The organism is Gordonia sp. G4, from assembly GCF_057770005.1.
The window spans coordinates 1,840,821-1,898,491 of record NZ_CM173442.1 but is presented as its reverse complement, the minus strand read 5'-3'; the positions used below and the strand labels follow the sequence as shown (position 1 = coordinate 1,898,491).

Annotated in this window: 30 protein-coding genes and 3 pseudogenes (2 of these 33 cut by a window edge); 13 read left to right on the top strand and 20 right to left on the bottom strand. The window is 67.7% G+C overall.

Annotated elements, in window-relative coordinates:
* From dprE2 to AC3B5T_RS08305, 4 genes are all read left to right on the top strand, one after another.
* Positions 1-707 carry the 3' portion of a decaprenylphospho-beta-D-erythro-pentofuranosid-2-ulose 2-reductase gene (dprE2, locus tag AC3B5T_RS08320; protein ID WP_010843197.1) on the top strand. 55 nt of this gene lie to the left of the window's left edge, so the window shows 707 of its 762 coding nt (coding positions 56-762); its start codon lies beyond the left edge, outside the window; the stop codon is at positions 705-707.
* Positions 708-738: 31 nt separating this feature from the next.
* Positions 739-2,865, top strand: a complete 2,127-nt coding sequence (locus AC3B5T_RS08315; protein ID WP_488358514.1) for an arabinofuranosyltransferase — start codon at positions 739-741, stop codon at positions 2,863-2,865.
* A 5-nt stretch (positions 2,866-2,870) separates the two neighbouring features.
* Positions 2,871-3,662 (top strand): MBL fold metallo-hydrolase, encoded by a 792-nt coding sequence (locus AC3B5T_RS08310; RefSeq protein ID WP_055476834.1) that lies wholly within the window; start codon positions 2,871-2,873, stop codon positions 3,660-3,662.
* 74 nt (positions 3,663-3,736) lie between these two features.
* Entirely contained in the window at positions 3,737-4,192 is a 456-nt protein-coding gene (locus tag AC3B5T_RS08305; protein WP_488358513.1) for a TIGR03618 family F420-dependent PPOX class oxidoreductase, read from the top strand.
* A gap of 43 nt (positions 4,193-4,235) precedes the next feature.
* On the opposite strand, the gene AC3B5T_RS08300 is transcribed toward AC3B5T_RS08305, so the two are convergent.
* Positions 4,236-4,916: a nitroreductase gene (locus AC3B5T_RS08300; protein WP_055476827.1), complete on the bottom strand. Its 681-nt coding sequence runs from the start codon at positions 4,914-4,916 to the stop codon at positions 4,236-4,238.
* A gap of 295 nt (positions 4,917-5,211) precedes the next feature.
* Between AC3B5T_RS08300 and AC3B5T_RS08295 the strand changes: the two genes are divergently transcribed.
* Positions 5,212-7,794: an alpha/beta fold hydrolase gene (locus AC3B5T_RS08295; RefSeq protein ID WP_488358512.1), complete on the top strand. Its 2,583-nt coding sequence runs from the start codon at positions 5,212-5,214 to the stop codon at positions 7,792-7,794.
* Between the two features lie 30 nt (positions 7,795-7,824).
* On the opposite strand, the gene AC3B5T_RS08290 is transcribed toward AC3B5T_RS08295, so the two are convergent.
* The 3 genes from AC3B5T_RS08290 to aroQ all read right to left on the bottom strand — a co-directional run bounded on the left by AC3B5T_RS08290 (position 7,825) and on the right by aroQ (position 9,381).
* Positions 7,825-8,142: an ArsR/SmtB family transcription factor gene (locus tag AC3B5T_RS08290; protein WP_488358511.1), complete on the bottom strand. Its 318-nt coding sequence runs from the start codon at positions 8,140-8,142 to the stop codon at positions 7,825-7,827.
* Positions 8,135-8,617 carry an SRPBCC domain-containing protein gene (locus tag AC3B5T_RS08285; RefSeq protein WP_488358510.1) on the bottom strand — a complete coding sequence of 161 codons (483 nt, stop codon included), beginning with the start codon at positions 8,615-8,617 and terminating at the stop codon, positions 8,135-8,137. The genes AC3B5T_RS08290 and AC3B5T_RS08285 overlap by 8 nt, the downstream gene beginning before the upstream one ends.
* A gap of 305 nt (positions 8,618-8,922) precedes the next feature.
* On the bottom strand, positions 8,923-9,381 hold the full coding sequence (aroQ, locus tag AC3B5T_RS08280) for a type II 3-dehydroquinate dehydratase (RefSeq protein WP_010843189.1): 459 nt from the start codon (positions 9,379-9,381) through the stop codon (positions 8,923-8,925).
* A gap of 122 nt (positions 9,382-9,503) precedes the next feature.
* On the opposite strand from aroQ, the gene AC3B5T_RS08275 reads away from it, so the two are divergent.
* Entirely contained in the window at positions 9,504-12,932 is a 3,429-nt protein-coding gene (locus AC3B5T_RS08275; RefSeq protein ID WP_488358509.1) for an arabinosyltransferase domain-containing protein, read from the top strand.
* A 63-nt stretch (positions 12,933-12,995) separates the two neighbouring features.
* On the opposite strand, the gene AC3B5T_RS08270 is transcribed toward AC3B5T_RS08275, so the two are convergent.
* Entirely contained in the window at positions 12,996-14,651 is a 1,656-nt protein-coding gene (locus tag AC3B5T_RS08270; protein WP_488358508.1) for an HNH endonuclease signature motif containing protein, read from the bottom strand.
* Positions 14,652-15,023: 372 nt separating this feature from the next.
* Positions 15,024-16,412, bottom strand: a complete 1,389-nt coding sequence (locus AC3B5T_RS08265) for an IS1380 family transposase (protein WP_488358507.1) — start codon at positions 16,410-16,412, stop codon at positions 15,024-15,026.
* Between the two features lie 392 nt (positions 16,413-16,804).
* Between AC3B5T_RS08265 and AC3B5T_RS08260 the strand changes: the two genes are divergently transcribed.
* The 6 genes and pseudogenes from AC3B5T_RS08260 to AC3B5T_RS08235 all read left to right on the top strand — a co-directional run bounded on the left by AC3B5T_RS08260 (position 16,805) and on the right by AC3B5T_RS08235 (position 32,624).
* Complete coding sequence (locus AC3B5T_RS08260; RefSeq protein WP_488358506.1) at positions 16,805-20,170, top strand: arabinosyltransferase domain-containing protein; 3,366 nt, start codon at positions 16,805-16,807, stop codon at positions 20,168-20,170.
* A complete protein-coding gene (locus tag AC3B5T_RS08255) occupies positions 20,163-23,480 on the top strand; it encodes an arabinosyltransferase domain-containing protein (protein ID WP_488358505.1) in 3,318 nt (1,105 codons plus the stop codon). Before AC3B5T_RS08260 ends, AC3B5T_RS08255 begins: the two co-directional genes overlap by 8 nt.
* Before the next feature lie 164 nt (positions 23,481-23,644).
* On the top strand, positions 23,645-24,184 hold the full coding sequence (locus tag AC3B5T_RS08250) for a Dps family protein (protein ID WP_010844834.1): 540 nt from the start codon (positions 23,645-23,647) through the stop codon (positions 24,182-24,184).
* A 325-nt stretch (positions 24,185-24,509) separates the two neighbouring features.
* Entirely contained in the window at positions 24,510-25,718 is a 1,209-nt protein-coding gene (locus tag AC3B5T_RS08245) for a DICT sensory domain-containing protein (protein ID WP_488358504.1), read from the top strand.
* 93 nt (positions 25,719-25,811) lie between these two features.
* A pseudogene (locus tag AC3B5T_RS08240) lies at positions 25,812-29,182 on the top strand (arabinosyltransferase domain-containing protein).
* Positions 29,175-32,624 (top strand): arabinosyltransferase domain-containing protein, encoded by a 3,450-nt coding sequence (locus AC3B5T_RS08235; protein WP_488358503.1) that lies wholly within the window; start codon positions 29,175-29,177, stop codon positions 32,622-32,624. Before AC3B5T_RS08240 ends, AC3B5T_RS08235 begins: the two are co-directional and overlap by 8 nt.
* Positions 32,625-33,165: 541 nt before the next feature.
* Here AC3B5T_RS08235 and AC3B5T_RS08230 read toward each other — a convergent pair.
* The 12 genes and pseudogenes from AC3B5T_RS08230 to AC3B5T_RS08175 form a co-directional block, all read right to left on the bottom strand.
* A pseudogene (locus AC3B5T_RS08230) lies at positions 33,166-33,477 on the bottom strand (ATP-binding protein); the annotation flags it as partial.
* A gap of 52 nt (positions 33,478-33,529) precedes the next feature.
* On the bottom strand, positions 33,530-34,783 hold the full coding sequence (locus tag AC3B5T_RS08225) for an IS256 family transposase (RefSeq protein ID WP_488357822.1): 1,254 nt from the start codon (positions 34,781-34,783) through the stop codon (positions 33,530-33,532).
* Positions 34,784-34,916: 133 nt separating this feature from the next.
* Positions 34,917-35,399 (bottom strand): annotated as a pseudogene (locus AC3B5T_RS08220) (ATP-binding protein); the annotation flags it as partial.
* Positions 35,396-36,907 (bottom strand): IS21 family transposase, encoded by a 1,512-nt coding sequence (gene istA / locus AC3B5T_RS08215; protein WP_488357390.1) that lies wholly within the window; start codon positions 36,905-36,907, stop codon positions 35,396-35,398. The pseudogene AC3B5T_RS08220 and the gene istA, both read right to left, overlap by 4 nt.
* 401 nt (positions 36,908-37,308) lie before the next feature.
* Entirely contained in the window at positions 37,309-38,394 is a 1,086-nt protein-coding gene (locus AC3B5T_RS08210; protein ID WP_014924910.1) for an IS110 family RNA-guided transposase, read from the bottom strand.
* A gap of 268 nt (positions 38,395-38,662) precedes the next feature.
* Entirely contained in the window at positions 38,663-40,213 is a 1,551-nt protein-coding gene (locus tag AC3B5T_RS08205) for an acyl-CoA carboxylase subunit beta (RefSeq protein WP_010844859.1), read from the bottom strand.
* Positions 40,214-40,224: 11 nt separating this feature from the next.
* Positions 40,225-45,555 (bottom strand): polyketide synthase Pks13, encoded by a 5,331-nt coding sequence (gene pks13 / locus AC3B5T_RS08200; protein WP_488358502.1) that lies wholly within the window; start codon positions 45,553-45,555, stop codon positions 40,225-40,227.
* 116 nt (positions 45,556-45,671) lie between these two features.
* The gene (fadD32, locus tag AC3B5T_RS08195; protein ID WP_010844857.1) at positions 45,672-47,573 is read right to left on the bottom strand and encodes a long-chain-fatty-acid--AMP ligase FadD32; all 1,902 of its coding nucleotides are present in this window, start codon (positions 47,571-47,573) and stop codon (positions 45,672-45,674) included.
* A gap of 257 nt (positions 47,574-47,830) precedes the next feature.
* Positions 47,831-48,841, bottom strand: coding sequence for an LLM class F420-dependent oxidoreductase (locus AC3B5T_RS08190; protein ID WP_010844856.1), 1,011 nt, complete (start codon positions 48,839-48,841; stop codon positions 47,831-47,833).
* 235 nt (positions 48,842-49,076) lie between these two features.
* Positions 49,077-50,090: a cutinase family protein gene (locus AC3B5T_RS08185; protein ID WP_010844855.1), complete on the bottom strand. Its 1,014-nt coding sequence runs from the start codon at positions 50,088-50,090 to the stop codon at positions 49,077-49,079.
* Position 50,091: 1 nt separating this feature from the next.
* Entirely contained in the window at positions 50,092-50,628 is a 537-nt protein-coding gene (locus AC3B5T_RS08180; RefSeq protein ID WP_014924965.1) for a DUF732 domain-containing protein, read from the bottom strand.
* 298 nt (positions 50,629-50,926) lie between these two features.
* Entirely contained in the window at positions 50,927-52,438 is a 1,512-nt protein-coding gene (locus tag AC3B5T_RS08175; protein ID WP_055476490.1) for an alpha/beta hydrolase-fold protein, read from the bottom strand.
* Positions 52,439-52,818: 380 nt separating this feature from the next.
* Between AC3B5T_RS08175 and AC3B5T_RS08170 the strand changes: the two genes are divergently transcribed.
* Entirely contained in the window at positions 52,819-54,510 is a 1,692-nt protein-coding gene (locus AC3B5T_RS08170; protein ID WP_488358756.1) for a transposase, read from the top strand.
* Between the two features lie 195 nt (positions 54,511-54,705).
* On the opposite strand, the gene AC3B5T_RS08165 is transcribed toward AC3B5T_RS08170, so the two are convergent.
* Both AC3B5T_RS08165 and AC3B5T_RS08160 read right to left on the bottom strand, forming a co-directional pair.
* Positions 54,706-55,695, bottom strand: coding sequence for an alpha/beta hydrolase (locus AC3B5T_RS08165; protein ID WP_004021369.1), 990 nt, complete (start codon positions 55,693-55,695; stop codon positions 54,706-54,708).
* 370 nt (positions 55,696-56,065) lie between these two features.
* Positions 56,066-57,671, bottom strand: partial view of an arabinofuranosyltransferase AftB family protein gene (locus AC3B5T_RS08160; RefSeq protein WP_055476489.1) — the 3' portion only. Its footprint extends 524 nt past the window's final position; 1,606 of the gene's 2,130 nt are visible here — the last part of the coding sequence; its start codon lies beyond the right edge, outside the window; its stop codon occupies positions 56,066-56,068.

The following is a 57,671-nucleotide window of genomic DNA, read 5'->3' as shown; positions in this document are numbered from 1 at the left end:
AGATCGGGCTCGCCATCACCGCCGAATACCTCAGCAAGGGCCCGGCGCGGGTCATCCTCGCCACCCTTCCGGGTGACCCCACCGCCGCTGCCGCCGTCCAGAAGGCCAAGGACGCCGGCGCCACCGAGGTCACCCAGATCGACTTCGACGCCCGTGCCACCGACACCCACCGGGCGGTCATCGACAAGGCGTTCGCCGACGGTGACGTCGACGTCGCGATCGTCGCCTTCGGCATCCAGGGCGACGACGAACAGGCCTGGCAGGACCACGGCCTCGCCGTCGCGGAAGCCGAGATCAACTACACCGCCGCGGTTTCCGTAGGTGTGCTGCTCGGCGAGAAGATGAAGGCCCAGGGTCACGGTCAGATCATCGCGATGAGTTCGGTCGCCGGTGAGCGTGTCCGTCGCAGCAACTTCGTCTACGGGTCCACCAAGGCCGGACTCGACGGGTTCTACCTCGGACTCGGAGAAGCACTGCGCCCCTTCGGCGCTCGAGTCCTCGTCATCCGTCCGGGTCAGGTGCGCACCCGGTTGTCGGCGCACGTCAAGGAAGCGCCACTCACGGTCGACAAGGAGGACGTGGGTCGCCTGGCGGTGGCCGCGGCCACCAAGGGCAAGGAGATCGTCTGGGTGCCGGGACCGTTCCGCTACATCATGATGGTGCTCCGCCACATCCCGCGGCCAATCTTTCGCAAGCTGCCGATCTGATCGCTGAATCGCCGAGTCTGAGTGGGACGTGATGAACCGACCTGACCCTTCGAGACGTCCCTCCGCAAGCTCCGGGACTCCTCAGGGAGCGGACGGGGGCACGTCCACCGCACCGCAAGAAGCGGACGGGGGCACGTCCACCGCACCGCAAGAAGCGACCGGCACGTCCACCGCAACTCAGGGAGCGGAAGGAGTCACGCCCACCGCGCCCAAGGGAACAGGGGGAGGCGCGTCCGGCTACGGGCGGGCAGCACTGTCCCTGGTGATCGCCGTGGTGGTCGGCGGCGCGGTGTCGATGGCGGGGCTGACGGCCATCGGAACCGTCGAGTGGCCGGCGTTCAACTCGTCGAACGTCACCCGGTCCCTGACGACGGCCGGACAGGTGCTGGCCATCGCCATCCTGGTCGTGGCCGCGCTCCTCTACCGGTACGGCAAGGGGCGCCTGCTGGTGCCGGTGCTGTCCGCGGCCGCGATGTCGGGGTTCGTCACCGTGACCATCGGGATGCCGCTGGGCGCAACACGTCTCTACCTCTTCGGGTTGTCGGTCGATCAGGAATTCCGCACCGAGTACCTGACGCGGATGACGTCGAGCCCCCACCTGGCGGACATGACCTATACCGAACTGCCGCCGTACTACCCGGCCGGTTGGTTCTGGTGGGGTGGACGCTTCGCCAACCTGCTCGGTCAGCCCGGGTGGGAGGCCTACAAGACGTGGGCGATCGTGTCGATGGCGGTCGCGGCGGCCGTCGGCGTCATCCTGTTCATCCGGATGTTCGGCGCGGATCGCGGTGTCGCCCTTGGACTCGCGGTCACGACCGTCACACTGCTGTACGCCTCGCCGGAGCCCTACGCGGCGATCCTGGTGCTGATCGGCGTACCGATGCTGATCACACTGACCTACGCCCTGCGCGGACGAACCCGAGCCGCCGACGGTCCGGTGGGCCCGCTCTTCGGCACGACGAGTTGGCCTGCGGTGGCGGCGTCCGGGGTGTTCCTGGGGATCTCGGCCGCGACCTACACCCTCTACACCGGACTGTTCGCCCTGACCGCCGTCCTCCTGGCCGGCTACTTCGCGGTGCAGGGGTGGCTGGGCGCGTCGAACAAGGCCACGTCGTCGGCAGCCATCCGGAGCCGACGGCGTGGTGTCGTGGTCGCGGTGACCGGGCGCCTCGTCGCCGTCGCGGTCATCTCCGGCCTCATCGCCCTGCTGGTCTGGGCGCCCTACCTGTGGGCACGCCTGACCAACACCCCGGCCAGCGGCGGGACCGCTGAACACTATCTGCCCGAACGCGGTTCGGTGTTGCCGCTGCCGATGTTCGGCCTGAACCTCGTCGGCGCCATCACGATGATCGGTCTCCTGTGGATCCTGCTGCGCTTCCGCACCCGCACCGTCGCCCTGGCGATGGGCGTCATCGTGCTGACGGTCTACGTGTTCTGCCTGCTGTCGATGCTGATGACCGCGTTGGGAACCACCCTGCTCTCGTTCCGTCTCGAACCCATCCTGGTGGCCACGTTGAGCGCGGCCGGCGTCTTCGGCGTCGTCGATCTCGCGCACTGGGCGGTGCGCCGATTCGGCGACGTTCGCGTGGTCGTGGGTGCGCTCGCCGTCCTCTCGGCCATCGCGATGGCACAGAGCATCCCGGGCCATCTGGCCACCGAGATCACCACCGCCTACACCGACACCGACGGGTACGGCGAACGCGCGGATGCTCGCCCGGCGGGAGCCGAATCGTATTTCGCGGAGCTGGACAAGCTGATCGGTGAGCAGACCGGCAGGCCGCGCACCGACAACGTGGTGCTCACCGCCGACTTCGGCTTCTTGTCGATCTACCCCTACTGGGGTTTCCAGGGACTCACCTCGCACTACGCGAACCCACTGGCCGAATTCGACAAGCGCGCAACCGCCATCGCGCGGTGGGCGGAGAGCGAGAACGCCGACCAACTCGTCGATGCTCTCGACCGCTCGCCGTGGACCCCGCCGAATGTCTTCCTGTTCCGGTACAGCGCAGACGGTTACACGCTCCGCCTCGCCGAGGACGTCTATCCCAACGACCCGAACGTGAAGCGCTACACGGTCACCTTCGATCCGGCGGTCTTCGACGACCCGCGCTTCGAGGTCACCGAGCGCGGCCCGTTCGTCCTCGTCGTCCGGAAGTGACCGCGATGCGACCACCGTTCCGCACCTCGCGTCCGATGACGATCACCCAGGTCGACGGCGACTCGTCGACAACGCATTTCGTCTCCACCGATGTCGTGAACTGGATCCTCCTGGAAGAGGACGGCGAACTGACGCTCATCGACGGTGGCTACCCGGGCCAGGCCGGTCAGGTCGTCGAATCGATCGAACGGATCGGCCGCAAGCCCGAGGATGTGCGCGGTGCGTTGCTCACCCACGCCCACGTCGACCACCTCGGTGGCCTCGTGAAGCTGCAGGCGCGGTACGGGTTCGACGTCTACATGGACCCCGTCGAGGTGGATCACGCACTGCGCCATCACCTCCAGCAGGCCAATGCACTCGATCTCGCCCCGCAGGTCGCGAATCCGCGACTGTGGGCGTGGCTGGCCAAGACCACACCGCTCGGTGCCCTCAGTCGTGCGGGCCTCGCGCAGGCGTCGGGGTTCCCCGTCGGCGGCGCCACCGATGAGCGGCGACCGCTCGAGCTCCCGGGTGCGCCTGTCCCTGTCGCGAGTCCCGGTCACACCGACGGACACAGCGCCTACCTCGTCGCCGACGGCCGTGCCCTGGTGTCCGGTGATGCTCTGGTGAGCGGCCACGAGATCTCGTCGATCACCGGTCCGCAGTGCATCCCGTCGCTCTTCCAGCACGACGAACCGACCGCGCGACGCAGCGTCGAACGGTTCACGGAGCTCGACGCCGACATCCTGCTCCCGGGCCACGGCCCGATCCATCGCGGCGGTGTCGCCGCGGCCGCGCGTGAGGCACTGTCGCGCTGATTCCGGCAGCGCCGATATGAGCCGTCGCGGAGCTCGGGGGTATGAACTTCCGCGCGCACGGCGTTGCGATGCGCATGAACTCTCCCCGAGATGACCTCGACCCCGATCTCCTGCGCATCGTCGCCGACCACCAGGAGTCCATCCTCATCACGCTCCGGCGCGACGGCCGACCGCAGTCATCCAACGTCATTCATCTGTGGGAACCGGAGACGGCATCGGCCTTGATCTCGGTCACCGCGCCCCGGGCCAAATCGCGCAACGTCGAACGCGATCTCCGGGTCAGCCTCCACGTCCTCGGCGACGGATTCTTCTCGGCATACGCCGTGGCCGAGGGGACGGGCACGCTGAGCCCGGTCGCGGCCGCACCGGACGACCCGACCGTCGACCTCTTGGTCGACTGGTACCGGGCGTTTCGGAATGAGGACCACCCGGACTGGGACGACTATCGGGCCGCGATGGTGCGCGAACAGAGGCGGCTCCTGCGAGTGCGGGTCGAGCGGGTCTACGGAATGACCCGGTTGCCGCGCTGAGTACTGCCGCCGGCCGACGGGCCGACTCGAGGGACCGGAAAGGTCAGTGCCCGAACCCCACGAAGGTGGCGGCCTCCTCGACCGACTTCCGCTCGGAGATCACCGAGTTCGCCGGGAAGGTGTCATCCGGCCAACCCAGCGCGATGCTCTTCATGATCACCTGATCGTCCGGGATCCCGGCATGTTCCCGGACCACCGGCGACTGCATGATGCCCTGACTGTTGATCACCGCGCCCAGACCGCGGGACCAGGCGGCGTTGACCAGGGCGGTCGAGACCGCACCGCAGTCGAACGGCGTGTCGTCGCTGCCGTCCAGGATGCGGTCGTAGGTCACGATCACGCAGACCGGGGCATCGAACTGACGGAATCCCCGCAGCACCCAGTCCTGCCGCATCTCCGTGTCCTCGCGGGCGATGCCCATCGCGCCGAACAGCTGCTTGGCAACCTGGACCTGGCGGTCACGATGTGTCCCCGTGAACTTCTCCGCGCCGGTCCGGAACTCTCGTGAGTGAGGCACGCCGGCGAGATTGCGTTCGGTGTTTGCCGCACGGATGCGATCCAGGGGTTCCCCGGTGATCACATGGAAGTTCCAGGGCTGTGTGTTCATCGACGACGGTGCCCGCATCGCGAGCGTGAGGATCTCCTCGATCAGCTCTCGAGGGACGGGATCGGGCGTGAATCCGCGGATGCTGCGACGCCCCAGAATCACTTCGTCATACTGCATCGTCGATCTCTCCTTGCGCGCATCCGACAACCCGATCGCCGTCGTACGGGTCCGTCCTGCAGACCCTCCGGCGATCAGTGAACACGTTACATCCGAGCTTTCCGGTCACCTGCGACCGCGCTCGGGCGGCTCCGAGCGCGCACCGCAGCGTCGCGAAGGGTAGCTTTACCTGGCAAGCTGACGGGGCCGGAGGAGGGGCCGAGTCCCGCGCGGCGTGGCACCGTTGCCCGGGCTCGAGTTCCCGTGGCCCGTCCATGACCGTCGACGTCTCCCGCCTCCGCGGAAGTTTGAGGACATGAACAGCCAAGACGCTCTCGCAGCCCGTGAGACCCCCACCGATGGAGCGGGTGTGTCCGACCTTCCCGGTGTCGACGCAGCGCAGACCGCCGCAGCACGCTGGCGAGCCGTCGCCGCGGTGCGGGGCGATGCGATCGCCATTCAGACCCCGGAGAGGTCCATCACCTTCGCGGACGCGGCGACCCGCGTCGACGAGTTCGCCCGCCGGATCGTGGCCACCACCGATCCCGACCGACCCGTCGCGGTGGAGATCGAATCCGACATCGAGTCGGTCCTCGCGATGCTCGCCGTCCTGTCGTCGGGGCGCCCCCTCGTGCTGCTCGACCCGTTTCTGCCGGCGGACCGGCTCGACGTCGTGCTGGAACGTTCCGGGGCGCAGCTCCTGAACGCCGCCGATGCCGGCGACCCTGGTCCGCAGGACGCCGTCGTTGCACCCCGCCCGGACGATCCGGCGGTCCTGTTGTTCACCTCAGGATCGACCGGCACCCCCAAAGGGGTTGTGCTCTCCCAGAAGATGCCGGTCAACCATGCCCGCGACGGTCGTCGCTTCCTCGGCATGCGACCCGAGGACCGTGCTGTCGTCCTGCTGCCCCTGAGTTTCGGCGGCGGCCTGGATGCGCTCGCGATGAGCCTGCTCAACGGTTCGACGATGCTGCTCTGGGATGTTCGTCGCCGGACCACGACCGGCCTGCGTGACTGGCTCGTCGCAGAGCACGCGACCACCGCGCACTGCACCCCGTCGTTGCTGCGATCGTGGCTGGGCGAGTTGTCGGCCGCCGACGCCGTCGACTCCCTGCGTCTGCTGTCCACGTGTGGCGAGCCTGCCCACCGTGCCGATGTACAGCAGGCCCGCGACACGATCCTCGCGACCGGGGTGTTCTGTTGCTGGGCAGGCGCATCCGAGGTCGGCAACTTGGCCTTCAACCTGTTCCCGCCCACCCGCGAGGTCGAGCCGGGAGCCATCCCGGTGGGTGTTCCGGCCTCGGACAAGCACATCCGCATCGTCGACGCGGACGGCAATGACCTGCCCGTCGGCACCACCGGTGAGGTCATCGTCGAGTCCGCCCACATCTCGTCCGGCTACCACCGGAATCCGGAGATGACGGCAGCGCGTTTCAGCGGGCTTCCCGACGGCCGAACACGCTACCGCACCGGGGATCTGGGACGACTCGACGAGTCCGGTGAGCTCGCGCTCCTCGGGCGCAGTGACGACGCGATCAAGATCCGCGGCTACCTCGTCGAACCGCTCGAGGTCGAAGCCGCACTCCGCGCCCTGGCGTGGACCACCGACGCGGTCGTGACCGCCAACCGGGACGAGGCGCGACTCACCGCCCACGTCGCGGTGGACCCGGAAAAATGGTCACCATCGCCGGCCGAGATCCGGCAGGAACTCGGGAAGACGTTGACCCCGTGGATGATCCCGCGTGACATCGTCGTCCTCACCGAACTTCCGCGCAACGAACGCGGCAAGGTGGATCGGGCGGCACTGCCACCTCCGCCCGCCCGTCCCGACCACGAACCGCCCCGCGGAATGACCGAGATGGCGCTGCACCGATTCTGGTGTCAGATCCTCGGTCTCGAATCCATCGGCCGGAACGAGGATTTCGTCGAACTCGGGGGTGACTCGCTGGCCGCGGCGAAGATGCTGGCCGAGGTCCAGCATCACCTCCAGCTGGACGTGAACACCGCGATGCTCGCCGAGGCGCCGACGATCGCTCAGTTCGCCCAGCGCATCGAGTCCGCCGCGAGAGAACGGTCGGCGAACGCGTCGGGTGCCACCCTCATCCCGTTGCGCAAGGGCACCGGCCGACCGATCTTCCTGGTTGCCGGAGCCGGCAGCCTCGCGACGAGCCTCACCCCTGTCGTCCGCGCGCTGCACACCGACCGGCCGGTCTACGCCATCCAGTCGCGTGGCGTCGAAAAGCGTGGCCGCGCCGACCATTCCGTTCGCGCCGCGGCACGCCGGGCGATCGCCGACATCCGATCGGTACAACCGCACGGGCCGTACCAGGTCGGCGGTTACTCGCTGGGCGGATTCGTCGCGATGGAGGTCGCGGCACGGTTGACCGACGCGGGCGAGAGATGCGATCCCGTCGTCGTCCTGGACTCGCTGTTCGACCCGGCACTGGCCCGCCGGGTCCGTGGCGAGAAGGTCGGAATCCTCGAGCGCCTGCGTGCCCGGCGTGGTGACACCCAGGACACAACGCTGCCCGACCGCACCGGGGACGATCCCGCTCCCGCGCGAGAACCACTCCCCCAGCGGGTGGTGAAGGAGGTCGTCCTGGCGGTCCTGGTCCGCACCGCGGGGATGGTGCAGCTTCCGACGCCCGTGCAATGGGTCGTGTTCTTCCGGTTGGGCACCAGGATGATCCGCCGCTACCGGCCCCGGGATTACGACGGCCCCGTCGGCGTGATCCGCGCCCGCACCAACCCCGACGACCCGGACCTGTGGCAGCGGATGTCGTCGGGGGAGGTGACCTTCCACGACGTCACGGGCGACCACATCTCGATGATCCGCGCGCCACACGCCGCCGATACCGCGCGGGCGATCGACGACGTGCTCAACTCCTCCGCTCCCTGAGGTGCGCTCCGCACACCTCAGGCCACTGACTCAATCCTGTTCGGCGCGGAGTTTGATGTCGGCGAGTCGGCGATCCCAGCCACGGCCGATCGTGTCGAGCCGATGCGCCACCCGGGACAGCTGCGCCCCCACGGCCTCGTAGCGGATCTCGCGGCCGACGCGTGACGACGTCACCAGCCCCGCCTCGGTGAGGACGCGAAGGTGTTTCGCGATCGCCTGCCTGCTGATCGGCAGCTCGGCCGCGAGACGAGAGGCGGACCCGGGTTCCGAACCCAGCCTGGTGAGGATCTGCCACCGGCTCTCGTCCGAGAGCGCGGCGAAGACCTCCACCGGGACGACGTCAGGCATGCACGCCGCCGAGATGCGTTCGGGCCAGCTCGAGTTCGATGGTCCAACCCTCGTTGTTGCCGTCGAATCGAGCGCGTCGCTCGGCATCGGTTCCCGGCAGCGACGCGAAGCCGGACTCCACGACCTTGAGGAGAACACCGGAATCCGATGGCGTGATCCAGAACTCGACGAGCGTCGAATCCGATTGCGGATCACCGGCATCGGCCAGCCATCGGAATGCCGCGTACCGCGGCTCGTCGAGTTCGACGGTGCGGAATGTGAAGGCGCCATGGACCGGGTCGTGGATGGTCGACAGGTCGCCGTCGCGATCGATCCGGTGATCGGTGATCGCCTTGTCGTTGATGAACCACCCCGGCTCGCTGACCAGAGACCAGACCCGCTCGGCGGGTGCGTCGATCGCGATCTCGCGCTCGATTCGGTCGAATTCGACTGCCGCCGAACCGGTCACGTCGTGTGTATCCGTGTTCTCACTCATCAGTGCTCCCTCGATGCGGATTTGTTTAGTGCAACCCCATGGTTGCACTAAACACGTCACGGCGCAATGGTTCGGAGCTGACATGACCACCCACCCGCTATTCGGGGGAGAGTCTGTCCATCGATGGTGGGTGTGTGGCCGCTGACCCGTAACGGCCGGCCACCGCTAACCCCCGCCCGCGATCAATTCGCGCACAGTCGACGGAAAACAACGCACAGTCGACGAAGAACGGAGCCCGGTCAACGGAGAACGGCGCACGGTCGATGGAAAGAGGCGTCCAGTCGAGTGGGCGCCGGGGTCATTGGTCAGTCCACGAGCTCGGCGAGCCGGCGAATCGCGAACTCGTAGCCGCGGATGCCGTAACCGACGATCACCCCGGCCGCGATCGGCGACACATAGGAGTGATGCCGGAACGCTTCACGTCGGTGCACATTGCTGATGTGCACCTCCAGCACGGGAACATCGGGAATGACGAGTGCGTCGGCGAGCGCCACCGAGGTGTGTGTCCAGCCGCCGGGGTTGATGACGATGCCGCTGATCTTGCCGACCGATTCGTGGATCCAGTCGAGCATCTGGCCCTCGTGGTTGGTCTGCGCGGCGCGCACCCCGAAGCCGAGCTCGGCGGCGGTGCGCTCGGCCAGATCGACCACGTCGGCGAGGGTGTCCGAGCCGTAGACGGCGGGCTCCCGGGTGCCGAGGGTGTTCAGATTGGGACCGTTGAGCAGCAGGATCGGCAAACGGTCTGGCTTCTCGGCGTCGGACATGGCGTTCACCTTACTGGCCCTGACCTGCCGGTCGGCGCCCCCCGGCGAGCCGGTGGAGACGCGGTCGCGCCCGCACCGCCACCGGCCGGGGCGAGACGGCCCAAGGTCTACCATCTCTCTTTGTGCCAGCGCAGACCGTTCGACGAGCGAGGATCGTCGCCATCGTCACCGGACTGCTCGGGTTCTTGCTCGCGCTCGCGACACCGCTCATGCCGGTGTCGCAGCGAACGGCCGAGATCGACTGGCCCCAGAACGGGCAGATCGGTTCGGTCTCCGCCCCGCTGATCGGCTACACGCCCGTCGACCTCGACGTGTCGATCCCCTGCAGCGCGGTCGACGACCTGCCCCCCGGCGGCTCGGTGCTGCTCTCCACCACGCCCAAGCAGGCATCCAAGTCCGGTGAGCGCGGCCTGTTCATCCGCAAGACCGGCGCCTCTGACGCTCCCGCGGACCGGCAAGGCGTCGAGGTGGTGGTCCGCAACGTCTCGCTGGTGTCGGCGACGCTGCAGGACATGCGCGAGCAGGGTTGCCGCGAGATCGTCGTGCACGCCGACTCCGATGCGGTCACCGCCGAATTCGTCGGCATGACCAGCGGCACCCAGAACGAGGACGGCGAGGACGAACCGCTCGCGGGCACGACCGAGGACAAAGAAGCCTTCAAGTACTGGCCCGACCAGCGCCCCCAGGTGACCGGCCTCTTCACCGACCTGTCCGGACCCGCCGCCGACATCGCGGGGCTCGACGCCCACGTCACGATCGACTCTCGCTACAACACCGCCCCGACCATCTCGAAGTGGCTGGTCGTCATCGTCGGAGTGGCCTCGACGCTGCTCTCGCTTTCGGCACTGGCAGCGCTCGACTCCACCGACGGCCGCCGCCATCGCAGGATCTTCCCGGCCCGGTGGTGGCGGCTGAACGCGCGCGACTACGTGGTCATCGGCGCACTGATCGTGTGGCACATGATCGGGCCCAACACCTCCGACGACGGCTACCTACTGACCATGTCGAGGGTGGCGCAGGACAGCGACTACACCGCCAACTACTTCCGGTGGTACGGCGCACCCGAGGCACCCTTCGGCTGGTACTACCAGGTCTTCGGTCTGCTCAGCCACGTCTCGGTCGCCAGTCCGTGGATGCGGCTGCCTGCGCTCCTGTGCGGAATCCTGGTGTGGCTCATCGTCAGTCACGAAGTGCTTCCACGCCTCGGCCGCGCTGCGCTGACCCGGCCGATGGTCGCCTGGACGGCGGCCTTCGCCTTCCTCGCGTGCTGGTTCCCCTTCAACAACGGACTTCGTCCCGAACCGATCATCTGCCTCGGCGCGCTGCTGACCTGGTGCTCGGTCGAACGTGCCATCGCCACCGGTCGCATGCTGCCGGCCGCCGTCGCCTGTCTCATCGGCGCGTTCAGCCTCGCCGCCGGGCCGACCGGCCTGCTCGCCGTGGCCGCGCTGATCGCCGGCGCCCGCCCGATGATCATGGCGCTGATCAAGCGCGCCCGCGTCGTCGCCGAGCTGTCGTCCGCCGAGTCGAACTCCGCCGCATCGCCATCCGAGGAGCCGGCCGCCGGCGCCCGCGACGGCCGGCGCTCGCTCCGCTGGTCGTTCGTCGCGCTGATCGCGCCGATCCTGGCCGCCGGCACCTTCGTCGTCTTCGTCGTGTTCTCCAACCTGACCCTGCGGTCGTTCGCCGAGGCGTCGAGCATGAAGTCGGCGCTGGGGCCGTCGATGAGCTGGTACAACGAGATCGGCCGCTACTCGGCGCTGTTCGCCTTCTCCGCCGACGGTTCGATCGCGAGGCGTTTCGCGGTGCTGGCGATGATCCTGGGCCTGGTCGTCTCGGCCGCGGTGCTGATCCGCAAGAACCGTATTCCCGGCACCGCCATCGGCCCGACGCGCCGCATCGTCGCGATCACGTTCGCGTCGCTGGTCTTCCTCATGTTCACGCCCACCAAGTGGACCCATCATTTCGGTGTCTTCGCCGGTATCGCCGCCGCACTCGCCGCGATCGCGGCGATCGCCGCCAGTCAGCAGTCGATGCACTCGCGACGCAACCGCACCCTGTTCTGCGCACTCGTCCTCTTCATCGGCGGACTCGCGTTCACCGCCCCGAACTCCTATTACTACTACTCCGCATGGGGCATGCCGTGGGGCGTCGAACAGGTCACGATCGGCGGCGTCATGCTCGGCAGCGTGCTGCTCTACGCCGCGCTCGCGCTGCTGCTCGTCGCCCTGTGGTTCCACTTCCGTGAGCCGTTCACCGGGACCGATCCACACGTCGAGGAGTCCACTGCCGACGACACCTCGCACCAGCGCTGGTACCGGCGGCTGGGTGCCTCGATGGCGGCCGCTCCGCTGGCCTACCTCGCGTTGGCGGTCGTCGTCTTCCAGATCGTCACCGCGATCTTCGCCGGCATTCACCAGAGCTCGTCGTACTCGGTGCCCCGCTCCAACTTCGCCGCGGTCGCGGGCAACCCCTGCGGCATGGCCGACAAGGTCTGGGTGGAATCCGATCCCAACCGCGACATGCTGCGCCCGGTCGATCCCACCCTGCCGAATCCGCTCGGCGGACCGCCACCGGCACCCGGCACCTCACCGACCACGTCGGGGTTCTTCCCCAACGGCGTGCCGACGGCGCTGGAGTCGACGGCCAGCGAGGGTTCGCTCGGCGTGCTGTCGGGAGACGTCTGGCAGTCCCCCGACATCGTCAACTCCAATCCCGGCGGCACCGGCGGCGGCGAGATCGCCGAACCCGGGATCAACGGCAGCACCGCGGCGCTCCCCTTCTTCCTCGACCCGGCCGAGACCCCGGTCATGGGTAGCTACTCCAAACTCGACCAGGTCCCGGCCCGCCTCACCTCCGGCTGGTACGCACTGCCGCCGGACTGGCGGGACCGCCCGCTGCTCACGATGTCCGTGGCAGGCGAGTACGACAACCCGAACGTGATGCTCGAGTACACCGCCGAGCCCATCGGCCCCGACACCCGCGACGCCGACCTCGAGGCCGCCGGCGACACCGAGCTCATCGATCCCGGCCCGCGCCCGTCGTGGCGCAACCTCCGGTACAACACCGACGAGCTCCCGTCGGACACCACCGCGGTGCGGATCGTCGCGACCGACGACAACCTCGCCGAAGACCGGTTCATCGTGCTGACCCCGCCGCGGATCCCGCAGATGGACACCCTCCAGGACGTCGTCGGCGACACCGACCCGGTCCACATCGACTGGACGTCTGGTCTGGCATTCCCGTGCCAGCGTCCGTTCACCCACGACGTCGGCGTCGCGGAGATCCCGAAGTGGCGCATCAAGCCCGGATCCGACCTGGCAGCCGCGGTGTCCGCGTGGCAGAACAGCTTCGGCGGCGGCCCGCTCGGCTGGATCGAGGTCTCGCAGCAGGCGACGGCGCTGCCCACCTATCTGATGGCCGACATCGGACGGGACTGGGGCGCCCTCGAACGCTACGAGCCCTACGGCGACGTCGACACGCTCGCCGAGATCGAGACGGGAACGGCCACCCGCAGCGGGCTGTGGAGTCCCGCGCCGCTTCGGCACTGACGATTCGGCGGCGCCGACGACCGGTCGCCGTGGTGGTGGTCGGCCAGGCGAGCTGCTCTCCAGTCACCAGTGGTCGGCGAGTATGCGTGTGAGGGCTGCTTCGACTGGGGTCAGGGGTTGGGTGGTGAGGTGCTCCGGCGGTGCCGGTGGGTGGACGAGTTGTCGGTAGGCGAGTTCGAGGCGTCGGCCGCGGTCGCCGTGGCCGATGGCGTCGGGGCGCGCCTGGTCTGGGCGCGCCTGGTCGCCGGGCCGGGTGGTCGGTCCGTGAATCTCGTCGCGCACGGTGTTCAAATGTTCTGTGAACCGCCGGGGTATGTCGGGCCGGCGGTTGAGGCGGTCGGGGTTGGGTGGTGCGCCGGGTTCGGCGTTGAGTGTCCAGACGCATCGGCCTTCGTCGGGTCCGGACCGTGCGATGCGGGTGGTGTACTGGCCGGGCTGGTCACCGACCATGCGGTTGTGTCGTGGGCAGGCGGGGGCGAGGTCGTCGATGTCGGTGAGACCGCCTTTGGCCCAGTCCTTGTGGGCGTGATGGAGTTCGACGTGGGTGGCGGGTTGATCGCACCCGGGTGCCGAGCACACTTCGCCGTCGGGGCGGGCGAAGGAGACGAGGCGTTGTTCGCGGGTGGCCAGACGTTTGCCCCTACCGAAGTACAGCGGTACGGCGGTGGAGTTCTTGAAGATCGCCAACCACGGTTGAACGTCGGCGGCCATGGCGATGAGGTCGGGGATGGGTAGCAGGGTTCCGGTGGCGGTGGTGGCGAGGCCGGCTTCGCGGACGAGGTCGCCGAGGTCGGCTTTGATGATCAGTTGCACGGGCAGGCCGCGGTGCGATCTCCCGAGCAGTCCGTCCTCGAGGACAGCCTTCAGTAGCGCGTTGAGCGCGTCGTGGCTGATCTGAGCGGGGGTGCGGTCGTCGCGTTCGGCTGCGGCGGCCAGTTGTTCGGGGTCGGCCTCTTCGACCGAACCGGTCGGCGAATCTGGATCACCTGGGTTATTCATGCCGGGCTTGGCCCAGACGGCCAAGAGCATGGTGACGCGGGCGGCAAGTTCGGGGGTGAGGGTGCCGGTGAGTTTGGCGGTGCCGTCGGCGCGTTGGCGGTTGACCCACAGGTTGCGGCGCTGTTTGTGGTCGGTGTCGTCGGCCAGGGTGCCGTCGGGGTCGAGGTGGGCGAGCAGGCGCGCGCCGAGTTGGGTGATGTCGGCGGGGGTGTGGGCTTCGGCGATCTCGGCCATCTGTCGTTCAGCAGCGACTTTCACATCGTGGTCGGTGCCATGTGGGATCTGGTCGAGGACGTCGATGACGGCTCGGACGTGGGCGGTGCCGACCCGGCCGTCGGCCAACGCCTCGGCGAGGGTGGGGTGTTCGGGTGGCAGCGCTTCGCCGGTGTGGGTGAGGTGGGTGGCGGTCGCCTCACGCTGGTTGTTGCGGCGCATCGGGTCGGACACCCTCAGTCGGTGGGTGATGAACGCAGTGATGGAGCGGTATCCGGTGCGATGGGGTAGGTCGCGGTCGGCGATGGTGACCATCTGCCGGTCACCGGCGTAGGTGAGGCGGGCGATCGCTTTCTCGGTGTCGGCGGCGACGTCGACGAGTTCGGTATCCGAACACGCGCTCAGGTCGACGGTCTGTAGTTCACCGATCAGCCGGTGCAGTTCGGCGAGGAGTTCGGGCGCCCGCGACGTGGGCAGCGAACCGTCGATGTGCGTGGTGTCGGCCATGACGGTCACCCCCCGAGAACCGTAGCTGCGAATGTACGTTCGACTGTACACGAAAGACGGGCAGTCGGCAGCTCGAAATATGCTGTCCAACAACTCTTTTCCTCCCTAGAGCGACCACTCTCGATTGTCGGTGGTTGCTGGTACCCTCCGCCTGCGGCCAAGGATCTGAGCGGTCCTGCGGTGCGGGACCCTTCGTGGCTCGTCGCTATCGCTCCTCGCACCTCAGCCTGAATCCGTGGATGAGGTTCTGGTCGGGTGAGGTCGCGGTGTTTGAGTGTCTGATTGTGTTGTGGGCGTGTGGGATTCGCTGATCTTGTGTCAGCTTTTTCACTGGGGTTCCTGGTCGTGGGTGGGCATGTGAGGGTTGAGGGGTCAGGTGGTGTTCACCGCGGCCCACAGGGCGGTGAAGGCGTGTTGGGTTGGCCAGTGGCGGGGTAGGTGCAGGACGGGTGTTCGTGCTGGTCGGGCTAGTCGGGCGGGTATCGCGATCAGGGTGCGGCGCAGCGTCGCCCCGCGCGCGGCGCGCAGTCTGGGGGTGGCGGTGAGTGCGGCGAGGGTGCGCATCAGGTTGTGGCTGATGGCGGTCAACGCCAGCCAGGCGGCGTTGGCGCCGAACATCCCGGAGGGTAGGTGTGCCAGTGGTCCGTCGATGAGGTCGGCGAACACGGTTTCGATGATGGCGTGGCGGCGGTGGTTGATGTCGGCGGTGACGGTGTCGTCGGTGGTGTTGGTGAAAAATGCGTGGTATCGCCAGGCGGGCATCAGGGTGTCGGTGTTGGCGGGGTGGTGGGCTTTGACCCGGCGCACGATGAGTCGGGCGGTGACCGGCTGTGATGACTGGGGTTGCACGGTGTGCAGGGTTTCGGCGACTTCGGCCTCGGAGATCAGTTCGCCGGTGTCGGGGTCGGTGACCGCGCCGGGGTAGTGCACCGGGGTCCAGGCGTCGTCTCCGATCGCGGTGATGGCGCGGGTGATCGCGGTGTTGGTGCGCAGGACCAGCGAGAACGTCGCTGCGAGGCGTTGGCAGGTGCGCATCACCGCGGCGGTGCCATAAGCGGAGTCGCCGCGTACGGTGATCTCCCCGCTTGCCCCACACTGCCGTGCAGTAGTGAGGGTTTCAGCGATCATCTTCGCGGCCCCGCTACCGGAGGCGCAGCGGCCGGCGCGCAGCCAGGTGTTGGCAATCACCGGTGGATGATCGGGTGCGGACAGAGTGGTGATCAGCGGGGACAGACCTTTGCGCAGGAGTTCACGTCCAGCGATCTTGGCGTGCCCGTAGGAGGCTCCGGCCTTGTGGTAGCCGTAGACCGGGCGCAGTAGCGAGTCGATGTCGACAAACACCCGGGACCCGTCGGTGGGTAACAACCCTGCCCGCGCGCACATCGCTGGTAGTGCCCGGGTCATCACCGCGTTGAGTTGTCGGGCATGGCCGGGGGTGAACTCACGCAGGGTTTGTCCGATCGTGGCTGGGGCGTACACGTGGTCGAACAGGCGGGTGTGCCCACCACTGCGAACCATCCCGAGGTCGTCGATGCTGTCAGCACCGCAACAGAATCCGGCGATCACGGTCAACAGTTTCGCCTCGAGGTTGGCCCCGGCCGAGGCGACCTGGGTGGTGCCGAGATCGACCCGGTCGTCCAGCAGAGACGCCAACCCGGTCGACTCGGCCACCGCCATGACCGGTACCAGCCCGGCGTGCGACACCAGGTTGTCGTCGTCGAAGACAGCGGATGTGGCGGTGAACTTGTGCGATACTTTCACTGAAAGTGCCTTCTGAGCTGGAATGTTTTGTGTCTCAACACCACCAATCATTCCAGCTCAGAGGGCATTTTCGCGTTATCGACACCCCGCACCTATCCACGGATCCAGGCTCAGGGAGCAGAGGGCCACCGCCTGCGCTCCTCACCTCAAGGGAGCAGAGGGCCACCGCCTGCGTTCCTCAGCCCAGGGAGCAGAGGGCCACCGCCTGCGCTCCTCGCACCTCAGGGAGCAGAGGGGGCCACCGCCTGCGCTCCTCGCACCTCAGGGAGCAGGAGCACCGCCTGCGCTCCTCAGCTCAGGGAGCAGTGGTACCGACGGTCACGCACCTTGTCGAGCAGGGCTGCGGGGTGGGCCCTAGGTGGCCCGGGGCACGTCGCTTACGATGAGGCACCGTGCCTGTGACAGCCCCGACCTCGCCAGAGGATCCCGCAGAAACGTCGTCGTCGGGGCCATCGACCAGGATCTCCGCGGGCACCGCCCGGTGGATCGCGACAGTGGCCGGGATCGCGGGCATCGTGTTGTGCGCCCTCACCCCACTACTCCCGGTCAAGGCCGTCGACGCCGGTTTCGCGTGGCCGGCCGGACAGGACCTGGGCGCCGAGAGTTCGTCGGTGATGGCGCCACTCATCGCGCAGACCCCGCAGACCCTCGAGGCCCGCATCCCGTGCGCGACGCTGGCGTCCGCGGACGACGGCGTGGTCCTCGCGACGATGCCGACCAACGCGCCGAAGTCGAAGTCGTCGTCGTTGTGGGTCACCGCCACCGACGCCGCGATCACCGTGACCTTCCGGAACAGCCTCGCCGCCACCGCCGCACGCGCCGACCTGGACCGATGCCGGGAATTGCGCATCTTCTCCGCACCCACCGGTCCGGGCGCCCAGTTCGTCGGGCTCGGCGAGTCGACGACACTGCCGCCCGACCGCCGTCCGCAGGTCGACGGCATCTTCAGCAACCTGAGCCCCGAGCAGGCACGCGCCGCCGCTGCCGACGGCCTGCGCGTGCAGGTGGACATCGACAATCGATACGAGTCGTCCCCGTCGATCCTCAAGATCGTGGTGACGGTGCTCGCTGTGCTGTCGGTTCTCGTCGCCGTCGTCGCACTGGGACTGCTCGACCGCATCGGCGGGTACCACCGGCGGATCGGCGCACGGACCCGGTCCTGGTGGCATTCGCTGAAACCCCGGGCCACCGACCTGATCGTGACCGCGATCCTCCTGGTCTGGAGCGTCCTCGGGGCCGGCTCGCCCGACGACGGTTACATCCTCAACATGGGCCGGACCGCCGACGGCTTCGGCTACCTCGCCAACTACTACCGCTTCTACGGCATCCCCGAGGCGCCCTTCGACTGGTACTACAGCTTCCTCGCGGTGTGGTCGTCGGTCTCGCCGTCGGTGCTGTGGATGCACATCCCGCAACTCGTCGCCGGGCTCGTGTCGTGGTTCGTCCTCAGCCGCGTGCTCCTGCCGCGCCTGGGTCCGGCGGTACGGCGGAGTTCATGGGCGATCTGGGCGGCCGCCATGACGTTCACCGCGTTCTGGTTGCCGTTCTGCAGCGGGTTGCGCAGTGAGGGGATCATCGTCCTGGGTTCGCTGCTCACCTGGTGGGCCGCCGAACACGCCATCGCGACCCGACGACTCCTTCCGGCAGCACTCGCCGCGCTCGTCGCGGGTTTCACCCTCGCTCTGGCCCCGCACGGCGTCGTCGGTGTGGCCATCCTGCTGGTGGCGGCCCGCTCGCTGCTGCACATCCTCATCGATCGGCGAAAGCGACTCGACGGCTCCGTCTGGACGACGACGCTGACCCTCGTCGCGCCGATCGCGGCGGCCGGGATGCTCGTCCTGATCGTGGTGTTCCGGGATCAGACCCTGGCGACCGTCCTCGAGGCGATCAAATTGCGCTACTCGGTCGGGCCGGTCATCTCCTGGCACCAGGAGTTCCTGAGGTACTACTTCATCTCCGTCGTGACCGACGACGGCGCGCTCACCCGTCGGGTGCCGCTGCTGCTCCTGCTCGCCGGCCTGTTCGTGACGGTCGCGGTCATGCTGCGCCGCACGAGAATTCGCGGAGTCGATCCGGGACCGGCATGGCGCCTCATCGGTGCCGTCGGCGTCACCCTGCTGCTGTTCGCGTTCACGCCCACCAAATGGACCATCCAGTTCGGCGTGCTCGCCGGGCTGGCGTCGGCGGTCGCGGCGGTGGCCACCGTGGCCGTGGCCCAGTCGGCAGCCCGGTCCGCACGGAACCTGACTGTGTTCGTCTCCGGGTTGCTGTTTGCGATGGCGGCGGCGATGGCGGGTTACAACTCGTGGCCGTTCCTCTACGAATACGGCATCTCCTGGTTCGACCGGGCGCCGGTCATCGCCGGTTTCCAGGCGTCGACCCTGTTCCTGATCCTCGCCGTGATCGCGGCCGGGGTCGCGGTGTGGCAGCACCTGCGGTTGGACTACGTCACCAATCGCGGTCTCGCCCACGCCGACACCGGCCCCGGCGAGACCCGGGCGGATCGTCGGCGACTCTTCCTCGCCTCCTCACCACTGGCGGTGATCGCCGGCCTGCTCGTGATCGTCGAGTTGCTGCTGTTCGCCAAGGCCGCGGTGACCCGGTATCCGGCGTCGACCGCCCTGGCCGAGAACCTGAACACCCTGCGCGGCGACAGCTGTGGGCTCGCCGACGACGTCCTCGTCGAACTCGATCCCAACGTCGGCATGCTGACCCCGGCGGCGGGCGCGAACGCGACGCAGGCACTTCGCGGCGAGAACCCGGTGGGCTTCTCGCCCAACGGGATCCCCGACGACCTCCAGCCCGAGCCGGGGAGCCAGCGCCCCGGGCAGATGAACGTGTCGGCGAGCATGGCCCGCCCGTTCGCGATCACCGGCGGCCTGGGCGCCGGGACGACCGGCGGACGCGGACCGGAAACCGTGAACGGTTCCACCGCCAAACTGCCCTACGGGCTCGACCCCGCCACCACACCGGTCCTGGGCAGCTACGGATATCCGGGCGAGGCCCGCCTCACGACCGGGTGGTACGACCTGCCCGCCGACCGCGCGGCGTCGCCGCTGCTGGTGTTCAGCACCGCGGGCGCCGTCTCGACCGTCGACACCTTCGGCGTCCGGAACTTCGGGCAGAAGATGGTGGTGCAGTTCGGCCGCCCGGGCGCGGACGGGACCTTCGAACAGGTCGGCCCCGACATCCTGCCCATCGATCCCGGACCCGTGATCCTCAACATGCCCTGGCGCAACATGCGCGTGCCGATGTCGGCGGCCCCACCGCGAGCCACCGTGATGCGATTGTCCCTGCAGGACAACAACCTCGGCGAGAAGCAGTTCATCGGGATCACCCCGCCGCGCGCACCACGGTTGCAGACGCTGCAGGAGGTCGTCGGATCGACGGCACCCACGCTCATCGACTTCGGGGTGGCCTCGCACTTCCCGTGCCAGCGGCCGATGGGCGTCTCCCACGGCGTCGCCCAGGTGCCGCAGTGGCGCATCCTGGGCGACTATCCGCTGACCAACTCCCAGTCCAAGACCTGGCAGGCCGGCGTCGACGGCGGGCTGCTGGGCATCTCCGAGGCCACCACCTCCGCGGCAGCGGTCTCGACGTACCTGCAGGACGACTGGGTGCGCGACTGGGGCGCACTGGAGAAGCTGACACCGCTCGTGTCCGACGCATCCGACGCGCGGATCGACACGGCACAGACGACGCAATGGGGCTGGTCGCGCACCGGCTCGATCAGGGTGGAGCCCCAATCCGATGAGTGAGTCCCGTTTCTCCCGTCTGGCGACGGTCAACCCGAAGATCACGGTCAACCCGAAGATCGTCGCGACCGTCACCGGTCTGCTCGGCTTCCTGCTCGCGGTGCTCACTCCCCTGTTGCCGGTCAATCAGTCGACCGCGGAACTGAAGTGGCCGCAGGGCGGCGAGGTCTCGAACGTCGCGGCGCCGCTGGTGTCCTTCGTGCCGATCGACATGGACATGTCGGTGCCGTGCTCACTTGCCACCCGGCTGCCCGAGCAGGGCGGAGTTCTGCTGTCGACGATCCCCGAGGGCGGCCAGGACGCCGGCGCCCGCGGATTGTTCGTCCGCGCGAGCGCCGATGCGCTGACGCTCACCGATCGCAACGTCGCGCTGCTGAACACCGATCGCGCCGCCGCACAGTCGAATCCGAACTGCCGCATCGTCATGCGCGCCGACGGCGAAGGCGTGAGCGGGCGATTCGAGGGACTGCCGGAACCGGCCGCGGACTCGGGCGCCTCACATGGCTTCACACTGGCCGACCACGAGATGCGTCCCCAGATCGTCGGCATCTACAGCGATCTGCCCGCCGACGCACCGCGCGACGGGTTGTCGCTGCGCGCCACCATCGACACGCGCTACGTCAGCACCCCCACCCCGCTGAAGCTCACCGCGATCGTGCTCGGCATCCTCATGACGATCGTCTCGCTGATCGCCCTCGGGGTTCTGGATCGGCGGGATGGCCGCAGCCACAAGCGTTTCCTGCCGTCGGGATGGTTCACCATCCGGCCACCCGATGTCGCGGTGTTCGCGATTCTCGCCTTCTGGTGGTTCGCGGGCGCCAACACCTCCGACGACGGTTACAACTTCATCGTCGGCCGGATCGCCGGAGACGCCGGCTACGCCGACAACTACTTCCGCTACTTCGGTGTGCCGCAGGATCCGTTCGGCTGGCATTTCCAGGTGATCTCGGCCATGACGGATGTGAGTGTCGCGGCACCGTTCATGCGCCTGCCCGCGTTCCTTCTCGGTCTGCTCGGCTGGTGGTTGATCAGCCGAGAGGTGATCCCTCGTCTGGGCCGCGCGGTCCGGCACAGCACCCCCGCCGTCTGGTCGGCGGCGTTCGTCTTCCTCGCGATCTGGTTGCCGTTCAACAACGGCTTGCGGCCCGAGCCGGCCGAGGCCGTCGGCGCACTGCTCACCTGGTGCTGTGTGGAACGCGCGATCGCGACCCGTCGACTGCTCCCCTACGCCGTGGCGGTGGTCACCGCCGCCTTCACGCTCGCCCTCGCCCCCGGCGGGCTCATGGCGGTCGCCGCGCTGCTCGCCGGAATCCGACCGATCGTCAAGACACTGGTGTCACGTCGCTCCCGCGACGGGCTGCTGCCGATGCTCGCGCCCATCCTGGCGGCCGGCACGGCCGTGCTGTTCCAGATCTTCGCCGATCAGCCGCTCGCACCGCTGATCGCGGGCAACAAGGTCGCCTCCGACGTGGGTCCGACGCTGGAGTGGTGGCAGGAACCGATCCGTTACTACTACCTGATCCTGCCGACCGCCGACGGCACGCTCGCACGACGTTTCGGCGTGCTGGCGATGATCCTGTGCCTCTTCGTCGTACTGCTCCGCCTCCTTCGGCGTGAGCATCCGAACGGTGTCGCGCGCGCGCCGATCTGGCGTCTGGTCGCGGTGACCCTCGGCACCATGTTCTTCATCGCCTTCACGCCGACCAAGTGGACCCACCACTTCGGTGTGTACGCGGGCATCGCCGCGGGTCTCGCCGCCGCAGCGGGCGCGATGATGGCGCCGGCGGTGCTGCGATCACGACGCAATCGCAGCTTCTTCGCGGCCGCGGTGCTCGCGATCACGGGCATCTCTTTCGCCGGCACCAACGGCTGGTGGTTCGTCGGCAGTTACGGGGTCCCGTGGTGGGATCGCCCACCGACGGTGGGCGGCCTCAACATAGCCTGGTTCATCCTGGTCGCCGCGGTCGCCACCGCACTGGCGGGCCTGTGGTTCCACTTCCGCGACGACTTCGTCGACGAGACGACCCGTACGCGGGGTAGCGACAAGTGGTATTCGAAACTCAAGTTCTCACCGCTACCGGTCATCGCCGGGCTGATGGTGCTGTTCATGGTCGCCTCCTTCGCGAAAGGCGCCTACGAGCAACGTGATTCGTGGTCGTGGATGAAGTCCAACGCTCGTGCGCTCACCGGCGACCCGTGCGGCCTGGCGAACGACGTCCTCGTGGAGGCCGACCCCACCGCCGGGCTCCTGCGGCCCGCGGCCGTGGACGGCCGTCCGGCCCCTGACATCGCTGCCGCACTGGCAGGTCCGGACGCCTCCGGCTTCACCCCCAACGGCGTACCCGACCGGTTGTCGGTCGATGCGACCGAGAGCACCGAGTCGTCGAGTACCTCCGGTTCGCAGAACAGCGCCCAAACCGGTGCGGGCTCGGACGAATCCGGCGACAGCTCGTCCGCACAGGGCGGTACCGAAGGCGGCCAGGGCGTCCGGGGCGTCAACGGGTCGACCGTGCGTCTGCCGTTCGGACTGAACCCTGCCGAGACGCCGGTACTCGGCAGCTACGGCTCGCCGTCGGGCACCGGATCGTTGACCTCGGACTGGTACCAGTTGCCCGAACGCTCCGACGACGCCCCGCTGCTGACGATGGCGGTCGCCGGCTCGGTCGAAGCGGTCGACGGGATCGGGGTGATCCACGCCGGGCAGAAGGTCACGATGCAGTTCGGCCGCGTGGAGGCCGACGGCCGGGTGAGCACCCTGGGCCGGATGTTCCCGATCGACATCGGCGAGACCCCGACGTGGCGCAACCTGCGGTTCCCGCTCGCCGACTCGCCACCCCGGGCGACCGTCGTCCGGGTCGAGGTCGCCGACACCGCGGCCGCACCGTCGGAGTGGGTGGCGGTGACACCGCCGCGGGTCAGCGCGCTGGCGACGCTCAACGACGTCGTGGGTCAGACCGACCCGGTCTTCATCGACTGGCTGCCCGGCATGGTCTTCCCATGTCAGCAGCCGATGAAGGTGCGCAACGGCGTCCTCGAGGTACCTCAGTGGCGGATCATGCCCGACGCCGAGGCCACCCGGAAGAACAGCCAGACCTGGATGTCGGGAACCGCGGGCGGCCCGCTCGGGATCACCGAGGCGATGCTGCGACCGACCCTGCTACCGACGTACCTGCGCAACAACTGGGGTCGCGACTGGGGCGGTCTGCAGAAGTTCGCCGAGATCATCCCGGCGCCGGCCGCGGAACTCGACCTCGGCACCGCTCGGCGCTCCGGGCTGTACGACCCCGCGCCGATGCGTTCCAGCGGCTACTGACCGATCGTCGAGCACCGCGTCGACCTGGGGTTTCTGCTTCCCCCAGGTCGACGCGGCAAACACGTGGACACGCTTCGTTATCTCACTGTGATGTGCCGTCTCGGTTCCGTCACTCATGGCCGTGAGCCCTCGTCACATGTCCGATCCCAGCCTAATTTCGAGTCATGCCTTCATTCACCGCACCTGGACTCAGCAACGAAGCCGCCAACGAGGTCGTGGGCATCCTGCAGGAGCGCCTCAGCGCGTTGAACGACCTGCACCTCACCCTCAAGCACATCCACTGGAACGTGGTCGGCGCGAACTTCATCGGCGTGCACGAGATGATCGACCCGCAGGTCGAACTCGTCCGCGGATACGCCGACACCATCGCCGAGCGGATCGCGACCCTCGGCGCGTCGCCCAAGGGCACCGCCAAGGCCATCGAAGCCGACCGGTCATGGAGCGACTACTCCATCGGCCGCGACACCGCGCAGGCCCACCTCGGCGCCCTCGACCTCGTCTATGACGGGTTCATCACCTCGCATCGCGACGGCATCGCCAAGATCGGTGACATCGACCCGATCACCGAGGACATCCTCATCGGACAGACGGCCGAACTCGAGAAGTTCCAGTGGTTCGTCCGCGCACACCTGGAGAGCTACACCGGCGAGCTCACGCACGCCGGCGCCAGCGGCGAGAAGGAAGCGGCCGACGCCGCCCGCTGAGCTCGCCCACAAGACCGAGTAGCGGGTCACCACACCCCCGGACCCGCCCCCGGAGCCGCGGTCGCGACCTCCCGCCCCGTTAGTCGCGACCGCGGTAACACCCTTTTCTGTACCGACAAGCACGAACAGGCACTGACACAGCACGAGGACTCACAGCCGAATACGTTGCGCCGCTTGGAACCACGGGTACCAAGGGCCGCTTCATCATGTTCGTGGACCGACGGTTTGTTACGCTGGCCACAGGCTTTTGCCGCGAACAGGATGTGAAGCAATCCGCGTCCACCAGATCGATCGGGGCGCTTCTCGCTCTGACGGGGAGGCACGTGTGTCCGAAACGCGATCATTCACCCTGTTCGATGATCTGGAGCTCCACATGCAGTTCGCGCCGGTCTGCCGGCTGTCCGACGGCGCCCTCGCCGCCGTCGAACTGCAGCTCCGGGGTCCGGCCGGGACCCGCCTCGCCACAGCCGCCGCCCTCAAACGCGCCGCCCGCCTGGTCGAAGAACATCCCGTCCTCGACGAGCGCAAGCGCAAGATGGCCGCCTCCCAGCGCGCGCAGTCGCTGGCCAAGATCCTGCCTCTGCTGGTGTCCCTCGATCTCGACCTCATCGACAATCTCGACGACGACACCGCGCGCAGCCTCGAACGCCACGTCATGGTCATCCTGCCCGACGCCGTCGAGCGCAGCCCGCAACGCACACTCGCCCGCGTCGCCCGCGCCCGGGCGGCCGGCAAGATCATCTGCGTCGACGGTCTCGTCCGCAGCGAGCACGCGGCCACGCTGCTCTCCCTCGTCGAACCCGACATCATCGTCACCGGCGCCGAGTTGCTCACGTCGCGGACCAGCTCCGACGCCGCCCACCTCGCGCACGCGCTCGCCGCGCACACCGAACGCAGCCATGCCGTCGTCATCGCCGAGGGCGTCGACGACGAGGCCAGCCGGATCACGGCGCAGACCATGGGCGCCGTTTTCGGAATCGGCGACCTCTATCCGGCCGTGACCGATCCTGCCGTGCTCGCCAGCCGTACCGTCGTGCCGCTGCCCGACATGCCGGTCTGGACCACGCCCGGCCCGGAGAAGTCGACTCCGTATCGCATCGCGTCGACCTCCATCTCGCCGCGCATGGGCAACAAGCGCCTGCTCATCGAGATGAGCAAGGCGCTGGAGGAACAGGCGGCCATCGGCGGTGCCGCGATCGTCCTCGGCACGTTCCAGTTCGCCGAACACTTCACCTCGCGTACCGCGAAGCGGTGGCGGGAGATGTCGGAGAAGACCGGCCTGGCCGGGGTCTACGGTGTCGGACTTCCCGACATCCGGGACGGGAACGTGCACCGCGCGCCCCTCGACGCCGACGACGACCTCATCAACGAGTGGAACGTCGCCGTCCTCGGACCGCATTTCGCCGCCCTGCTGTCGGCGCGCGACCAGCACGACGCCGGTCCCGATCTCGAGCGCACCTTCGAATTCGTGCAGACCTACGACCGCATGACCGTCACCCAGGCAGTGCACTCGATCCTCATGCGGTTCTCCTGATCCGGATCGCGCGCAGCGACTCGTAGCGTCAATGCGCACATAGCGCGCATTGACGCTACGAGATCCGGTCAGGGGATTTGGGTTTGTCACAGCATGGCTGACTACGATGCGCCTGTGCCGAAGTCGCCTGAAGTGTCCGCTGGCAGCGCCGACACCACCGCCGAAACCGCTGCGCAGCGCACGTCCGGCGAACCCCGATCCCGCACCGTCGCCCTCGTGGCCGCGGTCGCCGGTGTCGTCGCCGTCGTCGCCGGGGTCCTGACGCCCTTCCTCCCGGTCAGCACGTCCACGGCGTCGATCACGTGGCCGCAGCAGACGGGCGAGTCGGCGTCGGTCACCGCTCCGCTGGTCGCGCAGACCGCTCGCGACCTCGCGATCTCGATCCCCTGCCGCGTGCTGGCGACGACCCCCGATGACGCGTCCACCGTCGTGTTGTCGACGATGCCCGCGGCCGCGACCACAGCACGCGACGACGGATTGTTCGTCGTCGCCGGCGCCGACGGCGTCACCGTGTCCAACCGCAACAAGACACTTGCGTCGGCACCGCGAGACGCCCTCGCCGGCTGCGCCGAGCTCCGCATCCTCGCCGACGCCACGACGACCGGCGCGCAGTTCGTCGGCCTCCCCCGGGGCCGGCCACCGCGGGCGGCGGCGATGTCGGCCTCGCCGGGCCGTCGGCGAATCCGCAGATCGCCGGCGTTTTCACCGACCTCACCGCCGAACAGGTCCGGTCCGCCCCGGGATTCGACGTCCGCATCGAGATCGACGACCGGTTCGACTCGTCGCCGTCGATCCTGAAGTGGGTGGTGATGGTCGTCGGCGTCGGAGCGGCGGTCGTCGCACTCGTGGCCGTGGGACGTCTCGACCGCATCCACGGTTTCCACCGCCGCGTCGGTCGCCGTCTCCGGTGGCGCGCCGTGCTCCGGCCCGGGCCCACCGACATCGGTGTGACGCTGACGCTCGTGATCTGGCACTTCCTCGGCGCGGGATCACCCGATGACGGCTACATCCTCAACATGGGTCGCAACGCCGCCGACGCCGGATACCTCGCGAACTACTACCGCTTCTACGGCATTCCCGAAGCGCCGTTCGACTGGTATTACAGCTTCCTCGCCTACTGGTCGACCATCTCGACGACCGGCCTGTGGATGCGGTTGCCGTCGCTGTTGGCGGGCTTGGCCGCCTGGTTCATCCTGAGCCGGGTCCTGCTGCCCCGCCTGGGCGGCGCCGTCCGCCGGTCCCGGTGGGCGATGCTCACCGGGGCCGCGGTGTTCCTCGCGTTCTGGCTGCCGATGTGTTCGGGCCTGCGCACCGAGGGCATCATCGTGCTCGGCACCCTCGCGACGTGGTGGGCGGTAGAGGTCACGGTCTCCACCCGGCGGATGCTGCCGGCAGTCATCGCGGCGTTCACCGCCGCGATGACCCTCGCCCTGGCCCCGCACGGTCTCGTCGCGCTCGCACTTCTCATCGCGAGTGCCCGGCCCATGCTCCGCATCCTGGTCCGACGCCGCGCCGAAGACGGTCTCCTGCCCCTGCTGGCCCCACTACTGGCCGGGGTCGCAGTGGTCGTCATCCTCGTCTTCCGGGACCAGACCCTCGCGACCGTCTTCGAAGCACTGCGGATTCGCTACTCGGTCGGTCCGACGCTGGCCTGGTACCAGGAACTGCTCCGCTACTACTTCCTCGCGGTGAACACGACCGACGGCGCACTGGCCCGGCGCGTCCCGGTCCTGCTGTTCGCCGTCTCCATGTTCGTGGTTCTGGCGATCATGCTGCGGCGCAAGCGGATCGACGGGATCGATCCGGGCGCGGTGTGGCGGGCGCTGGGTGCCTCCCTGCTCACGATCCTGTTCTTGTCGTTCACCCCGACCAAATGGACCATCCAGTTCGGCGTCCTCGCCGGACTCGGTGCGGCGCTCGCCGCTGTCGCCTGCGTGGCGATCGGTCAGGCGGCACGCCGCACGCTGCGCAACCTGTCCGTCCTGGTCGCCGGGCTCCTGGTGGCCTGCGCGGCGGCCGCGGCGGGAAAGAACGCGTGGCCGTGGCCCGCCGACTTCGGGATCGCCTGGTTCGACAAGGCACCGGTCGTCGCGGGCATCCAGGTCTCGACCGTGCTGCTCGCCCTGGCGGTGCTGGCGCTGTTGTTCGCGACCTGGCAGCACCTCCGGATGGACTTCGTCGACGAGACCGGGCTCGCCCATGATCGCGGGGCGGCACCGGCCGGTTGGCGCATCGGTGTCGCATCCGCGCCGATCGCGGTGATCGCCGTCCTCATCGTCGTGAGTGAGCTCGCGGTGTTCGCCAAGGCCGCGGCGACCCGCGCGGACACCTTCACCATGCTGTCCGCGAACCTGGACTCGGCACGCGGAAACACTTGTGCGATGGCTGATTCCGTCCTCGTCGAACCCGATCCGAATCAGGGCATGCTGGCACCCGCGGGCGGTGGCACGGCGTCGTCGACCCTGCAGGGGCAGTCCGAGGGCTTCCGTCCCGACGGGGTGAAGCCGGATCTTACGCCGCAGGCCGGGGCCCAGAAGCCCGGCGCGATGAACACCTCGGCGGACCTGTCGAAGACCTTCATCGTCTACGGCAGCAATCCGGGCACCACCGGCGGAGTGGGTCCTCGTGGGGTCAACGGCAGTACCGCCGCACTCCCCTTCGGCCTCGATCCGGCAACCACCCCGGTGCTGGGAAGCCACGAAACCACCAGCGGCCAGGCCACTCTGACCACCGGCTGGTACCGGTTGCCCGCGCGCGACTCCTCACCGCTGATCGTCATCACCGCCGCCGGCGCGGTCTTCACACTCGACCGGGACGGTGTCCCGAACTTCGGGCAGTCGCTGGAGGTGCAGTTCGGCAGGCCGAATGTCGCCGATGGGAGGTTCGAGGAGGTCGGTGCTCCCGCGATCCCGATCGACCCCGAGCGGACGAACCGTCCGTGGCGGAACCTGCGTGTCCCGATGGACCGCGTGCCCGCTGATGCGTCCGTGATGCGGATCGTCGCCCGGGACAACAACCTCGATCCAGATCAGTGGCTCGCCGTCACACCTCCTCGTGCGCCCGTCCTGCGGACCCTGCAGGACGTCGTCGGCTCCACCGATCCCGTGCTCATCGACTTCGCCGCCGGCGCGGTGTTCCCGTGCCAGCGACCGATGACCGCCCGCCACGGCGTCTTCGACCTCCCGCAGTGGCGGATCCTGCCCGAGTCGTGGATTGCCAACTCACAGTCCAAGACCTGGATGGCCGCCGAGGACGGCGGGTTGCTCGCACCGGTCGAGGCACTGACGCGACCGGCGACCCTCGCCACCTACCTCGACAACGACTGGTATCGCGAGTGGGGCAACCTGCAGCGCCTGACTCCGCTGGCACCGCAGGCACGACCCGCGGACGTGCAGACGGGAACGGCGACCACGTGGGGATGGTCCCGACCGGGGCCGATCAGGGTGGTGCCCGAAGATGACTGACCGCAGCGACCCGCACGCCGGCCCGGCGAACCCCGACACCGGAGAAGAACGAGCAGACGTGGCGACCACCGAGACTTCCTCCGCCGAGAATCCCTCCGCGACCGCATCCTCCGGGGATGACCACCGGGACGGCTTCGCGGAACGCCACGCCGGCACCGCGCGTGTCGTCGCGATGGCCGCGGGAGTCGTCGGCATCCTCCTCGCGCTGCTCAGCCCGTTCCTTCCGGTCGACTACACCAAGGCCGAACTGACCTGGCCGCAGCAGGGTTCGGTGGGCAACGTGGCGGCCCCGAACGTGTCGTTCGTCCCGGTCTCCATGGACGTCGCGGTACCGTGCGCACTCGGCGCATCGTTGCCCGCGTCGGGCGGAGTGTTGCTGTCGACGGTGCCCGAAGGCGGCGCCGAGGCGGGCAAGGTCGGCCTCTTCGTCCGGGCCACCGCCGACTCGCTCCAGGTGGTGCAGCGAAATGTCGTTCTGCTCAACACCTCTCGTATAGCCGCGCAGAGCGCACCCGACTGTCGCATCGTCGTCGCAGCCGACACGAACGGTACCCGGGGTTCGATCGAAGGACTGCCGGATGCTGCTTCGGAGACGGGTGCGGTCCGCTCCTTCGATCTGCGGGATCCCAACGCCCGCCCGCAGATCATCGGCGTGTACTCGGGCCTGCCGGCCGATGTCAGCACCGAGGGCCTGTCGTTCCGGTCCACCATCGACACCCGATTCGTCTCCACGCCCACGACGCTGAAGTTCTGGCTGCTGGTGATCGGGATCGCGTCGACGATCCTCTCCCTCGCCGCACTGGCCGTCCTCGACGCCCGGGACGCGCGCGGACATCACAAGCTCTTCCCGGCAGGCTGGTGGCGGGTGCGCCCGGTCGACGGTGTCGTCGCCCTCGTACTGCTGATCTGGTTGTTCGTAGGCGGCAACACGGCTGACGACGGTTACCAGGTGACCGTCGGCCGGATCGCGAGCGAGGCCGGTTATCTCGACAACTACTATCGCTACTTCGGTGTCCCGCAGGACCCGTTCGGCTGGCATTACCACTACCTGTCGGCGTGGATGGAGGTCAGCACCGCGACACCGTGGCTGCGCCTGCTGCCGTTCCTGTTCGCGATGGCGTCGTGGTGGCTGATCAGCCGCGCCGCGATTCCCCGACTCGGACGTGCGGTCCGTGAGTCGACCCCGGCGATCTGGGCTGCGGCACTGGTCTTCCTGGCGGTGTGGATGCCGTACAACAACGGTCTGCGCGTGGAGCCGCTGATCGCGCTGGGCACGCTCTTCACCTGGGTGTGTGTCGAGCGCGCGATCGCGACCGGGCGCTTCTTCCCGCTCACGATCGGGATCATCGCGGCGGCGTTCACCCTCACCATCCATCCGACCGGCGTGATCGCATCGGTGGCGCTGATCGCCGGGATTCGGCCGTTGCTCAAGCGTTTCTCGCTGCGCCGCAAGCGGGATGGATTCTGGCCGCTGGCCGTGCCGATCCTCGCCGCCGGTCTCGCGGTGATGTTCGAGATCTTCGCCGACCAGCCGCTCGCGGCGATCCTGGAAGCGGTCTCGGTCAACGGGCAGGTCGGCCCCACCAACAAATGGTGGGAGGAGCCGATGCGCTACTACATGCTGATGAACCCCACCGCCGACGGCGGGATCGCCCGTCGCTTCGGGATTCTGATCGTGTTCACCAGCTTCATCCTGGTCGTGGTGATGCTGCTCAACCGGCGCCGGCTGCCCGGAATCGCAACCGGCCCCACGTGGCGTCTGGTCGCCATGGTCGCCGGTTCGGCGGTACTCATGGCGTTCCTGCCGACGAAATGGACCCACCAGCTGGGCGTCTATGCCGCGATCGGCGGCGTGCTCGCCGCGGTGGCGACCGCGTGCGCGGATCGCACCATCATGCGCCGTCGGCGCAATCGCACACTGTTCGCCGCGGCCTGCGCGTATGTCCTCGCGCTCGCGTTCTCCGGACGCAACCAGTGGTGGTACGTCGGCAGCTACGGAATTCCTTGGCGCGACGCGGTTCCCGATGTCCGTGGGATCCCGCTGTGGACCGGCATCCTGGCGGTCGCGGTGGCCCTCACCGTCCTCGGCCTGTGGCAGCACTTCCGCGACGACTACGTCGACGAGGTGGCCAGGGCCGGACGGCCGCGGTCGGTGTTCACGCGGTTGCGCAGCCCGTCGATCATCGTCGTGTCGACCATCATGATGCTGTTCACCCTCGTCTCGTTCGCCAAGGCGGACTGGACGCAACGCAATTCGTGGTCGTGGCTGAGTTCCAATGTCAGTGCTCTGCAGGGACGACCCTGCGCTCTGGCCGACGCCGTGCTGGTCGAGGACGATCCGAACGCCGGCCTGCTGGCGCCCGCCCGGGTCGCCGGGCAGAACAATCCCTCCCCGGGCGCGGCTCTCGCCGGCACCGGAATGGAGGGTTTCGACCCCGACGGGGTGGCGTCGGACCTGTCCGAGGAGACCGAGGAGGAAGCCGAGGGTTCCTCCTCGGGGACCTCGACGGCCGAGGTCGATCGCACGCAGACCGATCCGACCGACGACGGCAGCAGCGCCGAGGCCGAGACGACGACCGGTTCCAGCGACACCAGCGGCGGGCGGACCGCGCAGGCAGGGGTCAACGGGTCGACGGTGAAGTTGCCGTTCGGTCTGTCGCCGAGTGAGACACCGGTCCTCGGTACGTACAACTCCCCCAATGGCACCGGACGACTCACGTCCGACTGGTATCAGCTGCCGCAGAACAGGTCCGACGAGCGCCCGCTCGTCACCATGTCGGTGGCCGGGCAGGTCGAGTACATCGACGATCTCGCGGTCACCCGGCCCGGACAGCGCGTGCGGTTGCAGTTCGGGCGGGTGGCGCCCGACGGCACGGTGGCGCCCGCCGGACAGATGGTGCCACTCGACATCGGTGGTGCACCCGAATGGCGCAACCTGCGCTTCCCGATGGACCAGGCACCCCGCGGAGCGACCGTGGTCCGTGTCCTCGCCGAGGACACCTCGACCCTGCGCGACCAGTGGCTGGCCGTCACACCCCCGCGCGTGTCGTCGATGGTGACGCTCGATTCGCTGGTGGGCAGCGAGGATCCGGTGCTCATCGACTGGGAGACCGCGCTGGCGTTTCCCTGCCAACGGCCCGCCCAGGTCAAGTACGGGGTCCTGGAGACACCGCAGTGGCGTATCTCGCCGGACCGGGAAGGCGAACGGGTCAACTCGCAGCGTTGGATGGCCGGCGACTCCGGCGGTCCGCTGGGCATCGTCGAGAACGAACTGCGCCCCCGCGTCTACCCGTCGTACCTGCGCAACGACTGGGCGAAGGACTGGGGCATGCTCCAGAGCCTGACCCCGATCCTCCCGCAGACCGACGCCGAGCTCACCATCACCACCGACACCCACAACGGGCTCTGGACACCGGGACCCATGCGGGCGGTGAAGAACTGAGCTGCTGTGCGTCCCGCTCCCTGAGGAGCGAGCCTGCGAGCGTCACCCCGGCCTCCCTGAGGAGCGAGCCTGCGAGCGTCACCCCCGCTCCCTGAGGAGCGAGCCTGCGAGCGTCACCCCCGCTCCCTGAGGAGCGAGCCTGCGAGCGTCACGAAGGGTTTCGCAACCTGTCTCGCCGACCCTTCGAGGCTCGTCGTTTGCGCTCCTCGCACCTCAGGGAGCGGTAGAAGGCTCGTCGCTTGCGCTCCTCGCACCTCAGTATCTGCGGCCTGGCGGCCGTCGTGGACTCCGAAAGAACCTTAGTGAGCGTCCGAATTCTCTGCTCCCTGAGGTGCGAGCGAAGCGAGCCACGAAGGGCATCGCAACGTGCCTCACCAGGCACTTCGAGGCTCGTCGCTGATATGTAGTGCTGCTTTGTCAAGTTCCATGGCGAGTTGGCCTCCTTGCTAGGGGGCTGTAGTGGGGGTTGGCCACCTGTCAACGGCCAGTTTGATGTCCCCGCTGGTGGCCAGGTAAAAGTCCCCACCCTGTGCGGGATGTTCTAGGTGGGTGGCACCTCCGTTCGGTGTGTCATGCGGTAGGAGTCGCCGTCGGTGATGACGATGGTGGCGTGGTGTAGGAGCCGGTCGAGGATGCTGGCGGCGGTGGTGTGTTCGGGCAGGAATCGTCCCCATTGTTCGAAGGGCCAGTGGCTGGCGATCGCGAGAGATCGGCGTTCGTAGGCGCCGGCGACGAGCCGGAACAGTAGTTGGGTGCCGGTGTCGTCGAGTGGTGCGAATCCGATCTCGTCGAGGATGAGCAGATCTTGGCGTAGCAGGGTGTCGATGGTTCTGCCGACGGTGTTGTCGGCCAGTGGTCAAGTCCCAAGTAGTGGTGTAACTCGTTTCTGATCCTTCGTCGGGCTTTCAGGCAGGCAGTTCGATCAGCGGGTCGGTAGTGGCCTCCGTTGTTGTGGTGGTGTCGGTGGTCAGGGTCAGTCGGCATCGGTTGAGGACCTCGAGGCCGAGGTATCGGCGGCCTTCGGCCCACTCGTCGGTCTGCTCGGCCAGGACCGCGCCGATGAGTCGGATGATGGCGTCACGGTTGGGGAAGATACCCACAACGTCAGTGCGGCGGCGGATTTCGCGGTTGAGTCGTTCGGTGGGGTTGTTGGACCAGATCTGTCGCCACACGTCATCGGGGAAGCCTGTGAAGGCCAACAGGTCCTCTCGAGCGTCACCGAGATGGTCAGCAACCTTGGGGAGTCTGCCTTCGGTGTATTCCAGGAGTCGGTCGAACTGCTCGTGCACGGCGGTGGCGGTGGGCTGGTCATAAACGCTGTGCAGCATCGCTTTGACCGCCGGCCACATGGACTTGGGGCACACCGCCATGAGGTTGGCCGCGTAGTGGGTACGGCACCGTTGCCACACGGCGCCGGGCAGGTTCGCCGCGATCGCCTCGACCAGTCCGGCGTGGGCATCAGAGGTCACCAGACGCACCCCGCCCAGCCCGCGGGCGACCAGATCGGCGAAGAAGGTGTTCCAGGAGGCTTTGGTTTCGCTGGTCGCTACTTGCATGCCCAACACTTCACGGTGGCCATCGCCGTTGACGCCGGTGGCCAGCAGGACAACGGCTTTGACGACCTGCTTGTTCTCGCGGACTTTGATCGTCAGGGCATCTGCGGTGACGAAGGTGAACGGCCCGACCTCGTCGAGGCGACGATGGCGGAACGCTGTGACCTGCTCGTCGAGGTCGGTGGCCATGCGTGAGACCTGTGACTTCGACAGCGAGTCGATGCCGAGAGTTTTGACCAGCTTGTCCATCCGGCGGGTCGAGACTCCAGCGAGGTAGCAGTCGGCCACGACGGTGATCAGTGCTGACTCGGCCCGCTTGCGGCGTTCGAGGAGCCATTCGGGGAAGTAGCTGCCCGAACGTAGTTTGGGTACCGCGATATCGACGGTCCCGACGCGGGTATCCAGTGGCCGGTGGCGGTAGCCGTTGCGGTGGTTGGTGCGCTCTGGTGTGCGTTGGTTCCATTCGGCTCCGCAGACCGCGTCGGCATCGGCCGACAGCAGCGCGTTGATCATGGTTTGCAGCAGCTCACGCATCAGATCTGGTGATGCCTCGGCCAGGGCTTGGCCAAGAAGGCCTGCAGGGTCGACAATGTGGGGTGCGGTCATCGCGATGACTCCTCGAGGATTCTGTGGAAGGTTGACTCGAAGGATCACGCGGTGGCCGCTCTGCATCCGTTAACGACACGACGTCGATAACGAACTCGGCCACCGAGTTACACCACTCTATGGGGCGCTACCCGGCCAGTCCGCGATACAGGGTCTCCACGAGGTCGGCGGCGGTGAAGTACCGCACTTTGTGTCCGGCGTGTACTGCGGCGATCCCCAGCCCGATCAGGGTGTGACTCTTACCCGTCCCGGCTGGGCCGATCAAGGCCAGATTGTGTTGGGCTCGAACCCATTCCAGTGAGGATAGGTATTCGAAGGTATTGGCCGGGATGGAGGATGCGGCCACGTCGAACGATTCCAAGGTTTTGGTGACCGGGAACCCGGCAGCTTTTAGTCGGTTGCGGATGTTGGAGGCATCACGAGCGGCGATCTCGGCTTCGACCAGGGTTCGCAGTACTTCTTCGGGTGTCCATCGCTGGGTTTTCGCGGTGAGCAGGACCTCGGGTGCGGTGCGGCGGATCGAGGCGAGCTTCAATCGGCGTAGCGCTTGGTCGAGGTCGGCCGGTAGTGGCGGCACTGTCTGAGGTGCAACGGGTGTCGATGTTGTGGTGGTCATGACACCTCCTTGTCGCCGGCGCCGAGCTTGTAGGCATCCAGCGAGCGGGTGGGCGCGGTAGGCAGGTGCCCGAGCAGTGCTGTGCCGGCCGGTCGCGGGTTGGGGGTGCCGGCTCCGGCATCGAGGATCGAGCGCACATCGGCGGCCTTGAACCGTCGGAATGCCACCGCCCTGGTCAGGGCGGTGAGCACCTGTTCGTGGCCGTGGGAGGTGACGAGCCCGAGGATGTCGTCGAGTTCACCGCCCAGGCGGGTGTTCCCGATGGCCGCGGCACCGACCAGGAACTGCTCAGCAACCTCACCGAGATCGCAGAACTGCTTCTCTGCTGCGGTTTTGGGTCGTGGTGCACGACTGGGCGGGGTGCGTGGCCCCCCGTAGTGGGCATCGTTGAGGACGACCTCTCCGGGTGCGGCCAACAGATGATCGGCGACCACCTCACCGGAGGCAGGTTCGGCGATCAGGAGCCGTTCACCGTCCTGGATGAGGGTCACGGTGGTGCCGATGAGCCGGTTGGGTACCGAGTAGCGGGCCGAGGCGTACCGGATACAGGAGAGGCGATCGACCTTACGGGTGACCGGCGGTGGACCGACCTGGGCCCGCAGAGACGGCAACGGGCTCAATGTGTCTCGTTCGATCGTGAGTTGGTCAGCAGGCACGCACAGTGTGTCGCTGTGACGGCGGGTGTTGACCTCGACACACCAGTCCCGCGCGGCCCGGTTCGCTGCGTGCACATCCAGCTGCACGTCGTCACGACCAGCAGCGATCTTGGCTTCGGTCCACAACGGCTGCGCCAGATCCGACTGCGCGTACCCGCAGAGGTTCTCCACGATCCCTTTCGATTCCGGATCGGCGCCGTGACAGAAGTCCGGGGAAAACCCGTAGTGGGTGGCAAACCGCACATACGTGGGGGTGGGTACGACGACGTTGGCGACGACTCCACCTTTGAGGCAACCCATCCGATCAGCGAGTACCTTGTTGGGCACTCCACCGATCTCTTCTAACGCTTCGGCGATGAATCCGAGTGTGGTGATGGATGTTTCGTTGGTGGCGAACCGAACGAACCGCCACCGCGAGAACGCCAACACCGCGCAGAACATGTGCAGCCCGCCGATTACGGCCCAATCGATGACCAGGTAGTCACCCGGAGCCCACACCGCCGGGCGGCGGCCACGATGATGATCACGGCGCCACTGTGTTTTCTCCTGGGCGACGAGACGACGGAAGTTGCGGGCCGAGCCCTCATAGCCCGCGGCACGTGCTACCGGCAGCAGTCGCTTGGCGGTGATCCGGCCGTGTGACCGCTCGACTCGCTCAGCGACCAACTCGGCGACCGCATCGTAGTTGCGGGCCCGTTCCTTGCGGTCGGGTGGTTGATCGTCGGCCTCGAACCGGTCGACCACACGCTTGACGGTCTTGTGGGTGGTGCCGCACACCTCGGCTGCGGCGCGATAGCTTCCGAGTTCTCGGTAAGCAGAAATGATGTCCATACGGTCCTTCGCAGACTTCAATGGAACTCCCAGGCGGTGATGGTGATCGGTTGGCACCTTCACCGTCATCGCCTGGGCCCTCAGTTCCGGGTCGACACGACGAACACAGGGTGGGGACTTTTATCTGGCCACCAGCGGGGACCTCGACCTGGCCACCAATGGGGACTTTCTCATGGCCATGGACACCACCCGCCGCGGTGTGTGGTGGTCGTTACTCGCGACGGTGTTGTCGGACTGATATACGCGGGTTGGTTACCGCTCAACGGTGTTCGACAGGAGATGAAAACGCTGACCGACGGGTCTATGTAAGCGTGCGTACCGTGCACCCAGAGGTGCTGGCGCACATAGCGACGCCGTGGATTCGTTCCCTGTTCACCACAGCGCAGTCGCGGCGGGTGGCCAAGATTGTGTGTCAGTGCTGGTTAGTCGTCGAGCACCGCCAGCGACCAGCACCAGCCGGCGAGCTCACGAGCGATCGCGGTGTTGGCCACGCAGGGATGTTTGCTGCGGCGGTCGAATTGTTGCCAACGCTTGTGTAGCCGTCGGTTGCCGGCATGGCCACGGGCGCGGGCCGAGGGTGAGGCGGCCTCCCACCGACGGCGCATGGTCTGTCCGGGCGTGCCGTAGGGCCGCCGGTGTTGCCAGGCCGCCTCGACCAGCAACCGCCGCACGTGGGCGTTCCCGGCCTTGGTGATCGATCCCTGACTGCGGGTACCGCCGGTCGAGTATTCCGAGGGCACCAACCCGGCGTAGGGGCCGATCGTGGCGCCACTGAACCTCGACCAGTCGCCGATCTCGACGGCCAGAGCGAACGCGGTCAGCGTCGACACACCCCGCAGACATGACAATCGGGTGACCACAGCCCGCCACGGATCGGTGGCCGCGGTCTGTTCGATCAGCTCATCGAGGCGGTCTCGGCGTGCGGTCACGCTCAACACCGCGTCCAGGTCGTTGTCGAAGGCGGCTTGCAACAGCGGCAGCTCGAAACGTTGACGCTGCAGCCACTGTTGATGAACACCGGTCCAGGGTTTCCCGCCGGAGTAGACGATCCCCTGGCGCAGAAGCAGTTTGGACAATCGATGCCGCGCCCGCATCAGGTCGCTGCGAGCGTCCTCGCGGGCGCGGACCAGATCACGGGCCGCTTCGGTACCCTCCTCGGGCACACCGACCGCGACTACCTCGCCCAGGCGCAGCAACTTCGCCAGGTGCGCAGCGTCTCGGGCATCGGTCTTGACGCGGTCCCCGGCTGGCCGTTGCAGCTTCGAGGGCGCGGCAACCACACACTCCATCCCGGCCGCAGTGATCGCCCGAGCCAATCCGAAACCCGTCGGACCGGCCTCGTAGGCAACCCGCACAGGCGGAGCCAAGCTGTGAAGCCAGCTCACGATGGTCGCCGCATCGGGAACCAACGTCTCCCGAATCACGTTGCCGCTGTCCTCATCGATGGCGTGAGCGACCACCGAACGTGCGTGAACATCCAATCCGACACTTGTACCCTGAACAATCACCGGAGGCCTCCTGATCTGCAATGTGGTGCTACCGCCGAGTGTGAACTCAGCAGCAGCAACCCACGATGTGTTTGCAGCTTGAGGCCTTCGGCCCCAAGGCCCTCATACCGTCTATCGCTCCTCGCACCTCAGGGACCAGGGGTTATCCGGTTCTTTCGGATTAGGGAGCGGTAGAAGGCTCGTCGCTTGCGCTCCTCACACCTCAGGGAACAGGCGGGGGTGTGGGTTCTGCGGTTCTTTCGGATCAGGGAGCGGTGGGAGCTCGTGGCTAGATCGGCATCAGGAAGTGCTTGCGCGGGGTCTTGAGGACCTCCTTGTCGCGCAACTGCGCCAACGCCTTCCGGAGCTGCAGACGGGTCTCGGCGGGTTCGATGACCGCGTCGACGTAGCCGCGCTCGGCGGCGAGATACGGCGTGGCCATCATCGTGTTGTAGAAATCGATGAACTCACGACGGATCTTGTCCGCCTCGGCGGCCGACAGCCCCTCGGTCTGGCGTCGGGTCAGCACGGCAGCAGCCGATTCCGCGCCCATGACCGCGATCTTCGCTGTGGGCCAAGCGAAGTTGACGTCGGCACCGAGGTGCTTGCTGCCCATCACCGCGTAGGCGCCGCCGTAGGCCTTGCGCAGCACCACCGTCACCTTGGGCACGTCGGCCTCGACGTAGGCGTACAGGAATCGCCCCGAGCGCCGGATGGTGCCCTTCTGTTCCTCGGCAAGACCCGGCAGGATGCCCGGCGTGTCCACCAGGAAGACGAGCGGGATGCTGAAGGCGTTGCAGATGCGGACGAAGCGGGTCGCCTTCTCCGACGAGTCGGTGTCGAGTACACCCGACATCACGCTCGGCTGATTGGCGACAACACCCACCGACCGGCCGTCCACGCGGGCGTACCCGGTGATGATGTTGGGCGCGAACAACTCTCCGACCTCGTGGAAAGCGCCGTCGTCGAACAGCTTGATGATGATGTCGTGCATGTCGTACCCGGCGTTGTCGTTGTCGGGCATGAAGTCGTTGAGCGACAGGTCGGACTCGGTGATCTCCGGTTCCAGACCCGGGTTGATCACCGGCGGCCGCTCGTAGGCACTCGACGGCATGTACTGCAGGTACTCACGGACCCAGTCGAACGCGGCCTTCTCGTCGGTGGCGACGTGATGGATGTTGCCCCACCGCGCCTGATTGTGTGCGCTGCCGAGGTCTTCGGCCGAGATCTCCTCGCCGTTCACCTGTTTCAGCACATCGGGGCCGGTGACGAACATGTACGACTTGTCCTCCACGGCCACCAGGATGTCGGTGTTCGCCGGGGTGTACACCGCGCCGCCGGCGCACTTGCCGAGGATCACCGACACCTGCGGCGCGAGACCCGACAGCAGGTCGTTGCGACGACCCATCTCGGCGTACCACGCGAGCGAGGTGACCGCGTCCTGGATGCGCGCACCGGCGGAGTCGTTGATACCCACCATCGGACAACCGATCTTGCCGGCCCATTCCATCAGCGAGGCGACCTTGCGGCCGAACATCTCGCCGACGGTCCCGCCGAAGACCGACTGGTCGTGGGAGAACGCCGCGACCGGACGACCGTGCACCAGTCCGTGTCCGGTGACCACGCCGTCGCCGTAACCGCTCTCGGCCGCACCCGGCATCTTGGCCAGCGCGCCGATCTCGACGAAGGTCCCCGGATCGAAGAGCATGCTCAGACGCTCACGCGGAGAACAGATCCCCTTCGCGGCGCGTTTCGCGAGCGCCTTCTCGCCTCCCGGTTCGCGGGCGGCCTCCAGTTTCTGACGGAGGTCGGCGAGCTTGCCTGCGGTGGTGTCAGTCACGGTCCTTCTTCCTACTTACCAAGCCGGGCGACCCGATCGGCGAGATCAGCACCGATCTTGCCGATGTACGGCTCGTCGACGATCGACAGGTGGTCACCGCCGACGTGGATGATCTCCAGGTCGTCGACCACCTCGCCCCAGCGTCCGTCCTCGTCGATCTCGGCCCACTGCGGCTCGAGTTCGATTGCGCCTGCGTGCATCTTGTCGGCCCGGTACAGGACGACCTTGCCGTCATACGGTTGCGGCGCGATGCTGCTCAGCACGCGGTTCTCGATGAACGAGGTCCGCTGGTGCTCGATGATGCCGCCGGGGATCTTGGTGCCCGACATCGACATCATCTCCATGATGATCGCGAACTGGCCCTCGTCGTCGGCCTCGACGAGTCGATCCATCGGGATCGGCACCTCGGGGTCGAGATCGTAGTTGCGGATCGCGAAATCCTTCCAGCGCTCGAGTCGGGCCCGCTTGCTGTCGGGGGTCTCGGTCATGTCCGCGCGCGGACGCACCACGTCGATGAGCCCGACGAAGGCGACCTCTTCTCCGGCCTCGCGCAGCAGTTGCGCGACGCCGTAGGCCAGGGCTCCGCCGAAGGACCAGCCGACCAGCACGTACGGCCCATGGGGCTGCAGTTCGCGGAGCCGCGGAAGGTACTCGCGCACACGCTCTTCGATCGTCCCTTCGATCCCGCGGTCGAAGCCGATGACGGGCCGGTCCTCAGGAAGACGCTTGAGGAGGGCCTCGTATGCCGACGTGTTGCCGCCCGCGGGATGGAACAGCAGGATCGGTGTCGGGTCGCCCGCAGACGGGTCGTAGACCTTCTTGCCGTCCGGGACCAGGCGCAGATACCGCAGGAACCCATCGGTCGACGCACCGGCGTCGAGGTGGTCGCGAACGTAGTTCGCCATCTCCTCGATCGTCTCCGAGTCCAGGATGTCCTCGACGTCGATGTCCCCGCCGGTGCGCTCGTTTAGCCGGTCGGTGAGCTGCTGTGCGACGTCCTCCGACAGGACCGGCAGCTTGTTGAAGATGCCACCGGCCGAGGCCTTGGTCACGACCGCGTAGGTGCCGAACGTCAGGCGTTCGGCCGCATCGCGTGGTGGCACATCCGAACCCGCGGCCTCGGCGACCGCGCGCTGCGAGGTGATGTCGGTGGCCGGTGCGGGCGAGTCGGCCTGTACCGGCCGGCTCGGCACCTCGGGCGCCGGCGAGTTCGCCACCGCCTCCTCGACGTCGGCGACGTCTTCGGCGACATGCCGCTTCGGCTCCGGCGACTCCTCGGTCGGTTCCACGGACTCGGCCGCGGTGGCGGGAGCCGGTGCGTCCGCACCCTTGGCGTTCTGCTCGTCGATGTAGGCGTTGAGCGCGGCAGTGTCGAGTTCGCCTCCGCCGGCGGCGTTCTGGGCGAGATCGTCGAGCTGGTCGCGATGCTCGACCGCGAACTCGACGAACTTCTGCACGTCGGCCAGATTGGCCTGCCGCATCGCCTGCAGCTGCAGCTGGGGGATGTCGAACTCGTACTCCACCCGGTTCTTGATGCGGACCGCCATCAACGAATCCAGACCGAGCTCGATCAGCGGGATCTCGCGCGGCAGGTCCTCGGGGTCGTATCCCATGGACTCACCGACGATGACCGCCAGCCGATCTCCGACCGACTCACCCGATTCGGGACTCCACCGGTTGCCGATGTCGTCGACGACCTCGTCCTCGACGATCACGGTGTCATCGGCGAACACCTCGGCGCCCGACGGCTTCTCCGCCGCGGGTGCCTGGGTGACCGCACCCGCTGCGTCGTCGAGATCACCCGTGACCGCGGCCTCGAACAGTAACTGGAAGTTCTTGTCCGCCTTCGCATGCACACTCACCGCAGCACCACCGGGGTGCGGACTGAGCGTCGTCGTCAGGGTTCCCGAGGTGGGGATGTCGCCATGGGCGACCGACGCCCCGACGCCGGCATTCGTCAGCACCTGCGCCGCCGCGGCCCGCACCAGTTCGCGAGGATCGGTCACGGCCGAGGCATTGACCTCCCAGGCATGCCGGCCGTCGGGCAGCGCGACGTGCGAACCGGGGACGGTCCCCGCCGATCCGCCCGAGCTGATGCTGGCGGTGAGCCAGAAGTCCTTGCGTTCGAAGCGGGTTCGCGGGATGGCCGCGAAGCCGCCGCCGCCGAACAGAGATGCGACGTCAACCCGGTGCCCGTGCACGTACAGTTTCATCAGGGCGTTGACGAGACCGTAGCTCTCGTCCTCCTTGCGGCGCAGCGTCTCGATGAGCTCCGCATCGTGCAGACCAGCCGAGAACGTCACGGCCGCAACGGAGATCAGGACGGCCGGATTGGGCGAGAGTTCGAGGAAGGTGCGGTGGCCGTTCTCCACCGACTTCGAGATCGCCTGGCTGAACCACACACTGTGGCGAAGCCCCTTGGTGAAGTAGTCGATGGTGTGCACCGGCTCGTGGCCGGCCCGGTAGAACGCCTCACGGTCGACCGAGCTGTAGAAGCCGATGGTCGGACGCAGCGGTTCGATCCCGGTCAGCTCGTAGGCGAGTTCGCCCAGCAGCGGGTCGGTCTGAGAGGTGTGGCTTGCGCCCTTGGTCGCGAGCTTACGACCGAGTTTGCCCTCTTTCTCGGCACGTTCGACGATGGCATCGACCTGCCCCTCCGGTCCGCCGATGACCGTATGGGTCGGCGCGGCGTACACGCAGATCTCCAGGTCCGGAAAATCGACGAGGACGTCGTTGATGTCGTCGGCGCTGTACTCCACGAGTGCCATCCGGCGGATGTCGTCGCCCTCCAGCATCGCCTCGCCCTCACCCATCAGCCGCGAACGCTGGCAGATGACGCGCGTCGCATCCTCCAGGGACAGACCGCCGCTGATGTAGGCGGCCGAGGCCTCACCCATCGAATGAGGCACGAGCACACCGGGTTCCGCACCGTGGTGGCGGAGCGTGTCGGCGAGCGCGACCTGGATCGTGTAGATGCCGACCTGGCTCTGCTCGGTTCCGTAGGTCTGTTCGTCGTCGACGAACATCTCGGCGATCGAGTATCCGAGTTCGTTCTGCACCAGCTCGTCGACACGGTCGACGTACTTCGCGAAGATCGGGTTCTCGGTGTAGAGCTGCTTGGCCATCTTGCGGTGCTGCGACCCGAAGCCCGACAGCAACCACACGGCGGACGCCGCATCGGGCGAATCCGACGAGTAGACGAGCGGATTGCTCTTGCCCTCGGCCACCGCCCGGATACCGGTGATCGCGTCGTCCAGAGTCCGGGCCATCACGACCGCACGCGACCGGCCGTGATTGCGGTGCGCCAGTGCCCGGCCGATGTCGGCCAACGGCGTCGCCCGCCCCTCGTCGGAGTCGAGCCACTCGAGCAGATCCGCTGCGGTCTTGCGGCGGCGAGACGGCAGGAAGCCCGAGATGACCAGCGGCACAACCGAACCCTCGACCGCACAGGGGGCGAAACCGGCCGCCGGATCCGGCGCGGTCTCCACCACGGCGGTTTCCACGTTCTTCGCCTGCGCGGCGAGCACGGCACGCTCGGCCTCGGTCAGGTACACGTCCTCGTCATCGATTTCGACAGGCTCAACCGGCTGGGAAGGTTCGTCGGCCAGCGACGCCGACGCCGGGAGTTCGGCCGCGGCGGCATCTCCTGCCGCCGACGACTCCGGTGCGAGATCCCCGGGCAGCACCTCGCGCACCACGACGTGCGCATTGGTGCCGCCGAAGCCGAAGCCGGAGACACCGGCGATAGCGTGGCCCGAATACCGCGGCCAGGCGGTGGCCTCCGGGATCACCTTCAGCCCGTTGGTGTCGAACTGGATGTAGGGGTTGGGGCCGTTGTAGTTCAGCGACGCCGGGATCGTGCCGTGCTGCATCGACAGCACGACCTTCGCCAGCGCACCGGCACCGGCCGCGGACTCCATGTGTCCGTAGTTGGTCTTGACCGAACCCAGCAGCATCGGTGCGTCGGCGGAGCGGCCGCGCCCGACGACACGTCCCAGCGCGTCGGCCTCGATCGGGTCGCCGAGGATGGTGCCGGTGCCGTGCGCCTCCACATAGTCGACGGTGCGCGGGTCGACGGCAGCGTCGGTGTACGCGTCGCGGAGCACGTCGACCTGGGCCTCTGGATTCGGGGCGGGCAGACCGTTGGACCGACCGTCGGAGTTGATCGCCGAACCGGCGATCACCGCGAGGACCTGGTCGCCGTCGCGCCTGGCGTCCGACATCCGTTTGAGGACGAACAACCCGCCGCCCTCGGCGCGGATCATGCCGTCGGCGTCGGCGGAGAAGGCCTTGATGTGCCCGTCCTTGGCCTGCGCGCCGATCCGGTCGAAGCCGAGGGTCGCCGCAGGCGTGATGAGCATGTTGACGCCGCCGGCCAGAGCGAGGTCGGACTCGCCGGTGCGCAGACTGCGCACCGCCTGGTGGACGGCCACCAGCGACGACGAGCACGCGGTGTCCATCGCGATCGACGGGCCGCGGAAGTCGTAGAAGTAAGACACCCGGTTCGCCACGATCGCGGTCGAGGTGCCGGTCAACGCGTAGGCGGCCGTGTCCTCGGCGCCCTCGCTCAGCCCGAGGGTCGCCAGCAGCTGGTAGTCGTTGGTGGAGGTGCCGATGAACACGCCGACGGGCGCGCCCTTGAGATCACTCGGCGGGATGTGCGCGTGCTCCAGCGCCTCCCAGGTCAGCTCGAGCGCGAGTCGCTGCTGCGGGTCGACCATCTCGACCTCGCGCGGACTCATCTGGAAGAAGTCGGCGTCGAACGAACGGACATCGTCGAGATAGCCGCCGCGGGTGTTCGCCGACTCCAGGACCTCGAGGAGACGTGGATCCGACTTGAACTCCGTCCACCGGTCCTCGGGCAGATCCGAGATCCCGTCGACACCGGCGATGAGCGCCTGCCACGTGGACTCCGGCGTCGTGCCGGACTTCGGGAAACGAGTCGACAGGCCGACGATCGCGATGTCGTCGTCGGCGCTCCGTTCACGCTGCCAGAAGGTGTCCGAGTCGTCGTCGAGACCCTCGTCGGGATCGCCCTCGATGATCCGCTGCGCGAGCGTCGCGATCGTCGGGTGGTTGTAGACCACCGTCGCGGTGAGGATCACCCCGGTCTTGTCCTCGACGTCGGCGGCGAGTGCCACCGCGTCACGGGACGAGAGACCGAGTTCTTCCATGGGGCGGTCGACGGCGATCTGTTCGACCGGGAGCCCGGTGGCCTGGGACACCCACTCGCGCAGCCAATCACGAAGCTGGTCGACAGTGAGGTCACCGGCGGTCTCACCGTCGGTGCCGGCCACGGCCGGATCGATGGTGCGGACCTCGTCGGTATTCAGTTCAGACATCGCTTCCAGACTACTGATCTCGGGGCACCTGAACTGGTGCCGGGTGCATTATGAGCCCGCAGGGTGTCCGGGCGCGGCATCTCGACGCACTCACCCCGCCCGGGTCCGCAGGATCGCTACTCGGCGTCCGGGAACGCCGTCTGCTTGTAGCCGCCACGGAGGCTGCCATCGATGTAGGCCGCACGTGTCGCACGGCGCGCGATCTTGCCCGACGACGTGCGCGGGATCGAGCCGGCCGGCACCAACAGGACGTCGCGAACCATCACGCCATGGCGCTGTGCGACCGCGGCGCGCACGGTGTCGGCGACCTCCTGCGGGTCGGCCTTGCGGCCGGGTCCGCGCTCGGCGACGATGACCAGCTGCTCGGACGCGTCGTCGGCGTCGGGCTTCAAGCCGCTGCCCGCGAACTCGAAGACCTCGCCGGGCAACTGGTTGGCCGGTACCGAGAACGCGGCGACGAAGCCGGGGCGCAGCGCGTCGCTGGCTTCCTGCGCGCTGTACTCGAGGTCCTGCGGGTAATGGTTACGGCCGTCGACGATCACCAGGTCCTTGACACGCCCGGTGATGTACAGCTCGCCGTCGAGCCAGACCCCGAAGTCGCCGGTCCGCATCCAGATCGCGTCCGCGGGCGCACCCTCGGCGTGGCTGTTCTCCGGGAGCGGGGTGACCAGCTTGTTGTGGAAGGTCTCCTCGGTCTCCTCCGGCTTGTTCCAGTAGCCGGCGCCGATGTTGAGGCCGTGGAGCCAGATCTCCCCGACGTGACCGTCGGGCTGTTCGGTCGCGGTCTCGGAGTCGACGATGGTCGCCCACTGGCTCACCGCGACCTGTCCGCAGGAGACCTGCGCGACCGCGTTGGGGGCGTCGGCGTCGACGAGGGTGAAGCTGCCGGCGTTGAGGTCGTCGCGGTCGACGTAGACGATCTTCGCCTCGTTCTCGCGCTGGGTCGCGGACACGAACAGCGTCGCCTCGGCCATGCCGTAGCACGGCTTGATCGCCGTCTTCGGCAGCCCGTACGGCGCGAACGCCTCGTTGAACTTCTTCATCGAACTGACGGTCACCGGCTCGGAACCGTTGATGAGCCCGATGACATTCGAGAGATCCAGCTCTTCGCCCTCCTTCGGCAGACCGCGCGCGGCGGCGTGTTCGAAGGCGAAGTTGGGAGCGGCGGCAAAGGTCTCGGCGCCGTCGGCGGCCGCGGCGAGCTCCTTGATCCAGCGGCCCGGACGGCGCACGAACGCCTGCGGGCTCATGATCGTGATGTAGCGGCCACCGAGGGCGGGCAGGATCACGGTGAGCAGACCCATGTCGTGGAACATCGGCAGCCAGGTGACGCCGCGGGCCTTCTTGTCGATGCCGATGGTGTCGGAGATCTGCAGCACGTTCGCGGCCACGGCCTGGTAGGTGATCTCCACACCGGCGGGGACCCGCGTCGAACCCGAGGTGTACTGCAGGTAGGCCACGGTGTCCTTGTTGTGGTCCCGACCGGCGACCGGCGCGACCCAGCTGGACCCCACCGAATCCGGGACGGCGTCGACGGCGATGACGCGCGGACGCTCCTTGGCCGGCAGCGGCGCGAAGAAATCGCGCACCGCCTCGGCGGACTTCGTCGACGTCAGGATGGCCGTGGGCTTGCAGTCCTCGAGGACCGCGTGCAGCCGATCGGTGTGGCCGGGCTCGTCGGGGGAGAAGAGCGGCACGGCGACGTTGCTGGCGTAGAGCGCCGCGAAGAACCCGATCACGTACTCCAGCGACTGGGGCGCGAGGATCGCCACACGGTCGCCCGGCTTCGTGACCTGCTGCAGACGTGCCGCAACCGCACGCAACCGCTTACCGAACTGCGCCCACGTCAGGTCCTGGGGCTCGCCGTCGCGCTCGCGGCTGTAATCGATGAACCGGTAGGCCAGCGTGTCGGCCTGCTCACGGACGTTCTGCTCGACGTAGTCGACCAGCGTCGCTTCCTCGGTGAAAGAGATGTTCCCGGTCTCGTCGATGAAGTCTTCGAGTTCAGTACTCAGCATTCATTACTCCTGTGCCCCCTCGTGGACTCCCCCACGCGGGCGCAGATCTCCGGCGAGGTGTTGGCGACGCCACCACGCAGTCCTGCCGTCCACGCCCTGTGCCGACCGCGGGATACGGTAGCGCACGTCCAGTTACCCAACGAAAAACTCGCGTTCGTCATGCTCGGTTTCGCATGGGTGCGCGTCGCCCCTCGACGCACACCCCCGGGTTCACCGACCCGTCACCTCGCTGTTGACTCGCGAGACCGTCGGCCATCCTACTCCCCCTTCAATTGCGCGAGCACAGGCGCAAAAGCATCCATCTGCGTCGGGAACACCCCGACGTAGGACATGGTGGTGCGGCGTCGCACCTCCCGGATCTGGTCCGCGATCTCCTCGAAGCTGCCGATCGCGATGTACGGCGAGGTCAGCACGTCCTCGACGGTGAACTCGGTGTCGTGCGCGATGTTGGGCGGATAGCCCTGTTCCAGAGCCTTGAGCGCCATCTCGGCGGTGGCGACCCGATCGTCGGTGATGACGATTACAGCGATCGTCCAGTTCAGCTCCAGATCGTCGAACCGGTCGCCGGCGGCATCACGGATCCGGTCGACGCGCTCGGCGGTCTTCTCGATCGTCATGTCCGACAGCTTCATCTTGCCGTCGGCGGTGGTACCCGGAGCGACGGAGATGATGTCGGCGTGCTTGGCGGCCAGGGCCAGCATCTTGGGGCCACCGCCGCCGACGGCGATCGGTGGACGCGGCCCCTGCCGCGGTCGCGGACTGCCCTCGAGGCCGTTGATCTGGTAGAACTCGCCGTCGAAGTTCACCGTCTCGCCGCGCATCAGACCGTCGAGGACCGTCAGCGCCTCGTCGAGACGCCGGATACGCACGCCGGGTGATTCGAACTCGATGCCGGCCTTGTCGAACTCCTCTTTCATCCAGCCCGCGCCGATGCCCAACTCGAGCCGCCCCTTGCTCAGGACGTCGATCGTGTTGGCCTCCTTGGCGAGCAGGGCCGGGTGGCGCCAGCCGTTGGCGAGCACCGAGGTCGCCAGGCGGATAGTGCTCGTCGCCTGCGTCAGGGCGCCCAGCGCCGCGAGCGGACCGACCTGGTTGCCCAGATGGTCGGGCACCGCGAAGGTGTCGTAGCCGTACTCCTCGGCGGTCTGCGCGAGCTTGACGAACTTACGGGCACCGCCCTCGTCCTTGTTGCCCTCACCACCCGCGCCGAAGCGGAACTTCCGCAGGCCGGACGAGGCACCACCGGCATCGCTCGGGGGTTGCGTCATCGCTGTCCTCTCATCGTGATCGCCGGCTGCGTGAGGTCGCGTGCGGCGTCCGCCGGTTCCGCGATGTTCCTCGGCCAGCCCAACACGTTAATGCAGCGTGACGGCACCGCCAAACGAATCGGTCGCCGCCGTCAGACGAGGCTACCGGCCGGTCAGTTCGACGGCCGGACCGGACTCGCCCGGCGGCACCCGGCCGGACATGTCCGATCGGCGCGGCCGGCCTCGCGTGAGGAGGTCAGTTGTGCTCGGGTGCGGGCGCGTCCTGGATGAGGCCCTTGGACCAGTCGTACATCCACTGGGTCGCGGTCTGGCCGTCGTTCTCCCAGTAGCGCGTCGTCGCATACATCGCGTGGATGGGGTTCGACGCCGCGTTCGCCAGCTTCGACACCGCGGCCAGCGGATTGACGATCGTCGGCGAATCACAGATGAGATCGCCGGGCGCGCAGATGGATTGGACCCGGTCACGAAGGTCGCCGAATCCGCCGGTGCGCGGACCGGTCATCGAGATGCCGGGGACGAGGTTGCCCATCCCGCCGAGCGCGATCTCGGCACCCACGCCGTTCGGACTCGGCGCGATGTCGTTCTGTTCACCCGGCTGGCGACGGCCGTCGGCGATGAGTCCGACACCGAGCACCAGATCTTGTTCACCCTCGTCGAGCACACCCCGGCCGTTGCCGATGTTGCTCGCGAGATCACCCGCGATGACCGCGCCCTGGCTGAAGCCCATGATCACGTAACCCGTCAGGGGGCAGCGCTCGTTGGTGGAGATGATCTTGCCCGCCGCGCGCTTGTAACCCTGGGTGCGTGACACGTTGTAGTCGACCTGACGGTCGGCCAGATTCGTCGGATTCCGGAACTGCGCCGTGTAGGGGACGGTGTAGATCTCGCTGCGCGAGGAGTCGAAGTCGTTCGCCAGCGCTCGGGACACGCGCAGCATCAGCGAGTTCGGATTCGCCGACGGCTTGTAGGGATCGTCGTCGGCGCTGGACTCCCAGGTCCCGGGGATGACGACCGTCAGGACGTCGGGGCAGTCCGCGGGCTGGGCGTCGGGTCGTTCGCTGGAGGGCGGGGCGGTCGACGGCCCGCCGGGCCCGATCGGCGCGGGTCCGGGAGCGAGCCACACCAAGACGAGCACGACGATGAGAACGATCGCGATGACCGCGAGCGCGAGGAGCAGCAGGGCGAACTTCCCCAGCCTGCGGACCGGACCCTTCCGGGTGCGGCCCGCGGCGTTGCGACGGGCGGCCACGTCAGCAGTAGTGCTGTTCTGCTGCGCGAATGACCTTGTCGGCCTTCACGTTCGCTTCTTCTACGTTGTCCGCTCCGGGCCCCACGGACGCGGTGACGAAGGCCTTCACCATGCTCGGGTCGGTGCCCTTCTGCTTGGCGCCGCAGACATACTTCGCCATGGTCAGGGCGACCGAGTTGTCGTTGTCCCCCATGAACGTGACGTCCTGCTGCTTCAGTGCGGCGAGGTAGGCCCGGGCCTTGTCGTCGAGCGGCTGGCCGCTGGGTCCGGGGAAACTGGCCGGGACCTTCGTGCTGGGGTTCGGCGCGGTCGCCGGCAGCTCCGAGGTGCCACCGGGCGTGGAGGGAGCGGTCTCCTCGGATGTGGAACCCGGCGTACTGGTCGAGGACTCCGCCGCCGAGTAGAGCGAGGTCGTCGTGACCGGATTGTTGGTGATCGGCGCACTGGCCGTCGAGTCGTCGGCGCAGGCCGACACGGACCCGAGCGCGAGAGCGAGGCCCGTCACGGCCAGCACCAGCCGCACACACTTCGTTGTCATCGCCACTTCCTGCCGAACCTTTCGGGTCTTGATTGCGCACCGCCGGGCAGTACTGTCCGGCGACACCTCACGCGTCCGGCCTGAGGCCGATCGCGACACAGGGGGCACCCTGCATCGCACACCACGTCAGGCTACCGCCCGTACGAGGGCCTTCCGTCCGCCGCACTCGCACCACCTGCACAAACGGTCCGATTCCTCAGCGAAGTTTCAGGCCGTACACACGTGGGGTCGAGGTTGGGGCACCGACGGGTACCCCCGTCGGCACGCTCCGTGGATCCCGGTTCGCTCCGCCGCCTCCTCACTTCAGGACCTTGGTGCCGTCCTTCGCGGTCCAGGTGATCCGGCCGTGCTCGAAGTAGCTCACGCGACCCTTGCCGTCGCGGGTGGGGAGTTCGTCGGTCGTCGGCTTGCCGAGGCGTCCGGCCGGACCGCCCGCGGCGACGTAGGCGCCGCCGATCGCACCGGTGACGATCTTGGGTCCCTTCGGGCCGGTGAACATGCGTCCCCCGGCGAAGTCCTGGGCCTTGCCACCGGCCACCGGGTACGACGGGGTGAGGCAGCCACCGAGGTCCGCCTTCCTGGCGTCCCAGACCTTGCGGAAGGCACCGTCGACCCGGCACGCGACCTGATCTCGCGAGAGTCCGAGTGCGGCGGCGGCCTGCGGCCAGGCCTGGATCATCTCGAACTCCCAGTACGGCCAGGTATGGGTGCCCGACGGTCGGTAGTTCGCCTGACCGGGAATTCCCTTGCGGTTCAGCTGGATCGCGAACTGCTGTGAGGTGACGCGGCTCAGCATCTCGAGTCCGACACCGGAGTAGTTGGTCGCGAGCATCGGGATGTCCGACGGCTTGTCGTGGGGACCCACCATGCCGTTGCCCGACGAGACATAGAGACTCGTTCCCTGCAGCTTGTCGACCAGCAGGTACGGATCGTGTTCCTTCCAGGCCGGATCCGAGGGCGGCCCGAACATCTTCATCGAGTCGTAGCCGCCGCCGTCGCGCACCGCGAACTGGATCGCCTGCGGCATGCCGAACGAACTCAGCTGCAGGATTCCCGAGAACGACGCCGCGAACTTGTAGAAGCCGGGATTGCGTGCGGCCAGCATCATCGCCGCGGAGCCGCCCATCGACAGCCCCTCGATGCCGCGGACGTCGGTGGAGCGCCAGTCGTTCTCCAGGATGGGCGGCAGTTCCCGCATGAGGAACGTCTCCCACTTGTAGTTCTTGCCGCGGTCGGGTTCCTTCCAGTCGGTGTAGAAACTCGACTCGCCACCGATGGGCAGGATGACGTTGACGTTCTTGTCCTTGTAGAAGTCGACGATCTTGGTGTTGATGATCCAGCCGCTCTGATCGTCCTGCGCGCGCAGTCCGTCGAGCATCGTCAGCTGCGGGAACTTCTCCTTCGGCTTCGCGTGCCAGTCGCGTGCCAGCAGGATCTGCACCTGGATGTTCGTGTTCATCGCCGGGGAGTAGACCCACAGGGCCACACGCCGGTCGGTGTACCAGTAGGTGTTGGTCACCTTCGCCGGCTGGGCGGCCGGCACCGAGGCCGGTGCGGGCGACGGCGCGCTCGGCGAGGCGGGTGGCGCGGGCGCGGGCGCGGCCGGCGGTGCTGCGGGGGCCGGCGGGGCCGGCGCGGGTTCGGCACCGGCGAGACCGTTTCCGACCACGAGCACGGCCACCGTCACCAGCGCGACCACGGCGGCCTTCACCGGACGAAGGGTCGACCGACGACGGGCCGCGCGCGCGTCGGCCTGCCCCGCCTCGGCCGGTCGCGCGTCGACCTTGTCTGTACCACTGTTTCGCCGCATCACTCTCCAGAACTCCTTCGCCCCTGTGCGCCGGCAGCGTCGCAACTGATTCCCCTCAGTCACACGCGCCTCTCCAGAATCAAACGCCTCAGGAGTTTCTTACACGTCCGAACGCACCCCTGTCCGCACGCCACGCTGTGACACGTGGGATTTGTGTGACAGTTGATATCTCGCCCCTGCTCCCTGAGGAGCGCCCGGAGCTTGCGGAGGGCGCGTCACGAAGGGTCCGGCGCCGCGCAGCCGCCGCTGCCCGCAAACCTGCCCTGGAAACCACCCTCCAGCGGGGGAGCAGCGACCGTGTGCGGGCTGTTGCAAAATTCCGGTGTCAGCCGACGGCTTGTCGGGAGCGGTGTGTGGTGGGTATCGGCGATGATGTGTTGGTGGCCAAGGGTTATCGTCCGGTGCAGCGTGATCAGCAGTTTCTGATGCCGCCGAGTATGCGGGAATGGCTTCCGGCCGATGATCCGGTGTGGCTGGTCATCGAATCGGTCGCCTCGCTGGATACCGCGGCGATACGGGCGGTACGCAAGACCGGTGGAGCCGGTCGCGCCGCCTATCACCCGGATATGTTGTTGACCTTGTTGATCTGGGGGTGGGCCCAAGGCCAACGGTCCTCGCGGCAGCTGGAACGGTTGTGTCACCGCGACGTCGCCTACCGCATCATTTGCGGTGGTGAGGTCCCTGATCACGTCACGATCGCCCGGTTCCGCGCGGACTGCGCACCCGCGATCGAGGACCTGTTCACCCAGGTGTTGATGCTGTGCTCGCGGGTCGGGATGGGCCGACTGGGGGTGGTGGCCCTCGACGGAGTGAAGATCGCCTCGAACGCCTCGCTCAGCGCCAATCGCACCGAGCAAGGCTTGCGGGAAGCGTTGGCCAGTGAGGCTGCGCGCGCCGCGGCCGAACACGCAGCCGCTGACACCGCCGACGATGATGTTCATGGTGATGACCGCGGTGACCTGTTACCCCGCGGGTTGCACGATCCGGGGTCGCGGCAGGCCCGGATCGCCGCGGCGCTGGCTGATCTGGCTGCCCACACTGAACTACTCACCAACGCCGAAGCGGTGGCCGCGCAGCGTAGGAACGAACGTGACCAGGCCGCCGAGAAGTCCCAGCAGGCCCGCGAGGAGAAGATCGAGCGGGCGCGGGAACGCCGCGCTGCGGGCGGGCCCGCCACAGGCAAGGGATCGTTGCCGATCGAGATCGAGGTCGAGGTGCTGACCGAATCGTTGGCGCGGGCCATCGCGACCCACCAAGCAAAGATCGACCACTATCGACCTGGTCAGCGAGGCCGCAAACCCGGGCCGGTCGAGACGAACTACTACGTCAGGCGCGCCCAACGAGCACTCGAGCGGGCACAGCAGCGGCAGCAGCAACGTGACGCCGCGGCAGCGGCTCGGCCCGCTGCGGTCTGCACCCCGCCGACCACCGCGACCGCGGCTGCACCGTCACGGGAACCCCGCCGTAACATCACCGACCCGCAATCACGGATGATGGGATTGCGCGGCGGCGGCTGGCTCCAAGGCTTCAACTGCCAGGCCGTGACCAGCGATGACGGGCTGATCATCGCGACCGGCGTGGGCAACAACCCTGCCGATGTCACCACCTTCACCACCATGCTCGACAAAGCCGTCACCGCCGCCGCACTCATCGACACCCACCGCCCCGAACCGCCGGTCTCACCAGGAATAGGGGTCGTGTTGGCTGATGCCGGCTACCTCTCCGAACACAACCTCACCGCACCCGGACCAGACCGGCTCATCGCGACCGGCAAACACCGGGCCGTGGCCCACGCCGCGCAGCACGCACCCACACACGGGCCGCCACCATCAGAAGCCTCCCCGATCCAGGCCATGACCCACCGGCTGGCCACACCCGAGGGACATGCGCTCTACCGTCAACGCGCCCACATCGCTGAAACCCCGTTCGCCCACGCTAAACACAACCTCGGCTTCCGTCGCTTCACCAGCCGCGGACTCGACAGAGCCACAGCAGAATTCAGCTTCCACGCCCTCGTCCACAACCTGTTCAAAGCCATCGGAACCGCCGCTTTGACCCCCACCACCGCCTGAGACCGGACGCTCCGCGACCGGCCATCACGCCCAACCCGCCCGCCGACCCGTTTACGCAACAGCCCGTGTGATGGGCGGGACTCCCCTGGAGGGTCGTTATCAGGGGCGGGTTCAGGCAGGACCCCACAACACGACGACGCCCCGCCCGGAAACCCGGGCGGGGCGTCGTACAGCCGGAGGACCGGCGATGTCAGATCAGCGGAAGAATCCGCGGTTCTTGGCGTTCCAGATCATGTCCTGCCAGTAGCCCCAGGCGTGGGTGCCGTTGGCGTAGTAGGTCATCAGCGGGACGCCCTGCACGAAGGCCGCGGCCTCGAAGGCCTTGGACTGCGTGAACGCGAGCAATTCGAGGGTCGAACCCTTGAACAGATCGTCGAACACGTTGGGCAGTGCGTTGTAGCGGCCGAAGAGACCGTTACCGGAACCGACGAAGACCTTCATGCCGCGCATCAGGCCGATGTTCCAGAAGGGATCGTTCTGGAACCAGCGGATACTCCACGGCGGGCCCCACATCGCGTCGATGTTCCACGGCTTCGGGTCGACGTCGAGCATCGCCAGACGCAGCGCCGTACGCATGCCGGGTGCACTCAGGAAGTTGTAGCCCGAGAGCGAGCCGGCGCGGTCGAAGTGCTGGCGGTTCTGGGCGCCGAGGACGAGCGCGGCGTTACCGCCCATCGACAGGCCCATGATGGCGTAGCGCTTCGACGGTCCGACGCGGAAACCGCGGGCGTCGAGCGCGCTGATCAGGGTCCGGCTGATGACGCAGTTCCAGCGGTATCGGTAGGGCTGCCGGTTGAAGTTGCTGGGCGCATCCCAGTCCGTGTAGAAGCTCGCGGGTCCACCGATGGGCTCGACGACGTTGACGCCGGACTTCACCATCTCCTGGACGTTGGTGTTGATCTCCCAGCCGCTGTAGTCGTACTGGGCGCGCATGCCGTCGAGAAGGATGACGGTCTTGTAGTTGCCGGGCTTCTTCCAGGCGCGGACCTTGACGTTCGGCATCCCGCAGCCGTTGACCCAGAACTCCTGCTTGCCGACCTGCGTTCCGCCGATCCGGGCGTTGGCCTGGCCGGCGACGACACCGGTCAGTCCCACGACTGTCAGGATGGCGACGAATGCGGCGATCAACCGGTTGCTCATCCGGTTGCGCGCAGGCCTCGGCGCCTCGGTGGCAGCTTCACGCATGTACAGAATCTCCCTCTTCAGCCGATCGACCGGAACTCGTAGTCCCTAGCGGCCGACCGATCCTTGTGCGTCACACATTTGTCGTCCCCCGGCTCATTGCGCGGCGCGACGTCGTTCACGAGTCGTTCTCGCATGCGATTCACCGTCGGCGAGCCTATTCGATGCCCCCGAACGTGACAAACCATGTGATAGCGATCACAACCCCCGTCACTTCGGCGTCCCAGCAGTTCAGAACGCCTCCGTCACGACCCTTCTATCGGCCGCGCCCACGGGGACGTTACCGATCCGAGATGTTCCGCGGCAACTCCACAGGTTCGACCCCGCGTTTTCTATGCGTTCTCTTGGTGTCGTGTGCTGAGGTGGGCGACGCTCAGCGCGGGTTCACCGGCGGGGGCATCTCCAGGCCGCAGCGCTGGATCTCGTACTCCGGCTCGCGCTGGATTCGATAACTGTTGAAGGTGAACGCCTGACGCAGGTTGTGCTTGAAGCGATCGAAGGACCACGGGGCCTCGAACGAGGCGAACCGGTCCTTCGTCTCCGGGCACTGCAGGGCGACCTGGGCCTGGCGGACCAGGTCCTCGTCGAGATACCCGGGCAGCACGGGACGCCGCGGGAACGCGCCGGCCTCGGCGACGACCCATTCGCTCGGCAGGATCTTGTCGTGCCCGATGCGGCCGTCCTCGAGGCGCTCGGTGTGCGCGGCGAGCGGGTACGCCAGACCCATCTGATCGATGACGCGCACATCCAGCGGTGCGTTCATGCTCGTCATTCCCAGATTGAGGAAATAGACGGTCACCTGCCGCTCGGCGCCCTTCGGCATGACCGGAGGCAGCTGCGCCACGTACCACTCGTCGTAGTTGAACGACGGCAGGATGACGCCGCCGTCCTCGCGGTACTCGTCGATCTTCTCGACCATCGCGCTCATCCGCGGATAGTCGAGGTAGTCCTCGGCGGTCACCGGATTCTCGTTGCCCATGTTGGTGACGTAGAAGCGACGCTCGTCGACGATGCCGCTGCGGCCGATGTCGATGCCGGCGTTCGGCAGGACGTTGGCGTGCGTGGCGACCGCCCACACGACGACGGTGATCCACATGCCGCTCATCGCCACCGCGCCGACGAGCTGGGCCCGTGCGCGACGACGATCCGCCGGCCCGGGTGCGGCCGGCTCAGGGACGGGGCCGAGGTCCGGATCGTCGCCGACGGGATCGGAGATCACCGAGTCGGAGTCCTTCGACGACCGACGACGGAACGCCGCGCCGACGTGCGCGGGAATCGTCACCGGCACGACCATCAGCGGAAGCAGGGTGACGAAGACCGGAACCAGCAGCACCCGCCCGTGCATGAAGTCGCCGCCCTGACGCGTCCAGTAGACGATCAGCACGATGCCGGCGAGCACCACGACGGTCACCACCGCGGTCGAGGACTGCAGCCGCCGCGACCATCCGGCGAGACGCGACGACCACGACGGCGTCGCGTCGGCATCAGCGGCGTCGGCCCTGTCCGTGGTCGCCTCGGCGACCGGGGCGTCGGAGCTCGTGGTCCGCATCCGGCCGCTGACGACCAGCACCACGCCCGCCAGCGCCACGAGCACGGCAGGCAGCACCAGCACGTAGGGGCCGAAGAGGTTGGTCAGATACGCGAAGCCCTGATCCCACTTGGCGCCGCTGGCGTCTTTCGCGACCGCGGGATTGGGAACCAGCAGTGCGTAGTAGCCCATGCGGAAGATCTGGTAACCGACGGGCAGCGCGCCCGCGACCACGACGACACCCAGTCGCATCTTCCAGCCGAGCGGCGCGAAGAACACCAGCAACAGGACCAGGCCGCCGAGTACCGCCAGTTCGGGACGGATCAGGGGGGCCAGTCCCGCGGTGAAGGCCAGCGCGAGAGTGGCCGCCGCGCTCCTACGGCTCGTCTGCACCGCACCGCCACCACGGCTGGTGTGCGGGCCGCGCCGGGCCCACGCGACGAGCTGACAC

Bases quoted from the DNA above. Each gene is read 5' to 3' on its own strand.
- AC3B5T_RS08315 (WP_488358514.1), top strand. From the start codon at position 739: ATGAACCGACCTGACCCTTCGAGACGTCCCTCCGCAAGCTCCGGGACT.
- AC3B5T_RS08310 (WP_055476834.1), top strand. From the start codon at position 2,871: ATGCGACCACCGTTCCGCACCTCGCGTCCGATGACGATCACCCAGGTC.
- AC3B5T_RS08305 (WP_488358513.1), top strand. From the start codon at position 3,737: ATGAACTCTCCCCGAGATGACCTCGACCCCGATCTCCTGCGCATCGTC.
- AC3B5T_RS08300 (WP_055476827.1), bottom strand. From the start codon at position 4,916: ATGCAGTATGACGAAGTGATTCTGGGGCGTCGCAGCATCCGCGGATTC.
- AC3B5T_RS08295 (WP_488358512.1), top strand. From the start codon at position 5,212: ATGAACAGCCAAGACGCTCTCGCAGCCCGTGAGACCCCCACCGATGGA.
- AC3B5T_RS08290 (WP_488358511.1), bottom strand. From the start codon at position 8,142: ATGCCTGACGTCGTCCCGGTGGAGGTCTTCGCCGCGCTCTCGGACGAG.
- AC3B5T_RS08285 (WP_488358510.1), bottom strand. From the start codon at position 8,617: ATGAGTGAGAACACGGATACACACGACGTGACCGGTTCGGCGGCAGTC.
- aroQ (WP_010843189.1), bottom strand. From the start codon at position 9,381: ATGTCCGACGCCGAGAAGCCAGACCGTTTGCCGATCCTGCTGCTCAAC.
- AC3B5T_RS08270 (WP_488358508.1), bottom strand. From the start codon at position 14,651: ATGGCCGACACCACGCACATCGACGGTTCGCTGCCCACGTCGCGGGCG.
- AC3B5T_RS08255 (WP_488358505.1), top strand. From the start codon at position 20,163: ATGAGTGAGTCCCGTTTCTCCCGTCTGGCGACGGTCAACCCGAAGATC.
- AC3B5T_RS08250 (WP_010844834.1), top strand. From the start codon at position 23,645: ATGCCTTCATTCACCGCACCTGGACTCAGCAACGAAGCCGCCAACGAG.
- AC3B5T_RS08235 (WP_488358503.1), top strand. From the start codon at position 29,175: ATGACTGACCGCAGCGACCCGCACGCCGGCCCGGCGAACCCCGACACC.
- AC3B5T_RS08225 (WP_488357822.1), bottom strand. From the start codon at position 34,783: ATGACCGCACCCCACATTGTCGACCCTGCAGGCCTTCTTGGCCAAGCC.
- pks13 (WP_488358502.1), bottom strand. From the start codon at position 45,555: ATGTCTGAACTGAATACCGACGAGGTCCGCACCATCGATCCGGCCGTG.
- fadD32 (WP_010844857.1), bottom strand. From the start codon at position 47,573: ATGCTGAGTACTGAACTCGAAGACTTCATCGACGAGACCGGGAACATC.
- AC3B5T_RS08190 (WP_010844856.1), bottom strand. From the start codon at position 48,841: ATGACGCAACCCCCGAGCGATGCCGGTGGTGCCTCGTCCGGCCTGCGG.
- AC3B5T_RS08180 (WP_014924965.1), bottom strand. From the start codon at position 50,628: ATGACAACGAAGTGTGTGCGGCTGGTGCTGGCCGTGACGGGCCTCGCT.
- AC3B5T_RS08175 (WP_055476490.1), bottom strand. From the start codon at position 52,438: ATGCGGCGAAACAGTGGTACAGACAAGGTCGACGCGCGACCGGCCGAG.
- AC3B5T_RS08165 (WP_004021369.1), bottom strand. From the start codon at position 55,695: ATGCGTGAAGCTGCCACCGAGGCGCCGAGGCCTGCGCGCAACCGGATG.